The sequence below is a fragment of the Cellulosimicrobium sp. AB352 genome (genome assembly GCF_049538415.1).
In the GTDB taxonomy this organism is placed as follows: domain Bacteria; phylum Actinomycetota; class Actinomycetes; order Actinomycetales; family Cellulomonadaceae; genus Cellulosimicrobium; species Cellulosimicrobium funkei.
Map to the genome: position 1 here is coordinate 1 of NZ_JBMVFX010000014.1, position 55,322 is coordinate 55,322.

The window sequence follows — 55,322 nt, forward strand, 5'->3', positions numbered from 1 at the left end:
CGGCTCGGTCGCGGAGCCGGGCCCGGCGCCGCTGCCCGCCGACGCGTCGGACGCCGACGTCGACCTCGCGGTGACGCAGGTCCTCGCGGCGGTGACGACGGTCCAGGAGGACCTCACGGCCCGCGCGGCGCGGGCAGAGGGCACCGCGGCGGAGGTCCTGGGCGTGACCGCCGCGATGGCGGCCGACCCCGCCCTGGCGCGCGACGCCGTCGGGCGGGTGCGTGAGCAGCGGGCCACCCCGGCCCGGGCCGTGTGGGACGCGGCGGGGGTCGTCGTCGGGCGGCTCGAGGCGCTGGGCGGCCTCCTCGCCGAGCGGGCGCGCGACGTGCGGGACGTGCGCGACCGGATCGTCGCGACCCTTCTCGGCCTCCCCGTGCCGGGTGTGCCCGACCCGGGTCATCCCTTCGTGCTCGTGGCCGACGACCTCGCGCCCGCGGACACGGCGCAGCTCGACCCCGAGCGCGTGCTCGCGGTCGTCACGCGCGGCGGCGGGCCGACGTCGCACACCGCGATCCTCGCGCGCGCCCTGGGCATCCCGGCCGTCGTCGCGGTCGAGGGCGCGCTCGCGCTGCGCGACGGCGAGACCGTGCTCGTGGACGGCGGCCTCGGCACGGTGGAGCGCGACCCGTCGGACCACGACGTGGCGGCGGTCGTCGCGGCCCGAGGCGCGCGCCGCGCCCGGCGGCGCCTCGACGGTCCCGGGCGGACGGCGGACGGCCGCCGCGTGGAGCTGCTCGCCAACGTCGCGGACGGCGCGGACGCGCGCGCCGCCGCCGAGGCGGGCGCGGAGGGTGTCGGGCTGTTCCGCACCGAGGTCTGCTTCCTCGGCCGGACGGTCGAGCCGACGGTCGACGAGCAGGTCGCGGCCTATCGGGAGGTGCTCGCCGCGTTCCCGGGCCGCAAGGTCGTCGTGCGCACGCTCGACGCGGGCGCCGACAAGCCGCTCCCGTTCGTCACGCCCGACGCCGAGCCGAACCCGGCGCTCGGGGTGCGCGGCCTGCGGACCGCGCGCCGCCACCCCGACGTGCTCGACCGCCAGCTCACGGCCGTCGCGCGCGCGGCGGAGGCGGAGGCGGCGGACGTGTGGGTCATGGCGCCGATGATCGCGACGCCGGACGAGGCGGAGTCGTTCGTCGCGCTGTGCGCGGACCACGGCCTCGCGACGGCGGGCGTGATGATCGAGGTGCCGGCCGCGGCCCTCGGCGCGCGCTGGGTGCTGGCCAGGGCGGCGTTCGCGAGCATCGGCACGAACGACCTCACGCAGTACACGATGGCGGCCGACCGCGAGGTCTCCGACCTCGCGCGCCTGTCCACCGCGTGGCAGCCGACGGTCCTCGCGCTCGTCGGGGCCACGGGCTCGGGCGCGGCGCTCAACGGGCGACCGCTCGGCGTGTGCGGGGAGGCCGCGGCCGACCCGGTGCTCGCCCCGGTGCTCGTCGGGCTCGGCGTGACGTCGTTGTCCATGACGCCGCGCGCGCTCCCGGACGTCGCCGCGGTGCTGGCCGCGACGACGTCGCAGGAGTGCGAGGAGCTCGCGTTCCTCGCGCTGCAGCAGCCCACGCCCGACGCTGCGCGCGCCGCGGTGCGCGCCCGGCTCCCCGTGCTCGACGAGCTGGGTCTGTGACGAGCTCCGTGCCCGGCCCCGCGACGACGGGGCCGGGCACGGCGTCAGGCGACCTCGGTCTGCTCCAGGAAGGCGACGAGCGCGTCGATCGACGCGCTCGCGTCGTCGCCGTCGGCGTCGGTCGAGAGCACGACCTCGTCCCCGGCCGAGACGCCGAGCGTCATGACCCCGAGGATGCTCGCCGCCTCGACGGCGTCGCCGCCGGGCTTGGCGATGCGCACGGGCGCGGGCTGGGCGGCGGCGGTCTTGACGAAGAGCGCGGCCGGGCGGGCATGCAGGCCCTCGGTGATCGCGACGACGACGGCACGGTCCATGGTGTTCCTCCGGCAGACAGGTGGTCTGGACCAGTGCATCCTAGGCGATCCGGCCCGGAAAGGGGAGGGTCGGAAGCCCTCCGCGCGGCGCGGCGTCGTCGGCGCCGGCCGCCCGCTGGTGTGGGCCACAGCGGACGGGTCTAGGGTGACCGGCATGTCAGACGCGACGACGCCGCGAGAGGCCCCCCGGTCACCGGGGGAGCAGCCGCGCATCCACGTCACGCTGTCCACGGCGAGCGTCTACCCGCGCAAGGCCCAGTACGCCTTCGAGGCGGCGGCCGACCTCGGGTACGACGGCGTCGAGGTCATGGTGTGGTCCGACGAGACGACGCAGGACGCCGCGGCGCTGCGCCGGCTCTCCGCCGAGCACGACGTGCCGATCCGCAGCATCCACGCGCCCACGCTCCTCGTGAGCCAGCGCGTGTGGGGACGGTCGCCCGGCCCCAAGCTGCGGCGCAGCGTCGAGCTGGCGCAGGAGGTCGGGGCGAGCACCGTCGTCGTGCACCCGCCGTTCCGCTGGCAGTACCGGTACGCGCGCGAGTTCGAGGATCTCGTCGGCGAGCTCGACGAGACCGAGGGCGTGACGATCGCCGTCGAGAACATGTACCCGTGGCGCAGCCGCAAGCGGGAGATGCAGGCGTACCTCCCCGGCTGGGACCCGTCCGAGCACGGCTACGAGCACGTGACGCTCGACCTGTCGCACGCCGCCGTCGCGCAGCAGGACGCGCTCGCGCTGCTCGACGTGTTCGACGGCCGCCTCGCGCACGTGCACCTCGCGGACGGGTCGTCGTCCATCACGGACGAGCACCTCGTCCCCGGGCGCGGCGACCAGCCGTGCGACCTCGTCCTCGCCGAGCTCGTGCGCCGCGGCTGGGAGGGGGACGTCGTCGTCGAGATCTCGACGCGGCGCGCCCGCACCGCGGCCGAGCGGCGCGAGGACCTCGCCGCCTCGCTGTTCTTCGCGCGCACCTACCTCACGCCCGGGCCGCACCCCGGGTACTCGCCGCCGCCCGGACCTCCGCACCGCCACGTCGACGCGTGGGGCGAGGCGGAGGCGCGCGAGATCGCCGCGGCGGAGGACGCCGCGGGCAGCGCCGGCACCGGCTGACGGCGGAGCGTCAGAACCGGAGCGAGCCGAGAATCCCGCGCAGCGTCTCGAGCCCCGCGTCGTCACCGGGCAGCGAGATCATCAGCATGAGGTTCTCTCCGCCGTCCGCGCCGTGGACCCGGACGTCCGCGCTGAGCGCCGACATCCCGTCGTCCGCCCAGAACGGCCCCTGGGACAGGAGCAGCTCGGCGAAGTCGGCGCCCGGGACCTCGATCCGCTGCCCGTGCCACCCCTCGCCGGAGTAGTCGAACGCGCGCGCCCCGGAGCCGCCTCGCTGGACGAACATGTTCCAGTGCACGTCGGGGGACGTGCCGTCCTGGATGGGCCCGGGGTTCGTGGCGAACGGGCCCGTCCACTCCACGCCGGGACCGTAGTTGCCCTCGACGTCGGCGACGGTCCAGCCCGGCGGCACGGCGTAGGAGAGGGTGCCCGTCGTGGCCGTCTGCCACCCGGCGGGCGTGCCCGTGGTGAGCGGGCCGATCTCCGGGTACGTGTACGTCGGGCTGAACCACTCCGGCGCGCCCTCGGCCTCGAACCACAGGTTGCCGAGGAAGTTGCGGGCGAGCTCGTCGCCCACGGCGTCGTCCGTGAAGTCGAGGCGGATCGTCCAGCCCGTTCCCCCGTTCCGGACCCGGGCCTCCCAGCGGGCGAGGTCCGGGTCGTCGGACGGGCCCCGCGTCACCACGACGAAGTCCGAGCCGGGGACCTCGACCGTCCAGGCCCCGGAGTCCCGGGCCGGCACGACCCACGACGCCGCCCCGGGGTCGACGTCGATGCTCACCGTGGCGCCGGAGTCGACCATGGGCGGCGGGACCGCGTCCGCGGGGATCTCCGAACCCGGGGGGGCCCAGTGCTCCGGGCCCTTCCAGCGGACCGACGCGGGCTCGCCGAACGCCTCGCCCTCGACCTCCCACCCCCCGGGGGGCAGCGTGTACGTGAGCCCGCCCTGCACGGTGTAGTCCCCGTGGTGCGTGCCGACGACGCCGTGCTCGACACCCGGCAGCGCCGGAAGCTCGCCGTCGCCCACCGGCAGGTAGCGTGCGGGCTCCTGCGGCGGCGCCGCGGGAGCGGGGGCCGGTCCCTCCGACGCCGGTGCGGTGGTCCGCGCGGGGGCCGCCGCGAGGGCGGGCGCCGGCGCCGACCCGCGGGACAGGGCCCCGGGGAGGAGCGCCGCGACCGCGACCAGCGCCGCCACGGCGACGGCCGACCCGCTCGCGGCGACCACGCGCCGTCGTGCCCGCACGCGCCGGACCGCGCGGTGCGCCAGAGCGTCCGGGTCCAGCGTGGGCGGCACCTCGACGGCGGTCTGCGCGGCGCGCACCCGCTCCACGAGGTCCTCGTCGTCCGGGGTCCTGCGTTCCGGCGTCGTGCTCATCGCTCGGTCTCCGTCCCGTGCTCGGGTGCGATCAGGGTGCGCAGGCGGGCCAGGGCCCGGGACCCGGTCGACTTCACGGTGCCGACCGCGATCCCGAGCTCCGCGGCGGTCTCGGCCTCGGACCGGTCGAGGACGTAGCGCAGCAGGACGACCCGCCGCTGCTTGACGGGGAGGGCGAGCAGGGCCCGCACGACCCGGTCCCGGTCCTCGATCCCGGACGAGTCGCCCGTCGCCGGGACGTCGAGACCCACGAGGGTGTCGTGCTCCACGGAGACCTCCCTCCGGGTGCGCCGCCACGAGTCGATGCGAGCCGTCACCACGACGCGCCGCGCGTAGGCGAACGGCTGCCCGTCGCCCACGCGCGTCCACGCGCGGAACGTGCGCTCGAGCGCGAGCTGCACCAGGTCGTGCGCCCGGTGGGCGTCCCCGCACAGCAGGTACGCGTACCGGTACAGGTCGGCGGAGCTCGTCCGGGCGAACTCGGTGAAGCGCTCCTCGGCGGTCAGGCCGACGCGCACGACCTGCACCTCGGGCGCGCCGCCCCACCGCTCGGTCGCGACGTCCGTCATCGCCGACCGCCCCCCTGCTGCGGTCGGCACCTCGGCCGACGTCGGTTCCTCACGACTGCTAGACGCAGCGGAGGGTGCCACGGGTTCCACCTTTCTCCGGGAGCTCGCAGGGATCGCCCAGGATGCCACCGTCGACGCCCGGGGCGGTCGCGCGCCCGGTCTGCCCGCGCGGCCGGCCGGCTGACGTAGGCTCGGCGGTCGTGGCTCGAGTCAACGGTCTTCTCGCCGACACGACCCCGCTGCGCATCTCCCCGCCGTTCCGCCGCCTGTGGTGGGGGCTCGGGATCTCCAACCTCGGCTCGCAGCTCACGGTCGTCGCCGTCGGCCTGCAGGTGTACGCGCTCACGGGCTCGTCGCTCGCGGTCGGCGTGCTCGGCCTCTGCGCGCTCGTGCCGCTCGTGGTGCTCGGGCTCTACGGCGGCGCGCTCGTCGACGCGTACGACCGCCGCAAGGTCGCGCTCGCGGCCTCGACGGCGCTGTGGGTGGTCACCGCGCTCATCGCCGTCCAGGCGTGGCTGCACCTGAACTCCGTCGGCGTGCTCTACGCGCTCGTCGCGGCGCAGTCCGCCGCGTTCGCGATCAACAACCCGGCGCGCTCCGCGATCATCCCGCGCCTCGTCGAGCCCCGGCTCCTGCCCGCGGCGAACGCGCTCCAGACGATCGCGTGGAACGTCGCGCTCACCGTCGGCCCGCTGGGCGGCGCGTTCCTCGTCGCGCTGTGGGGCTACCAGGTCGCGTACACGATCGACGCCGTCCTGTTCACGGCCGCGCTGTGGGCCGTGTGGCGGCTCCCCGACATCCCGCCTCTGCCCGCCGGGCCCGGCGCCCCGGCCGTAGCCGCCGCCCCCGCAGGGCGTCGGCGCCGCGTCGTGGGGTGGCGGTCCGTCGTCGACGGCCTGCGGTACCTCGCGACCCAGCCCAACGTCCGCACGACGTTCCTCGTCGACCTCGCCGCGATGGTGCTCGCCTCGCCGCGCGTGCTCCTGCCCGCCGCCGGCGTCGTGTTCCTCGGGGGCGGCGAGGCGACGACGGGCGTCCTCACCGCGGCGTTCGCCGTCGGGGCGGTGCTCGCGGGCGTGTTCTCCGGCGGCCTGTCGCGCGTGCGGTGGCAGGGCCGCGTCATCGTGTGGGCGATCACGGCCTACGGGCTGTCGATCGGGCTGTTCGGCGTCGTGCTCCTCGGCGTGGGCGCGACGACCCCGACGACCGTCCTCGTGGGCGGCGTCGTCGCGGCGAGCGTCGCGCTGGCGCTCGCGGGCGCGTCCGACGCCGTGAGCGCGGTGTTCCGCCAGACGATCCTCCAGACCGCGACGCCCGACGACATGCGCGGCCGTCTCCAGGGCGTGTTCATCGTCGTCGTCGCGGGCGGGCCCCGCCTCGGCGAGCTCGTGCTCGGCGCGCAGGCCACCTGGGTGGGGGAGGCGTGGGCCGCCGTCGCGGGCGGTGTCGCGTGCGTCGTCGTGCTGTGGCTCGTCGTGCGGGCCCAGCGCCGGTTCTGGCGCTACGACGCCCTGCACCCGGAGCCCTGAGCCGCTCCTCGCCGCGTGGGCGGCCCGGCCTAGGCTCGGGGCGTGCCCCCGAAGAAGCCGACGACCGAACCACCTGCGATCGACCCGGTCGTCCTGGACGACCTCCAGCCCGGTGACGCCTACGACCTCGAGGCGGAGGCCGACCTCGAGGGGTTCGAGATCACGGACCTCCGTCTCGACCGGCTCGACCTGCACGGCGCGACCGTGTTCTCCACGCGGCTCGACCAGGTGCGCGCCGACGAGGCCGACCTGGGGGCGGTGACGCTCACGGCGGTCGTGCTGGGGCGCCTCGACGTCCCGGTGGTGCGCGGGACGCGCGGCCGGTGGCGCGAGGTCGAGGTGCGGGGCGCGCGCCTCGGGTCCGCCGAGCTCTACGAGTCGTCGTGGGCCGGGGTGCGGTTCGTCGGCTGCAAGCTCGGGTTCGTCAACCTGCGGGGCGCGTCGCTGCGCGACGTGGTGTTCACCGACTGCACGATCGACGAGCTCGACCTCGTCGCGTCCGACGCGCTGCGCGTCGCGTTCGAGGGCACGCGCGTGCGCCGGCTCGACGTGCAGGGCGCCACGCTCGCCCACGTTGACCTGCGCGGTGCCGAGATCGACGAGCTCGGCGGCATCGAGTCGCTGCGCGGATCGACCATCGACTCGATGCAGCTCGCCCGCCTGGCCGCGACGTTCGCCCACAGCCTCGGCATCACGGTGACGGACTGATGGCGGCCCCGCAGGCCGAGGTCCTCGTGGCCGGGCCGGCGTCGTGGAACCTCCTCGTCCAGCTCGACGAGCTGCCCGCCCCCACGCCGCACACCGTGTTCGCGCGGTCGCACCGGCACACGGTCGGCGGCACGTCCGCGGGCAAGGCGCTCAACCTCGCGCGCCTCGGCCGGTCGGTGCTCCTGCGCACCGTGCTCGGGACGGACGACGACGGCGCGCGCGTCCGGTCCGTGCTCGAGGGCGCGGGCGTGCGGGTGCTCGCGGAGCCGTCGCCCGACGGCCGCACCGAGAGCCACCTCAACCTCATGGACGACGACGGCGGCCGGGTCTCGGTCTACCTGCGCGCACCGGGCGAGGTCCCGGCCCAGGGCGAGGCGTGGGACGCCACGGTCGCCGCGCTCGACGCGGCGCGGGCCGTCGTCGTCGACCTCGCGGTGCCCGCGCTCCCGGTGCTCGACCTCGCGGTGGTTCGCGGTCGCGACGTCTGGGTCGACCTGCACGACTACGACGGGGAGTCCGCGTTCCACCGGCCCTGGGTCGACGCGGGCACGCACGTGTTCCTCAGCGGGGACCGGCTCGACGACTGGCGCGGCTTCATGGCCGCCCGGGTCGCGGCGGGCGCGCGCCTGGTGGTCTGCACGCACGGCTCGCGCGGCGCGGTCGCGCTCACGCCGGAGGGCGGCTTCGTCGAGGTCCCGGCACAGCCCGTGCCGCACGTCGTCGACACGAACGGCGCCGGCGACGGCTTCTTCGCCGGGTTCCTCGACGCGCACCTGCGCGGGGCAGGCGTCGAGGAGGCGATGCGCGCGGGCGCCCGGCACGCCGCCCTTGTCGTGCAGAGCCCGGACCTCGCCCCGGCCTGACCTCGGCCTCGGTCGCGTGGTCGGCGGTCGGGTGCAGGGGGCGGTCAGGCGAGGCCGGAGTCCCGCGCGACGATCGCCGCCTGCATGCGGGTCGCGACGCCCAGCTTCGCGAGCACGCGTGAGACGTGCGTCTTGGCCGTGGCCTCGGTGATGTAGAGGTCGGTCGCGATGCCCTGGTTGGACAGGCCCCGGCCGAGCGCCGCGAGCACGTCGACCTCGCGCGGCGTGAGGTCGGCGAGCCGCGGGTCGGGCCGGTCGTCGACGACGCCCCCGCCGCCCGACGCCGCGGGGTCCCCGGGACCGTCCGCGCCGCCCGGGCGCGATCCCGAGTGGGGCCGGGGGGCGGCGTCGGGCACGGGGTCGCGCGCGAACGCGACGAGGAGTCGGCGGGTGACCTCGGGTGCGAGGACGCCGTCTCCGTCGGCGACGCGCCGCACGGCGTCGATGAGTGCGGCGGGCTCGGCGGACTTGAGGAGGAACCCCGCGGCCCCGGCGCGCAGCGCGCCGTCCACGTACTCGTCGAGGTCGAACGTCGTGAGCACGAGGACCTCGGCGAGGCGCTCGCCGGTGATGACGCGCGTCGCCTCGATGCCGTCGACGCCCGGCATCCGCAGGTCCATGAGCACGACGTCGGGCCGCAGCGCCCGGGCGTTCGTGACGGCGGCGGTACCGTCCGCGGCCTCGCCGACCACCTCGACGTCGGGCGCGGCGTCGAGCAGGAGGCGCAGGCCCGCCCGGATGGCGGCGTGGTCGTCGGCGAGGAGCACCCGGACCGGTCGTCGCGTCACGCGTCCTGCCTCTCGACGGGCAGCCCGGCCACGGGGATCTCGGCGCGCACGGACCACCCGCCCGCGGGCAGCGGGCCGGCGCTGCACGTGCCGCCGAGACCGTCGGCGCGCTCACGCATCGTGAGCAGGCCGGTGCCGGCGCTCAGCGGCGCCTCGACCGTCCCGGAGCCGGGGGCGCCGTCGTCGCGCACCTCCAGCACGACGGCCGCCCCGTGCCGGGAGAGCTCGACGACGACCGGGGCGCCGGGCGCGTGCTTGAGCGCGTTCGTCACGGCCTCCTGCGCGATGCGGAACAGCGCCTGGTCCGCCGCCGCGGGCAGGGGCGACGCGGCGACACCGTCCGGGTCGTGGAGCGTGACGGTCGTCGTCGCGCGTGCGGCGGCGAGGAGCGTGTCGAGTCCGGCGAGGCGGCCGGGGGCGACGACGGCGTCGGACGCACCGCCGTCCTCGCGTCGCCCCTCCGTGCGCAGCAGCAGGATCATGGACCGCATCTCGTCGAGCGACGCGACGGCGCTCGCGCGCACCTGCTCGAGCGCGGCGCGGTCCTTCGCGGCGTCGGGCGGGAGGGCGAGCGCGGCGCCGGAGTGGATGGCGATGGTCGACAGGTGCGACGCGATGACGTCGTGCAGGTCGCGCGCCATCGCGGCCCGCTCCGCGCGGACGGCCTCGTGCCGGTCGAGCTGCGCGATGCGCTCGAGGTCGCTCGCGCGCTGGCGCTCCAGGTCGGCCGTGCGGGCCGACGCCTCGGCCTCGCGCGCGGCGAGGTCGGCGCGCTCGCTCGCGACCTCGGCGAGCTCGCTCGTGGTGCGCACGTTGGTGGCCCACCACATCGGCACGAGGAGCAGCGCGCTGAGCTGGAGCCCCATGTACACGAACTCCCGCACGTCCCGCGTGGCCTCGCCCGCCCCGACGGCGCCCACCGCCACGACCGTCGCCGCGACGCCCCAGAGCCACGCGCGCGCCCGGGGCCGCGACCAGAGCGCCGCGGCGTACAGCAGGTCCCACAGGACGAGCATGAGGGCGAGGCTCCCGCCCCACCGCAGGTCGACGGCGGTGACGACGACCCCGCCGAGGAGCGCGAGGATCGGGTGCGCGCGCTTGACGAGGATGAGGAGGCACCCGACGCCGAGCAGCGCGACCCGCCACCAGGCGTGCGGGGGCTCCACGACGAACGACGCGCGGACGATGCCGACGAGCCCGACCTCGAGCAGCACCCAACCGAGGACGAACGTCGTCGCGGCGGAGAACAGGTCGTTGCGCCGGTCCTCTATGCGCCACACGCCGCGCAGGGAACCGGCCGCCGCGCGCCAGCGCCCGGAGCGCCCGGGCGCGGCCGCGCGCGCGTCCTGCGTCCCGTCGTCGTGCGTGCTCACGCCCCCATCCCAGCACAGCCCGCCTGGCGACGGATCCGTCGAACGGTGTACGACGCCCGCGCCCGCCCCCGGCACCACGCCCCTCTTCCGTCTCCGCGGCCCCGCGACGGGGAGCACAGATCGGTCGTTCGCCGGACGACGCGCCGGTCGCCGGACGGGAGGCTCGGGGGCATGGACCTCCCCCTCGACCTCGACGCCGTCGGCGGTCCGGGCCTCGGCCTGGCCGCGATGGCCGGCGTGCTCGTCGTGCTGGCGCTCATCGACTCCACGAGCTTCGGCACGCTGCTCATCCCCGTGTGGCTCCTGCTCGCGCCCGGGCGGCTACGTGCGGGGCGCGTGCTCGTGTACCTCGGCACGGTGGCGGGGTTCTACCTCGCCGTCGGGATCGTCGTGCTGCTCGGCGCGGGCGCGTTCCTCGACCGGTTCGGCGACGCGCTCGACACACGCGCCGCCGCGATCGTGCAGCTGCTCCTGGGCATCGGGCTGTTCGCGCTGAGCTTCCGGTTCGACAGCAAGCGCGCGGCGCGCAAGGCCGCGCAGTCCGACGCCGCCCCGTCCGCCGCCGGCCGGCCCGACGCCGTGGGGCCCAGCCCGTGGACCGGTGCCGGTGCCGGGACCGCCGGGCCAGGGGCGCCGTCGGCGCCCCCGCGTCCGGGGAGGCTCTCGCGGTGGCGCGAGCGTGCGCTCGGGATCGAGGCGGACGCCGTCGGGACCGGGGTGGTCCGGACGCGCTCGTCGGTGCTGCCGCTCATGGGGCTGGCCCTCGGTGCCGTCGCGATCGAGGTAGGGACGATGCTGCCGTACCTCGCCGCGATCGGGATCGTCACGACGTCCGACGTCGGCTGGCCCGGGAACGCTGCGATCCTCGCCGCGTACTGCGTCGTCATGGTCGCGCCCGCGCTCCTGCTGCTGCTCGGCCGGCTCGTCGCGGCGCGTGCGGTCGACCCGGTGCTGCACCGTCTCGACCGGTGGCTCACGAAGAACGCGACAGACATGACGGGCTGGGTGCTCGGGGCGCTCGGCGTGCTGCTCGCGCTCAACGCGTTCGGGCGCCTCGGCTGGGCCTGACCGGCCCCGGTTCTGCCGGCCGGCTCGCCGACCACGCGGCTGTGGCCCGCCCGGAGGTCCGGACGGGCCACGGCCGCATGCTCGGCGGGGTGGGTCAGTGCGACGTGCCGTTGGTGGGCGCGTCCCCCGAGCCCGCGAGCTGCGTGCCCGCGAGGTTGGCGATGAGCTGGTTGATGTCGACGCCGGTGAGCTGCTTGATGACGCCCTGGCCCTCGCCCAGGACGGACGCGACGTTCTTCGTGAGCGCGGACGCGCCGTCGGTCGAGACGACGGTCATGCCCTGGATGTTGCCGATCGGCTCGGCCGCGGCCCGCACGATCTCGGGCAGGCGCTCGATGAGCTCCTGGACGAGCGCCGCCTCGCCGTACTTCTGCAGCGCGTCGGCCTTGGCGTCGGTCGCCGCCGCCTCGGCGCGACCCTCGGCCTCGATCGCTGCTGCGCGGGCCTCGCCCTCGGCCCGGATACCGGCCGCGAGGGCGACCTGGCGGTCGCGCTCGGCCTCACCGGCACGACGCACGGCCTGCGCGGACGCCTCGGCGTCCTGGATGGCCGCGGTCTTGTTCGCCTCGGCGATGACGGTGCGCTTGTACGCGTCGGCCTCGGTGGCGGCGTTCGCGGCGTCACGACGCGCGTTGGCCTCCTGGACCTCCGCGTACGCCTTGGCCTCGGCGGGCTTGCGGACCTCGATGTCGAGGCGCTCCTGCGTCACGCGCGCCTGCTCGGCGAGCGCCTCGCGCTCCTGCTGCGCGACGAGGCGGTCCTGCTCGGCGCGCGCGAGCTGGCCCGCGGCCTCGGCCTCGGCGTTGGCGCGGTCGGTGTCGGCCTTGATCGCGGCGCGCTTGAGGTCGAGGGCCTTCTGGCGCTCGGCGATCTGCTCGGCCGCCTCGATGACGGCGAACTCCGAGGCGCGCTGCGCCTCGGCCTCGGAGACCTCGGCGACCTGGCGGGCGCGAGCCGACTCGGCGCGCCCGAGGTTCGCGAGGTAGTCCGACCCCGGCGTCGAGATGTCGGAGATGTTGAGCAGGTCGACCTGGAGGCCCTGCTCCGAGAGGTCGGCCTTCGTGGACTCGACGACGCGGTCGGACAGGCCCTTGCGGTCGGAGATGATCTGCTCGATCGTCATGTCGCCGACGATGGAGCGCAGCGAGCCCTCGAGCGACTCCTTGATGATCTCGGTGAGCGTGCCCTGCTGGGAGAGGAAGCGCTGGGCCGCGCGGCGCACGCCCTCCTCGTCGCCCCGCACCTTGAAGTTGATCGACGCCTTGATGGCGATCTTGATGCGGTTCTTGTCCACGCCCTCGACCGTGATGCCGATCTGGCGCTGCTCGAGCGAGATGGAGAAGCCCTGCTGGAGGATCGGCCAGACGAACGTGCGGCCGCCGACGACGACCTTCTGCCCGCTGCCCCCGGCCTCCTTGCGGCCCGCGCCGCGGCCGACGATGACCAGGGCCTCGTTCGGCGGGACGCGGCGGATGCGCTTGCTGATGAAGATGACCACCGCGAAGAACGCGATGACCAGGGCGACGATCGCCAGGGTCGTGATGAGGTTCGTGTCGTCGAACATGGTCCGCGCCGGGGCGCGTCTCCTTCCGTGGGTGCGGGCAGGTCAGGACGTGCGGCAGTCGTGCGGGTGCGCGGCACCCACGGGACGACGCGCGGGGCGTCGTGGTCGGTCCGTCGGACCTCAGTCGTTGGGGTAGTGCCGCTGGACGCGCACGCGGCTCCCGGACTGCTCGAGCACGACGACGCGCGCGCCTTCCGGGATCGGTTCGTCGGACCACGCGAGGCGGCGCTCGAGCTCGTGCGCCGCGTCGAGCGAGACCTCGCCGCGCGCGGGGTCGATCGCGGTGGTCGCGGTGCCCTGGACGCCCACGAGGGACACGGGGACGCCGTCCTCCGACGCGCGCAGGTTCTTGACCAGCAGCTGGACGAGGACCATGACGACGAGCGCCACGACGAGGGACCCGACGTACGCGAGCCAGGTCGGCAGGTCGTTGGAGGCCACGATCACGCCGACGGCGCCGAATACCACGCCACCGACGCCGAGCGTCGTCCCGGACACCGCGCCGTCACCCAGGTCGACGATCTCGCCGACGAGCAGCGAGAGGAGCAGGAGGGCGAGTCCGGCGATGCCGATGACGATGAACGCGATCATGCGAGGTCCCCTCGGACGGGTGGCCACGGCGCGGGAGTGGCGTGTGGAGTTGTCGTGAACGTACGCACACCTTACCGTGACCCGACCGTGCCGTGGGGCGATCCGGGGGTACGTCACATGGGGAGGACTCCCCACGGGGGAGTCTCAGACGCCCAGCTCGTCCAGCATCCGCAGCAGGTTGGCGCGGGCCGTGCCGGCGTACCCCTCGACCCAGTCGCCCTCGTAGCCCCGCGGCACCACCTCGACCGCGAGGAGGCACGACAGGTAGGTGCGGTACAGGCGCAGGCGCGTCCACGCGGCGGGGTCGCCGCTGCCGGGCGTGCCGTCGCCGAGGCCCAGGTCGCCGCCCTCGGCGGCGTAGCCCGCGAGGAGGTCCGCGTCGACGGGCCCGGCACCGAGCTGGTCGGCGCCCGCGAGCTCGAACAGCGGGTCGCCCCAGAGCGACCGCTCGGCGTCGAGCACGCCGACGATCCGCGGGGTGTCCGGCGCGAGCAGCACGTTCCCCGCCCACAGGTCCGCGTGCACGAGCCGGGGGACCTCGACGCGGGCGAGGACCTCGCGGTGCCGAGCGACGGCGTCGCGCACCCGGGCCTCCGGGAGCTCGACCCCCCACGTGCGCGCGTCGTCGAGCACGGCGTCGACCATGCGCGCGACGGCGTCGGGCCAGGTCGCGGCCGCGAGGTCCGACGCGGGCGCCGGGTAGCCGAACCGGTCGCCCGCGATCCGGTGCAGCCGCGCCATGAAGGACCCGAGCCCGCGGCGGACGGCGGCGGACTCCGCCGCGTCGGCCTCGCGCGCGCTCCACAGGGTCCCGTCGAGGAACGTCACGACGAGCGCGTCGCCGTCCACGTGCTCGCGTGTGAGGTCGGCGTGCAGCACCTGCGGGACGGGCAGGCCCGCGTCGTGGGCGGCCCGGTAGGCCGCCGCCTCGGTCCCCGGGATGCCGTGCTCGTAGCGCAGGAGCCGGGACGTGTCGGCGCCCGTGACCTTGACGACGACGCGGCCCGGGACGTCGTCGGGCGCCGCGCCCGGCCGTGGGGCGAGGTCGACCGCGAAGACGCTCGCGAACATCCCGCCGCTCAGCGGCTCGGACCGCAGCGCCTCGCCGAGCGGCGCCACGAGCGCCGCGAGCTGGTCGTCCGTGACCGTCGTCCTGGTGAGCACGCGGCGATGCTACCGGCCGGGGCGGCGGCGCCGGACGCGTGCCCGCGCCGGCCACCGGCGGGGATCAGGACGCCGTGAGCAGGCCCTGGTCCGTCACCGCGTCGAGGCTCAGGGTCCGGTACCCGTGCGTCTCGAAGAGCACCGTCACGCGGTCGTCGCCCTCGTAGCCCATGACGGTCCCCTCGCCGAACTCCGGGTGCCGCACCGTCGTGCCCGTCGACCACGGCGCGGACGCGTCGTCGGCGGCCCGCTCCTCCGCGGTGCCGGCCCAGCAGGTGTCGCAGCGTCCGCACGGCTCGGGCAGCTCCTCGCCGAGGTAGGCGAGCAGGAACTGGCGGCGGCACTGCGGGGTCTCGGCGTACGCGCGCATCATCTGCAGACGCGAGTCGTCGACCCGGCGGCGGGCCTCCGCGAGCTCGTGCGCGACGTCGGCCACCGCACCCGGGCGCGCGTCCTCGCCGGCGAGCGCCCGCGCGTCCTCCACGAGCGCGCGCAGGCGCGCGAGGCGCCGGGGCAGCCGCGCGCGCCCTCCTGACGACGACGTGCCCGACGCCGGGCCGCCCCGGCCCAGGGCGCGCGCGACCTCGCGGAGGTCGTCGCGGTCGGGCACGCCGACCGCGAAGTAGCGCTGGAGGCCCAGGTCCTCCGGCCGGTAGAACAGCACCGCGACGGCGGGCTCGCCGTCGCGGCCCGCGCGGCCGACCTCCTGGTAGTAGGAGTCCGGGGAACCGGGGACGTCCGCGTGCACGACGAACCGCACGTCCGGCTTGTCGATGCCCATGCCGAACGCGGACGTCGCGACGACGACGTCCACCTCGTCGTCCGTGAACCGCCGCTGGGCCTCGTCGCGCTCGGCCCGCCGCAGCCCGCCGTGGTAGGCCGCGGTGCGCAGGCCCGCCTCCGCGAGCGCGTCGGCGACCTCGGTCGTGCGACGTCGCGTGCCCACGTAGACGATCCCCACGCCGTGCTCGGCCTCCGCGCGCACCCGCTCGACGACCGCGCGGTCCTTGTCCGCCGCCTCGACCGTGCGCACGACCTCCAGCGCGATCCCCGGGCGGGCGAACCCGCGGACGATCACCGCGGCGTCGCGCAGGTGCAGGCGCTCGGCGACGTCCTCGCGCACGGGCGGGGACGCTGTCGCGGTGAGCGCGAGCACGGGCGGTCGCGGGTCGAGCGTGTCGAGGCGCTCGCCGACGCGCAGGTACTCGGGCCGGAAGTCGTGCCCCCAGGTCGAGACGCAGTGCGCCTCGTCGACAGCGACGAGGCTGGGCCGGGCCGCGCGGACGGCGTCGAGCACCTCCTCGTTGGCGAGCTGCTCGGGCGAGAGGAAGAGGAACTCCAGCTCGCCCGCGGCGGCGGCCTCGAGCGCGGCGCGGCGCTCGGCTGCGGGCACGGCCGAGCTCACGGCGGCGGCCCGCGCGTCGTCGTCGCCGAGCTCGAGGAGGGAGCGCACCTGGTCCTGCTGGAGCGCGATGAGCGGCGAGACGACGAGCGTCGGCCCGGGCAGCTCGAGGCCGGGGAGCTGGTAGACCGCGGACTTGCCGGCCCCCGTGGGCAGCACGAGCAGGACGTCGCGGCCGTCGAGGAGCGCGGTGATCGCCTCGCGCTGCCCGGGGCGCAGGTCGCGGTAGCCGAAGACCTCCCGGGCGGTGTCGCGGACGTCGGCGAGGGTGGGCTCGTCGGTCACGGGCGGGGCACGTTGCGCAGGTTGGCGCGGGCCATCGAGACGACCTCGCCCATGCCGCCGCCGAGGACCTCCTTGCTCATCGCGACCGCGAACCCGCGGACCTGGCCCGCGGTGATGTTCGGCGGGATCGAGAGCGCGCGGGGGTCGGTGACGACGTCGACGAGCGCCGGCCCCGGCCGGTTCAGCGCCTCCTGGAGCGCGCGGCGCAGGTCCTTCGGCTTCTCGACGCGCACCGCCGGGATGCCGATCGCGTTCGCGACCGCGGCGTAGTCCACGGGCGGCGACTCGGTGCCGAACATCGGCAGCCCGTCGACGAGCATCTCGAGGCGCACCATGCCGAGGCTCGCGTTGTCGAACAGGACGACCTTGACCGGCAGGTCGTAGTGCTTGAGCGTCACGAGCTCGCCGAGCAGCATCGAGAGGCCGCCGTCGCCGGCCATGGCGACGACCTGGCGTTCGCGGCCCCCTGCACGCCCGGCGGCCGCGGCGCCGATGGCGTGGGGGAGCGCGTTGGCCATCGAGCCGTGGATGAACGACCCGATGACGCGGCGCTTCCCGTTGGGCGTGATGTACCGCGCGGCCCACACGTTGCACATGCCCGTGTCGACGGTGAACACCGCGTCGTCGGCGGCGACCTGGTCGAGCGTGTCGGCGACGAACTCGGGGTGGATCGGCGTCGTGCGCTCGACCTTCTTCGTGTACGCCCCGACGACGCCGGTCATCGCCTTCTCGTGCTTGGCGACCATCGAGTCGAGGAACTTGCGCGAGCGCGCCTTCTTCACGAGCGGCAGGAGCGCGCGCACCGTCTCGCCGACGTCGCCCACGACGGCGAGGTCCAGGCGCGTGCGCCGCCCGAGGTGGGTCGGGTCGACGTCGACCTGCGCCGTGCGGACCGACTCCGGGAGGAACTGGTCGTACGGGAAGTCGGTGCCGAGCAGCACGAGGAGGTCGCAGTCGTGCATGGCGTCGAACGCGGCGCCGTAGCCGAGGAGGCCGGACATGCCGACGTCGAACGGGTTGTCGTACTGGATGAACTCCTTGCCGCGCAGCGAGTGGCCCACGGGCGCGGCGATCTTGTCGGCGAGCGCGATCACGTCGTCGTGCGCGCCGCGCACGCCCGCGCCGGCGAAGATCGTGACCTTCTTCGCGGCGTCGATCGCGTCAGCGAGCTGCTGGACGGCGGTCGCGTCGGGGACGACGCGCGGGGGCGCGGGCCGGCACGCGACGTCGGGCACGGCGGCCGGGGCGTCGAGGTCGGCGACGTCGCCCGGGAGCGTGAGGACGGAGACGCCGCGGGCGCCGTACGCGTGGTGGATCGCGGAGTTGATGACGCGCGGCGCCTGCTCGGCGCTCGAGATCATCTCCGAGTAGACGGAGCACTCGGTGAACAGGCGGTCGGGGTGGGTCTCCTGGAAGAACCCGGTGCCGATCTGCTTGCTCGGGATGTGGCTCGCGATGGCGAGCACGGGCACGCGCGACCGGTTAGCGTCGTACAGGCCGTTGATGAGGTGGAGGTTGCCCGGCCCGCACGACCCCGCGCACACCGCGAGGCTGCCCGTGACCTCGGCCTCGGCGGCGGCGGCGAACGCGGCGGCCTCCTCGTGGCGCACGTGGATCCACTCGATCCCCTTGCCCGCGTTCTCGCCCGCGTTGGACCGGTGCACGGCGTCGACCACGGGGTTGAGGCTGTCGCCGACGATGCCGTAGATCCGGCGCACCCCCGCCTCGATGAGCTGCGCGACGAGCAGGTCGGCGACCGTGCGGTTGCGCTTGTCCTGCGGGGACCGACCGATTCCGAACGGCATGACGTACCTCCACGGTGGGCTGGGGTCGTCCTCCATCGTGCGACGGGCCGCCCCGCCGCGCAGCGCGAGCGGGCGTCTCGTGCGTCACCCTCCGCGCGGCCGGGCCTGCGGTCGTTCCCGGCCGCGGGCCCGGCCCGGTGCCTCGGGCCGCCGCCTCAGAGCGCGGGCTCGGCGTGCGCCGCGAACGGCGTCCGGCGTCGTGCGACGGCCGCCGCCGCGTCGGCCTGCGCGAGCTCCCCGTGGATCCCCGCGCCGGCCATGACCCCGGCCGCCGCCGACGCGCCGACCTGCGCCATGAGGTCGCTCGAGTTGCCGGCGGCCCACACGCCCGGCACGGCGGTCGCGCCGCGCGGGTCGGCGGGCACGAACCGGCCCGCCGGGTGGTCCTCCAGCGTCCCGCCGAGCTGCTCGAACAGCTCGCCGCGCGCGACGAACCGCGGCCCGACGACGACCGCGTCCACCGGGAACGACGTCCCGTCGGCGAGCACGACCGACCGCACCGACCGGCCGTCGACGTCGAGCCGCGCGACCTCCCCCTCGACCACGCGCACGCCGAGCGCCGAGAGCTGCTCCCACGTGGCGTCGTCGGGCTCGGGGGCGGTGTGCTGGAACAGCGTGACGTGCGGGGTGAGCTGGCGGAACAGCAGCACCTGGTGCGCCGCGGCGGGCCCGGTGGCGAGCACCGCGATCCGCTGCCCGCGCACCTCCCACCCGTGGCAGAACGGGCAGTGCAGCACGCTCGACCCCCAGCCCTCGCGGACCCCGGGGACGTCGGGCAGCTCGTCGACGAGGCCGGTCGCGAGCAGCACGCGGCGCGCGCGGACCGTCCCGCCGTCGTCGAGCGTGAGCGTGAAGCCGGACCCGGCGTCGCCGTCGGCGCGGGCGACGCGCGCGTCGCGGACCTCGGCGCCGTAGCCCTCGGCCTCGGCGCGGCCGGTGGCGAGCAGCTCGCGCGGCGGCACTCCCTCGCGCCCGAGCAGGTTGTGCGCGCCCTCCGCGGGCGCGTTGCGCGGCTCGCCGGCGTCGAGCACGACGACGGACCGCAGCGACCGCGCGAGCGTCACTGCCGCGCTCAGCCCGGCGGGGCCGCCGCCGACGATCGCGACGTCGTAGGGGGCGTTCTTCTCGGTGGTGTCCATGACTCTCCTCAGTGGGGGCGGCGGGCGGCCCAGACGACGCGGCCGCCCCGGGCGCGGACGGTGTGGTCGGTGGTGCCGGGCGCGGTCGCCGCGAGCACGGCGTCGAGCGCGGCGAGGTCGGCGGGCTCCAGCCGGTCCGCCAGGTGCTCGCGCTGGCGCAGCGCGGTGGCGTGCGCCCAGCGGGACGTCTCCGGCCCCGGCGGCACGACGGCGGTCGGCTCGCGCCGGTCCACCACCTCCAGCCCGGCGTCGGTCAGGTACGGGGTCCAGTCGGGGTAGCGGTTCCAGCCGGCGTGCGCCATGGCGCGCTCGAGGCGCGCGGTGAGGTCGGCGTGGTCCGCGTCGTCGGGCAGGACCGGCGACGTCGCGGTCATCTCGACGACGACGAGCAAGCCGCCCGGGGCGAGCGCGTCGCGGGCGTCGTGCAGGACGCGCGCCGGGTCGGCGACGTGGTGCAGCGAGGCCGACGCCCACACGACGTCCGCGACGCCGACCGGAGGCCAGCCGGCGTCGAGGTCGGCCGCGACGGTGCGCACGCGGTCCGCGAGACCGGTCCCGGCGAGCCGGGCGCGCAGGCGGTCGAGCATCGCGGCGTCCGCGTCGACCGCCACGATCTCGGCGTCGGGGAACGCCCGCGCGAGCGCCCGGGTGCCGGTGCCGGTCCCCGCGCCGAGGTCGACGACGGCGTGCGTCGGGGCCGGGGCGTGCCCGACGGCGACCGCGACGGCCTCGTCGAGGAGACCGGCGAAGACCAGCGCGTCGAGCTCGAGCAGCTCGGCCAGCCCGGCGCCGTCGTGCGGGCCGTGGCCGCCGTGGCCGTGGGAGTGGCCGTGCTCAGCGGGGTGCCCCGGGGCGTGACCGTCGCGGTGCGGGGAGACCGCGGCGGCGGCGTCGGGGGTGGGCGCGGGGCGCCCGGCGGCGGGGAGGTCCATGGCTCCACCGTAGGACGACCGTGCGCGCTGAGCATAGGATCTTGCTCATGACGCAAGAACCGGATCTCGACGCCGTCGTGCGGCAACGCATCCGCGGGCTGCGGCTCGCGCGCGGCTGGACGCTCGACGCGCTCGCCGCGCGCTGCTTCCTCAGCCCGTCCACGCTCAGCCGGATCGAGACCGGGCACCGGCGCATCGCGCTCGACCAGCTCGTGCCGATCGCCCGCGCGCTCGGCACGACCCTCGACCAGCTCGTCGAGCCCGTCGACGACGAAGACGTCGTGATCCGGCCCGAGCCACAGCGCCGCCCGGGGGAGACCACGTGGCTGCTGTCGCGCGAGCGGACCGGGACCATGGTCGCGAAGATGCGCCTCACGCCCGAGCGCGCCGTCGGGCCCGAGCACCAGCGCGTCCACCCGGGGCACGAGTGGTTCACCGTGCTGTCCGGGACGGCCGTCGTCTACCTCGCGGACCGCCGGATCCTCGTCCAGGAGGGCCAGGCAGCGGAGTTCTCGACGATGGTGCCGCACTCGTTCGGCGCGCACGACGGCCCGGTCGAGATCCTCACGATCTTCGACCAGGAGGGCGAGCGGGCCCACCTCTCGGGCGCGGCGTCAGCCGCGCCGGGTCGTGTCTGACAAATGTGGGACACGCGGCGTAGTGTCGTGACCATGGCGACGAGAACCCGCAGCACCACGCACGAGAGAACGACCCCCCGAGGCTCGACCTCGCGGGGCGGGAAGAACGTGCCTGCCGGGGGGACCCCGCGGGGCGAGAAGGGCGAGGGCGCCTCGACGAAGCGCGACTCCGTCACGTTCCGACCCACCCCCGAGGAGCGCCGGATCCTCGACCGCCTCCGCGACGAAGGCGTCACCGCCAGCGATGCCGTCCGTCGTGGCCTGCACCTGGTCGCGCACGAGAAGTGGGTCGACCAGGCCCGCGTCGATGCGGAGAGTCTCGCCCACGAGAACCTCGACGACGAGCCGGACGCCTGGTGATCCGCGGCGCCGTCTACCGCGTCGACCTCGGTGACCCCCGGGGCCACGAGCAGGGCGGTCGGCGGTACGGGGTGGTCCTGTCCCCGACGAACATGCCGTGGTCCGTCGCGACGATCGTGCCGACCTCGACGAGCGCGCAGCGTGCGATCTTCCGGCCCGTCCTCGAGATCGCGGGCCAGGAGACCGTGCTCCTGGTCGACCAGCTCCGTGTGATCGACACCGACTACGTCGTCGGGGAGCCGGTCGACTTCCTTCTTCGAGACGACCTGGACGCGCTCGAGCGGGCCGTGCAGAGCTACCTCGGCATCATCTGACCCCGAGCCGTCCCGTCCGTCGTCCTCGGGCGGCTCGACGTCGACCGTCGCGCGGCGTGCCCCGCGTCAGTGGGCGGGCGTGCCGTCCGCGACGTCCTCGCGGTCGGCGCTGCGTCGCAGCGACCGCAGGGCCACGAGCACCAGCACGACGGCGAGCGCGGCCGCAGCGACGACGACCTCGAACCCGGCGTGCGCGCCGCCCGCGTCGATGCGCGACCCGGCGACGGACGACCCGATCGACACCCCGACGCCGAGCGACGTCCCGACCCACGCGAGGCCCTCGGTGAGCTGGGTCGGGGCCACGAGGTTCTGCACGAGGTTGTTGCCGTTGATGAGCGTCGGCGCGATGGCGAACCCGGTGACGAACATGACCGCCGCGAGGACGGGGATCGACGTGACGAAGAAGAACAGCGAGACGCCCGCGGCGAGCGCGACGATCCCGATGACGAACCGGCGCCACAGCGGGGACACCCAGTGGCGGGCGCCGTAGACGAGGCCGGAGATGAGCGAGCCCAGGGCGAACACGGCGAGGATGACGCCGGCGGCGCCCTTCTGGCCCTCCTCCTCGGCGAACGCGATGGTCGAGACGTCGGTCGCGCCGAACACGATGCCCATCGCCACGAAGATCACGGCGAGCACGATCATGCCCGTCGACCGCATGGCCGAGCGCTGCTTGACGCCGGCCTCGGGCACGACGACGGGCGGCTCGGTCGCACGCTGGGACAGGAACCACAGCCCGCCCACGACCGCCGCGACCAGGGGGACGACCAGCCCGGCCGACGGCGACACGCTCGTCGCGAGCACGGTCGCGAGCACGGGCCCGACGACGAACACGAGCTCGTCGAGCGCGGACTCGAGCGAGTACGCGGTGTGCAGGCGCCGCGCGTCGGGCACGACGTGCGTCCAGCGCGCGCGGACCATCGAGCCGTACGACCCCTGCGTCGCGCCGGAGACGGCGGCGAACACGTAGAGCGTCCACTCGGGCGCGCGCAGCACGGCGCACAGGATGAGCCCGCCGAGCCCGAGCGTCGCGGCGGCGAGCAGCGGCAGCATGACGACGCGCTGCCCCGTGCGGTCCACGAGGCGCGCGATCTGCGGCGACACGACCGCCTGCGCGACGACGAGCGCGGCCGCGACGCGTCCCGCGAGGGCGTACTCGCCGTAGATGCCCTGGATCATGAGGATCGTGCCGATGCCGACCATCGACATCGGCAGGCGCGCGACGAGCGCCGCGGCGGAGAACCGCCACGCGCCGGGCAGCGTGAGCACGGCGCGGTAGGGGTTGCGGGAGGCCCGGACGGGGGCGTCGGGCGCGGTGACCGACGTCGTCCCCTCGGTCGTCAGGTCGTCCCGCCGGTGCTCGGGGTTCTCGGGGTCGTCAGCGCGCGACGGGGAATCCTGGACCACCGTCCCAGTGTCGCACCCGGAAGCCGTCCGGCCGGTAGCGAATTCGCCTCGCGAGGGCCCGACGTGACGGCCGTCTCAGGCGTCGCGCCGCGGTTGTCCGGGGGCGCCGGGCCGACGACGATGGCGGCATGACCGACAGCCCCGCACCCCGCACGCCCACCGTCACCGTCACCGACGAGGGCGACCGCTTCGAGGCCCGCACCGACGACGGTGTCGTCGCCGGCTTCGCCGCCTACGTGCGGGAGCCGGGCGCGGTGATCTTCACGCACACCGAGGTCGACCCCGCGTTCGAGGGGCGCGGCGTCGGGTCCGCGCTCGCCGCGGGCGCGCTCGACAGCGTGCGGGAGTCGGGCGAGCGCGTCGTCGCGCTGTGCCCCTTCATCCGTGCGTACGTCGAGCGGCACCCGGAGTACGAGGACCTGACCCGGCGCTGAGCGCACGAGAGCCCCGGTCCGTCGGGACCGGGGCTCTCGCGGCAGGCGCGGGCGGCGTCAGGAGATCGTGCCGGTGCCCTCGCCCTCGATGCGCTCGTCGTGCAGGAGCTCGCCCTCCGCGTCCACGGGCGTGATCACGGCGTCGAACGTGATCGGCGAGCCGGGCTGGTAGCGGAAGTTCGTGGCGTACGAGTACGACTGCCCCGTCGCGAACGGGTACACCGACGGCTCGCGGTACGCCTGGTTGTGCATCGCGTCGTCGTGCACGCCCTGCGCCTCGTACAGCGCGTCGTCGACGATCGTGTCCATGCCCTGCATGTACGGCCAGTCGTCGTAGCGCTCGTCGATGCTCACGAGGCTCGAGCCGAGGTCGATCGGGTCGCCCTCGTTCGTGATGACGTAGTTGATGAAGACGATGTCGTCGCCCGCGGCGATGAGCGGCTGGTTGGTGTCGGGGTCGACGAACAGGCCGTCCTTCGAGGCCTGCGTGACGCCCACCTGGTAGACGTCGACGCGCACGTCGCCGACGTTGAACGTCGAGATCTGCTCGCCCGGCGTCGCGACGGGGTTGGCCCAGTCGGGGAGCTCGCCGTCCGAGCCGGTCCCCTCCGCCGCGGCGTCGTCGGCCTCCTCGGCGTCCTCGGCGGGCGCGGACTCCTCCGTCGTCGTCTCCTCGGGGGCCGACGTCTTCGGGGCGTCCCCGCCGTCGACGGCGACGGTGCACGCGGTGAGGCCGAGCGCGAGCGCGGCGGCGACGGTCAGGCGGGCGGCGGTACGGGCGGGACGCATGAGTGCTCCGGTGGTTCGGGGAGGGGTTCCGCACGGACCTTACCCACAGACGGGTCGTGGGCTCGATGGGGAGCGGTGCCCATGGGGCCCCGGACCGGGACCTTCGCCTGTTGCGCTGCCCCGGCGGCGCGGGGACCCTTCCCCTATGCCTCGGCACGCTCTCCCCCCCGGTTCGCCCTGCCCCCCCCGCACCGGCACCGGCCGGCCCCTCCCGCGCGCCCCGAGGACGCCGGTGACCGCGCTGCGCGTCGAGCGCGCCGACGTGGTCGTGGTCGGGGGCGGCGCCGCCGGGCTGAGCGCGGCGCTCGCCGTCGCCGAGGCGGCGGCCCGCGACGACGGTCGCGCCCCCGTGGTCGCGCTCGTGTCGAAGGTGTACCCGATGCGCTCGCACACGGTCGCCGCGGAGGGCGGCGCGGCGGGCGTCGTGGGGGACGACGACTCGCTCGAGCAGCACGTCGCCGACACCCTCGCGGGCGGCGCCGGGCTGTGCGAGGAGGACGCCGTCCGGTTCGTCGTGGAGCGGGCGGCCGGCGAGCTCTACCGGCTCGAGCGGTGGGGGCTGCCGTGGTCGCGCACCGACGCCGGCGACGTGGCCGTCCGCCGGTTCGGCGGCATGAGCCGCGCGCGCACCTGGTTCGCCGCCGACAAGACCGGGTTCCACCTCCTGCACACCCTGTTCCAGACGTCGCTGCGGCACTCCGGCCCCGACGGTCCCGTCCGCCGGTACGACGAGCACCACGTGCTCGACCTCCTGGTCGACGACCCGGGCGGGCCGGACGCCCGGGTGCGCGGCGTCGTCGTGCACGACCAGCACCGCGGCGAGCCGCTGCTCCTGGAGGCGCCCGCCGTGGTCCTCGCGACGGGTGGCTCGGCGCGCGCGTGGGGGACCAGCACGAACGCGGGCATCTGCACGGGCGACGGCACCGCGATGGCGCTGCGGGCGGGCGTGCCGCTGCGCGACCTGGAGTTCCTCCAGTTCCACCCGACCGGCCTCCCGGGCAGCGGCATCCTCCTCACCGAGGCCGCGCGCGGCGAGGGCGGGGTGCTGCTCGACGCCGTCGGCCGCCGCTACCTCGCCGACTACGGCCTCGGGCCCGAGTCGCCCGTCGGGGCACCCGTGCCGCGCACCATGGAGCTCGGGCCGCGCGACCGCCTGTCGCAGGCGTTCTGGCACGCCGACCGCGACGGCCGCACGATCCCCACGCCCGACGGCGGCGTCGTCCTGCTCGACCTGCGGCACCTCGGCAAGGAGCGGCTCGCCGAGCGCCTGCCGCTCGTGACCGGCCTGGCCAAGCAGTTCGCGGGCGTCGACCCGGCGGCCGAGCCCGTCCCCGTCCGCCCGACGGCGCACTACACGATGGGCGGCATCCGCACCGACGCGCGCGGCACGACCGGCGTCGCCGGGCTGTTCGCGGCGGGGGAGTGCGCCTCCACCGGTCTGCACGGCGCCAACCGGCTCGGGTCCAACTCGCTCGTCGAGACGCTCGTCGTCGGGCGCGCGGCGGGCGAGGCAGCGCTCGCGTGGTCGCGGGAGATGGGCCCGCCCCGGGCCGACGGCGGCACCTCGGCCGTCCGGACAGGTCCCGCGGTCGTGGACCGGGCCGCCGAGATCGCCGACGGCTACCTCGCGATGCGCGGCCGGGGGACCGAGCCGCCCGCCGCGATCCGGGCCGAGCTCGGACGCGTCCTCGACGCCGACGCCGGGATCTACCGCGACGCCGACGGCCTGCGGCGGGCGCTCGCGGCCGTCGAGGACCTGCGGGCCCGGTACGACGACGTGCGCGTCGCCGACACGAGCGCCGTGCTCAACACCGACTGGGCGACGACCGTCGAGCTGGGCGCGACGCTGCTCGTCGCGCACGCGACCGTCGCCGCCGCGCTCGCGCGCGAGGAGTCGCGCGGCGCCCACCAGCGGCTGGACTTCCCGGCGCCGGACGCGGTGGCGCGCCACTCCGAGGTCCGCCTCGGCGCGGGCGGCACCATCGAGGTGGCGCACGTCCCGGTGGGCGCCGGGACCCCCGCCGAGCACGGGGTTGCTGTCGGGAAGGGCTCGGGGACGACGACGACGTCGTTCTCGGCGAAGGAGGGAGAGGGCGCGTGAGCGAGCAGACGGTGCGGCTGGAGGTCGCGCGCACGTCGCCCGACGGCGCGGCCACCGGCGGGCGGGACGTGTTCGACGTGCCCTACGACGACCGCACGTCCGTGCTCGACGCGCTCCAGTGGGTCAAGGACCACGCCGACCCCACGCTGACGTTCCGGTGGTCGTGCAAGATGGCGGTTTGCGGGAGCTGCGGCGTCATGGTCAACGGCCGCCCGGTGCTCGGGTGCGAGACGTTCGTGCGCGGCTACCGCACGTCCGGCCTCGTCGTCGAGCCGCTCGCGCACGCCGAGGTGCTCCGCGACCTCGTCGTGGACACCGACACGTTCCTCGGCAAGCTCGCCACCGTGCAGCCCTGGCTCGTGCCCGACGGCGCCACGCGCCTCCCGCTCGTCGACCCGCCCTCGGCCGGGGTCGGGGCAGGGGCCGGGACCGGCGCCGGCGCCGGCGCCGGGGTCGAGGACGTCGACGGCTCGCGGACCCCGGACGGCGGCGACGTGCTGCGGGCGGTCGGGCCGGCGTCGGGCCACCGGCAGACGCCGGGCGAGCTCGCCGCGTTCAAGGGCTTCGCCGAGTGCATCGACTGCATGCTCTGCTACGCGGCGTGCCCGCAGCTCGACGTCGCGCCCGACTTCCTCGGCCCGGCCGTCGTCGCGACGGCGCGCCGCTGGGACGAGGACTCGCGCGACGCGGGCGAGCTCGACCGCGCCGACGTCCTCGACACCGAGCTCGGCGCCTGGCCGTGCATCCAGATCGGTGCGTGCACGCAGGTCTGCCCGAAGGGCGTCGACCCGGCCCGCGCGCTCCGCGACGCGCAGCGCGTCGCGACGGACACGTGGGACGCCCGCGAGCGCCGTCGGACGACGTAGCCCCTTCTCGCGAGGGAGAGCCCTGGTCCCGCGAGGTAGAGGCGTGGTCCCGCGAGGTAGAGCCCCGGTTTCGCGAGGTAGAGGCGTGGTCGTGACCACGCCTCTACCTCGGCGGGGTCGTCAGCTCCCGAGGGCCGCGGAGACGACGTCCTTCGCCTCGGCCTGGACCTGGGACAGGTGCTCCGCGGAGACGAACGACTCGGCGTAGATCTTGTAGACGTTCTCCGTGCCCGACGGCCGGGCCGCGAACCACGCGTTCTCGGTCGTCACCTTGAGCCCGCCGATCGGGGCGTCGTTGCCGGGGGCGTTCGTGAGCTTCGCGGTGATCGGCTCGCCCGCGAGCTCGGTCGCGGTGACCTGCTCGGGCGAGAGCTTGCCGAGCGTCGCCTTCTCCTCGAGGGTCGCCGGCGCGTCGACGCGCGCGTACCAGGACTCGCCGTAGCGCTCGACGAGGTCGCGGTGGTGCTCGGACGGCGTGCGGCCCGTCGTCGCGATGATCTCCGACGCGAGCAGCGCGAGGAGCAGGCCGTCCTTGTCCGTGGACCAGACGCGGCCGTCCTTGCGGAGGAACGACGCCCCCGCGGACTCCTCGCCGCCGAACCCGACCGAGCCGTCGAGCAGGCCGGGCACGAACCACTTGAACCCGACGGGGACCTCGACGAGCCGACGGCCGAGCCCGCCCGCGACGCGGTCGATGAGCGCGGACGACACGAGCGTCTTGCCGATCGCGGCGTCGTCGCGCCAGCCCTCGCGCGCGCCGCCGTAGAGGTACTGGATCGCGACGGCCAGGTAGTGGTTGGGGTTCATGAGCCCGGCGTCGGGCGTGACGATCCCGTGGCGGTCGGAGTCGGCGTCGTTCCCGGTGGCGACGTCGAACGGTGCGCCGCCCTCGGCGTTCCCGGACTCCCCGGTCATGCCCGCGACGAGGGACGCCATCGCGTACGGCGAGGAGCAGTCCATGCGGATCTTGCCGTCCCAGTCGAGCGTCATGAACGCCCAGCGGGGGTCGACCTGCGGGTTGACGACCGTGAGGTCGAGCCCGTACCGCTCGCCGATCTCGCCCCAGTACTCGACCGACGCGCCGCCCAGCGGGTCGGCGCCGATCCGCACGCCGGAGTCGCGGATCACGTCGAGGTCGAGGACGTTCGCCAGGTCGTCGACGTACGTGGTGAGAAAGTCGTGCTTGTGCACGTGCTCGGACGTGAGCGCCTGGGTCAGCGGCACGCGCGGCACGCTGCCGACGCCGGTGCGCAGGATCTCGTTCGCGCGGTCCGCGATCCAGCCGGTCGCCTCGGACCCGGCGGGGCCGCCGTGCGGCGGGTTGTACTTGAAGCCGCCGTCGCGCGGGGGGTTGTGCGAGGGCGTGACGACGATCCCGTCGGCGAGGCCGGGGCCGGTGGTGCGGACGCCGTCGACCGTCGTCGCCTCGTTGTGCAGGAGGATCGACTGCGAGACGGCGGGGGTCGGGGTGAACGAGTCGCGCGCGTCGACGTACGTCTGGACGCCCGCCGCGACGAGGACCTCGAGTGCGGTCTGCCACGCCGGGAGCGACAGCGCGTGCGTGTCGCGCCCGATGAACAGCGGCCCGTCGGTGCCCTGCGAGCGCCGGTACTCGACGATCGCGGCCGTGATCGCGATGATGTGCGCCTCGTTGAACGCGTGGTCCAGGCTCGACCCCCGGTGGCCCGACGTGCCGAACACGACCTTCTGGGCGGGGTCGTCGGCGTCGGGCGCGAGGTCGTAGTAGGCGCCGACCACGGCGTCGACGTCGATGAGGTCGCTGGGCTGGGCGGGCGTGCCGGCGCGGGGATCCATGGGTCGATCCTGCCAGGGGTGGCGCCCGCACGTCAGCCGGGACGGACGTCGTGGCGCGGGACCTTCGGCACGACCTCCCTAGCCTGCGGGGTCGGGGTCCTCCGGCGCGGCGGCGGGGTCGTCGGACCGGTCGGCGCGCGCGCTGTCGATGGCCAGCTCGACGGCGTCGAGCAGACGGTCGAGGCTCGCGTCGAAGGGCCCCTGCGGCGCGTCGAAGCCGCCCGCGACGTAGACGCGCGTCATGACGGGGTAGCGCTCGACGTCGAACCAGTCCTCCCAGAAGCTGCCGAGGGTCGTCCAGTACTCGTCGTTGCCCACGCCGGTCGCGTCGCGCTCGGTCCGCTCGGCGATCGTGGCGCGCGCGAGGCCCTGGACGTAGTTGTCGACGAGGCCGAGCGTGTCGACCACCTGGAGCTCGGAGAGGCCCGTGTCGACGATGGTCCGCAGCCCGGCCTCCTGGGCGTCGAGCACGTGCGGCGCGAGCGGGGCGCGCCACATGTTGGTCTGGAGGATCCACGGGTGGCGCAGGTAGAGGTTCCACAGCTCGTGCGCGTACTGCGCGAGCGCGGGACGCCACGGGGCTCCCGCAGCGGGCAGGTCGAGCTCGGCGTACGCGCGGTCGATCATGAGGTCGACGAGCTCGGTGCGGCCGGGCACGTAGGTGTAGAGCGACATCGCCCCGACGCCGAGCTCGGTCGCGACGCGGCGCATGGACAGCGCGTCGAGCCCGCCCTCCTGCGCGACGGCGATCCCCGCCCGCACGACGTCGTCGAGCGTGAGGCGCGGCTTGCGGCCGCGCGTCGCGGGGGCCGGCGGGTCCCACAGGAGCGCGAGGCGGCGCGTGATCTCGGGGGTGCGGACGATCTCGGTGAACTGCGCGCGCGCGTGCTCGGCCGCCTGCACCGCGGAGGCGACCCCGGCGTCCGCGGCGGCCGCGACGCCGCGCGTCCGCACGGCGTCGTCGTTGCCCGCGGCGTCCTCGGGGTCCGGGGTCGCGGGCGGGGTCGGCGCGGTGGCGGACGGCGCACGGTCGGCCGCGCGGGCGTCGGTCGGGTCGGTCGTCACGTGCGTATCCTCCCCGACTTCCCGCGGGATCTCGCCTCCGGTGCGAGCGTGCGACGAAGGCTTGCCTTTTCCCGTACACCGTATGCTAGCGTGGTCGCTCCATTTCGGTACGGCGTACGAGAGGGTGGCTCCGGTGATCCGAGCCCGCGGCCTGACCAAGACCTTCCACCGCAAGAAAGAGACCGTCGAGGCCGTCAAGGGCATCGACGTCGACGTCCGGGAGGGCGAGCTCGTCGCCTTCCTCGGCCCGAACGGGGCCGGCAAGTCCACGACCCTGAGGATGCTGACGAGCCTCCTCGCACCGACCGCCGGGACCGCGGAGGTCGCCGGGTACGACGTCGCGCGCGACCCGGCGCGGGTCCGCTCGCGCATCGGCTTCATCGGCCAGGGCAACGGCGGCGGGTTCTCCTACCGCGTGCTCGACGAGCTCCACAACCAGGGCCGCTTCTACGGGCTGGCGCCCACCGAGTACACGCGGCGCGCCGCCGAGCTCCTCGACGCCCTCGACCTCGGCGGGCTCGAGAAGCGGACCGTGCAGTCGCTGTCCGGCGGCCAGCGCCGCCGCCTCGACGTCGCGCTGGGGCTGATGAACCACCCGCCGCTGCTCTTCCTCGACGAGCCGACGACGGGCCTCGACCCCCACGCCCGCGCGAACCTCTGGGAGCACATCGCGGCGATGCGCGAGCGCTACGGCATGACGATCGTGCTCACGACCCACTACCTCGACGAGGCCGACAGCATGGCGGAGCGCGTCGTCGTCATCGACCACGGCGAGATCATCGCCGACGCCACCCCGGACTCCCTCAAGCACGACCACGCGGACGACGTCATCACGCTCGCCGTGGTCCCGGCGCCCGGCGGCGGTGCCCCGGGGGAGGCGTCACCGGGAGCGGTGCCCGACGTCGTCGGCCGCGTCCGCGCGTCGCTCGCCGAGGACGCGGGCCGGGTCGTGACCACGACCGGCGCGGACGGCGTCGTGACGGTCCGCATCTCGACGACGCACGGCGCCGACCGTCTCCCGGAGGCCATCGAGGCGCTGCGCGTCGCGGGGCTGGCCGTGCGCTCGGCGGAGCTCAAGCAGGCGAGCCTCGACGACGTCTTCCTCAACCTCACCGGCCGCAGCCTGCGAGAGGAGGCCGCATGAGCACGCGGACCGACCTGGCGGGCGCGCGCGTCGGGGCACCGACCGCCGGTGCCGACACGGCGATGCGGACCGGCGTCGCGAAGTTCCTCGGCGACACGTGGGCCGTGTTCACGCGCGAGATCCTGCTCGTGCTGCGCGACCCGTTCACGCTGATCTTCTCGCTGCTGCAGCCGCTGATCTTCCTCGGCCTCTTCGGCCCGCTCCTCACGGGCGCGGTCGGCGGGTTCGGTGGCGGCGCGCCCGGGGGCGGCGGGTCGACGGCCGAGACGCTGCAGTGGTTCGTCCCGGGCGTGATCGTCATGATCTCGCTGTTCGGCACGTCCATGAGCGGGTCGAACCTGCTCTACGAGATGATGACCGGCTCCTACGAGCGCGTGCTCGCGACGCCGCTCGACCGCTCCGCGATCCTCGTCGGGCGCTCGCTCAAGGAGTTCGCGCCGCTCGTCGTGCAGGGGCTGCTCATCGCGCTCGTGTGCGTGCCCTTCGGCTTCACGCTCTACCCGCTGTACCTGCTCGTCGGGCTGCTGCTGCTCGGGCTGTTCGGCATCGGGGTGGGCGCGCTGTCGATCGCGCTCGCGCTCGCCGCGAAGAACCGCGAGTGGCTGTTCTGGGGAGTGCAGCAGTCGCTGCTGTTCCCGCTGCTCATCCTCTCCGGCATGATGCTGCCGCTCGAGGCCGGGCCGGCGTGGATGCGCACCGCGGCGCTCTTCAACCCGCTGACGTACATCGTCGACGCCGAGCGCGCGCTGCTCGCCGGGTCGTTCGCCGACCCCGACGTGCTGTGGGGCTTCGTCGCCGCGGCGGCGACGTGCGCCGTCGGGCTGTGGGTCGGCATCCGCCGTACCCGCAAGACCGTCTGACGCCTCACCGGTCCTCCTCCACCTCGTCCAACCACGACGTGAGGACGGCGGTGGCCGCCGCCGTGAGCGCCGCACCGTGCCGGCGGGCGTCCTCGCGGAGCGCTCGCGGGTCGATCCCCGCGCCGGCGAGCTCGTGGGCGTGGCCCACGAGCCACTGCTCGATCCGCGCAGGGTCGGCCTCGACGTGGAACTGGAGGCCGAGGGTCGAGCGGCCGTGGGAGAAGGCCTGGTTCGGGAACCCCGGCGTCGCGGCCAGCCGCCTCGCGCCCTGCGGTATCGCGAAGGCGTCACCGTGCCAGTGCAGGACGGGGACGCCCGCGAGGGGCGCCAGTACGGACCGCTGCCCGTCGTCGGTGAGGTCGAGCGGTGCGTAGCCGATCTCCGTGCGCCCGGTGGGTGCGACGTCGGCGGCGAGCGCCGCGGCGAGGACCTGCGCGCCGAGGCAGACGCCGAGCGTCGGGCGGCCGGTCGCGAGACGCGCCTGCACGGCGGCGATCTCGCGGGAGAGGAACGGGTAGCCGGGTGCGTCGCCGATGCCGACGGGGCCGCCGAGGACGACGACGAGGTCCGCGTCGTCGAGCGACCCGACGGGGAGGGGGTCGCTCGGGGCCTCGACGTACGAGACCCGGTAGCCGCGCCGTTCGAGCAGCGGGGCGAGCACCCCGAGGTCCTCGAAGTGCACGTGACGGACGGCGACGGCGTGGCGCGAGGCCGGGGCGGCGTGGGGCCGGGACGACGGCACGGGTCGTCTCCTCTCGGGCGGGTGGTGCGGGGGCGGGGGAGGGGCGGTCGAGCAGCAGCCGTGCCCAGCCTCCTCGCGGACGTCGGCCCGCGGGTGCCCGATCGTCCGGGAGACGTACCCGATCGTCCGCTCTCCTGACGGGCGGCGACCGACGCCGGGCCGGACGCCGCACGGGTCGTCGTGGTGGGCGGGGGTCGTCCATGAGATCGTCGAGCGCAACCGACCACCAGGAGGACGACATGTCGTGGACCACGCCGGCGAAGAAGGCGGTCTCCGGGCTCGTGCTCGCGGTGATCGCCTGCGTGATCTTCTTCAGTGCCGCCGCCGTGGGTTCCTTCCTCACCGCCGTCGTCGTCGCCCCGGACGCTCCCGACGTCACCACACCTGTCCCGCGCGGCGCGCTCACCGCCCTCTACTTCTGCGGGTTCGTCCTCTTCCTCTGGGGAACCTTCCGGATGACGACGGCGACGTGGGAGATGATCGGGAGCATCCGCCGCCCCGCCGAGCCCGACCCCGCTCCCCGGCGCCGCGCGTCCCGGTGATCCCGGCGGCCCCGGGGCTGCCGTCGTCAGGCGCTCGTCGTCGCGCGGTCCGACACCCACGGGACGGCGCGGCCCGTCGCGAGCGAGGCCCGCGCGTCGAGCACGCGCTGGTTGGTGCTGCCGCGGAACGCGAGCGTGAGGTCGCGGCGCGCGAGCTCGAACCGGCCGTCGACCAGCACGTCGACCTCGGCGAGGAGCGCGCGCTGGTCCGCGGTCCCTGCGCGCAGCTCCTCCAGGGTGTAGCCCGTCCAGCACCACACGTCCCGGCGGTCGCCGTGCTCGGCGCGCAGGCGGCGCACGAGCCGCAGGCACACGCCCGTGTTGAGGAACGGTTCCCCGCCGAGCAGCGACAGGCCCTGCACGGCGGGGTGCGCGAGGTCGGCGAGGACGCGGTCCTCCAGGGAGTCGTCGTACGGGCGGCCGTAGCGGAAGCTCCACGCGGCCTCGTTGAAGCAGCCCTCGCACGCGAACAGGCACCCGCTCACGTAGAGGGAGCAGCGCACTCCCTCGCCGTCGACCATGACGAACGGCTTGTAGTCCGCGACGTACCCCTGGCTGACGCGGTCCGAGCGCCAGCCGGGGCCGGGGGTGCGCGCCACGGTCACGCCGACGCCGAGTCCGGCAGGTGCTTCACGCGCGCGGAGATCTCCGCGTGGCGGCCGTGCACCATGGGGCGCTGCTGCGGGTTGCCGAGGTACCCGCACGTGCGCTTCACGACGTCGCACGTGCGCGGGTCGGCGTTGCCGCACGACGGGCACGCGAAGCCGCGCGCGGTCGGGTCGAAGTCACCCGTGAACCCGCACGCGTAGCAGCGGTCGATGGGCGTGTTGGTGCCGAGGTAGCCCACGCGGTCGTACGCGTAGTCCCAGACGGCCTCCAGCGCCCGCGGGTTCTGCTGGAGCACGGGGTACTCGCAGTAGTGGATGAACCCGCCCGACGTGTACCGCGCGTACTCGGCCTCGAAGTCGAGCTTCTCGAACGGCGTCGGGCTCTTGCGGACGTCGTAGTGGAAGCTGTTCGTGTAGTAGTCCTTGTCGGTGATGTCGGGCACCGCGCCGAACCGCTCCCGGTCGAGGCGGCAGAACCGGTCGGTCAGGCTCTCGCTCGGCGTCGCGTAGACGCTGATCCGGTAGCCGAGCCGCGCCGTCCACCCGGCGGCGTGCGCGTGCAGGGACCGCAGCACGTCGAGCGTCAGCTCCTTGGCCCGCGGGTCGTGCTCCCAGGCGCCGCCGAAGAACGCGGCGGCGACCTCGTACAGCCCGATGTACCCGAGCGACACCGTGGCGCGGCCGTCGCGGAAGAGCCGGTCGACGTCGTCGCCGGGAGCGAGGCGCTCCCCGAACGCCCCGTGGACGTAGAGGATCGGCGCGTTGCCCGGCGTCGCCTCCTTGCAGCGCTCGATCCGGAAGACGAGCGCGTCGTGCACGGTCTCCAGGCGCTCGTCGAGCAGGCGCCAGAACGCGTCGAGGTCGCCGTCCGCCTCGAGCGCGATGCGCGGCAGGTTGAGCGTCACGACGCCCAGGTTCATGCGCCCCTCGGAGACGTTCCGGCCGTGCTCGTCCTGCCAGCCCTGGAGGAACGACCGGCAGCCCATGGGTACCTTGAACGACCCGGTGAGCTCGACGATCTTGTCGTACGACAGCACGTCCGGGTACATGCGCTTCGTCGCGCACTCGACCGCGAGCTGCTTGAGGTCGTGGTTGGGGTCGCCGGGGTCGAGGTTCAGCCCGCGGCGCAGCGTGAAGATGAGCTTGGGGAAGATCGCCGTGCGGCCCTCGCTGCCGAGGCCGCGGATGCGGATCTGGAGGATCGCGCGCTGGATCTCGCGCTCCAGCCAGCCCGTGCCGAGACCGAACCCGACCGACGTGAACGGCGTCTGCCCGTTCGACGTGAACAGGGTGTTGATCTCGTACTCCAGCGACTGCATCGCGTCGTAGATGTCCTTACGGGTCTTCTCGCGCGCGTACTCCTCGTGCGCGGACTCGTCGGCGATCCACCGGCGCGCGTCCGCGAGGTGCTTCTCCAGGTTGCGCTCGGCGTACGGGGCGAGGAGCTCGTCGATGCGGTTGACCGAGCACCCGCCGTACTGGCTGGAGGACACGTTCGCGATGATCTGGCTGATCTGCGCCGTCGCGGTCTGGATCGAGCGCGGCGGCTCCACCTGCGCGTTCCCGATCCGGAAGCCGCTCGACAGCATCGACCGGAAGTCGATGAGGCAGCAGTTCGTCATGGGCGCGTAGGGGTGGTAGTCGAGGTCGTGGTAGTGCAGGTCGCCCTTCTGGTGCGCGTTCGCGACGTGCGGCGGCAGCATCCGCAGCCCGATCGCCTTGCCCACGGTCCCGGCCGTGAGGTCGCGCTGGGTGTTGAAGACCTCGCTGTCCTTGTTCGCGTTCTCGTTGACGACCGTCGAGTCCTTGTCGAGCAGCCGCACGATCGAGTGGTTGAGGTCCGTCGCCCGGCTGCGCGCGAAGTCGCGCTGCACGCGGTAGTCGATGTAGGCGCGCGCGACGTCGTACTCGTGCGACTCGAGGAGCACGTGCTCGACGACGCCCTGGATCTCGTAGATCTTCACGGTCGCGTCGAACCGCGCGGCGATCTCCGCGTCGACCCGGTCGACGACCTCCGCCACGCGGCGGCGGTGCGTCGCCGTGAGGTCGCCGTGCACCTCCGCGAACGCCTTCGTCACGGCGGCGCGGATGCGGGCGTCGTCGAACGGCCGTCGCCGGCCGTCGCGCTTGAGGACCTCCAGCGTGGCGGTCGTGCGGTGCGGTGCTGCCTGGTCAAGCTCGATGGCGGTCATCGCTCGTCCCCTCTGCCCACCGGGTTCTCGCCGGCACGCAGGGGTTGCGCGACGGACCGTACCCCAACATGTGGGGTGTGAATCACGGCTGCGCCACCATATCTAGTCCGACGACCGCGTGTGACGGCGGACGACGGCGCGCCGCGGGACGCCGTCGAAGGTCAGGACGAAGGTCCCCCGCGGCCGGGACGTGCGGCCGCGCGCACGGGGGACTCCGCGCCGCCGGAGCCGGCCCCTGCGGCGCTAGCCTCGGGACGTGGCCCGACGTCCGCCCGGCTGGGTGCCGAACCAGCACGGCGCGTGGCCCATGCTCCTGCTGCCGTTCGTGGTCGGCACGGTGCGCGGCGTGCAGGACGCCGGGTTCCGTCCGGTGACCCTCGCGCTCGGCGCGCTCTGGCTCGTCGGGTACCTCGCCTACTCCGCGGCCGGGCTGTGGCTGAAGTCCCGCCGCCGGCCCCGCTACCGGCGCCCGATGCTCACGTACGGCGCGGCTGCGACCGTTCTCGGGACGGTCGTGCTCCTGCTCGACCCGGCGCTCGCGGCCTGGGCGCCCGCGTTCGTGCCGTTCCTCGCGCTCGGGCTGTGGGCGTCGGCGCGGCGCACCGAGCGGTCGGTCGCCGCGGGCGGCGCCCTCACGGTCGCCGCGTCGCTCATGACGGTCGTCGCCTACGCGGCGTGCCAGCCCGCGGGTGCGTCCGCCCTCGCCGTCCCGGCCGTCGTCTGGCTGGTCGCCGCGCTGCTCCTCGCGTACCTGTTCGGCACGGTGCTCTACGTCAAGACGATGATCCGCGAGCGCGGCGTGCGGTCGTACGTCGTCGCCTCGGTCGCGTACCACGCGGCGGTCACCCTCGCGGCGGGCGTCGTCGCCGTCGTGCACGACCCCACGTGGTGGTGGGCGACGGCGTTCCTCGCCGCCGCGACCGCCCGGGCGGCGGTGCTGCCGGGCCGACGGCTGAGCCCGCGGGCCGTCGGGACCGGGGAGATCGTCGCGACGGTGCTGCTGCTCGTCGTCGCGCTCGTCGTGCGTTAGGTCCGCTGTTCGGCAGGTCGTGCGGGGTTCGGCACCTCGTGCTGCCGAACGCGGACCGTGGGTGCCGAACGGTCGGAGGTGCCAGGTGGTTCACTGGCGCGATGGACGACGACGCGCCCCTCACCCTGCCCGCGCTCGGCGAGCGCGTCGAGGCGGTGTCGGCGCTGTACGCGCGCAAGTTCGGCGTCGACCGCGACCCGGACTGGTTCATGCTCAAGCTCACCGAGGAGGTCGGCGAGCTGACCCAGGCGTTCCTCGCCGCGACGGGGCGCACCCGCCCGCGCGGACGTGCGGGGACGCCCGGGCCCGACGGCGGAGCCTCGCCGCTCGCGGACGAGGTCGCCGACGTCCTGGCGCACCTGCTGCTGCTCGCGCGCTCCCAGGGCGTCGACGTCGAGGCGGCGGTACGGCGGAAGTGGCTCGCGTGGGAGGCCGACCTGCCCTGAGCGGGCGCACCGGCGCGGTCGCTAGGGTGGCGCCGTGACCGACCACCGCACCGACCCGCCCGTCGCCGCCGACGAGGTGACCACGCTGCGCGGCTTCCTCGACTTCCACCGCGACACGCTCCGCTGGAAGACGTCCGGGCTCGACGCCGCGGAGCTCGCGCACCGGCTGCGGCCGTCGTCGATGACGCTGGGCGGGCTGCTCAAGCACCTCGCGTTCGTCGAGTCGCAGTGGTTCTCGCAGGTGTTCCGCGGCGAGGAGCTCATGCCCCCGTTCGACACGGCGGACTGGGCCGACGACCGCGACTGGGACTGGACCTCCGCGGCGGGCGACTCGCCGGAGGAGCTGCGCATGCTGTTCGACCGGGCGGTCGCGGCGTCGGACGCGGTGCTCGACGCGGCGCTCGCGGACGGCGGGCTCGACCGGCTGAGCGCCCGCGCCGACCGGCACACGGGCGAGCGCTGGACGCTGCGCTGGATCCTCGTGCACCTGGTCGAGGAGTACGCGCGGCACAACGGTCACGCCGACCTGCTGCGCGAGGCGATCGACGGGACCGTGGGGGAGTAGCGCCGCGGTCGGTTGCCGCGGGGGCCGTCGCCCGGGACGATGGCGGACGTGACCGCCCCCGAGCAGCCCGCGCCCCGTCCGGTCCGTCCGCGCGTCGCCGCCGTCGCCCTGGTGGCGCTCGTCGTGCTGGGGGTGGGCCTGCTGCTCGCCGCGCTCTGGGTCGCGAGCCGCCCGACGTCGTTCGGCTGGTTCGCGTACGCGCCGGTCTCCGGGACGACGTTCGTCCCCGTGGGCGCGTACCCGCCGGGTGCCGCGGCGCTTCTCGCGGGAGCCGGAGCCCTGCTGGTGGGCGGGGCGGTCGGGTTCGTCCTCGGACGGCGCCGCGCCGCCCCGTCGCAGGAGACCTCGGCGCCCTCGCCAGCACCGTCCGACGGCCCCGGCCCCGGCTCCGCCCCGTCCGACGGTGGGACGGCGCCGACCGCCTGACGCGCCACCACTGACGCCCGGTCCCCGCACCCCGCGGAGGCCGGGCGTCGTCGTGTACCCACCGCCCGACGGCAGGGCACTCCTCCGCGGCCCCGCGTGCTCACCCGACGTCCCGGGCGGTGCTCCACCGCCGCCCGGGCCCGGATGGGTACCGGCCTCCGCGACGGACGGTGGAACCACCGACGACGACAGGAGGTGGATCGTGTACCAGCTCGGTACGACTCAGGCAGGGACCGTGCTCGCGACGACGGGAGCGATCGCGGGCTTCTACGTGATGGGAGCCTGGACGCTCGTCGTGGCGGGGCTCGCGCTCGTCATGACGGCGCGCGTCCTGCGCAGGCGGCTCGCGGAGCACCAATGAGCGCGGCGACGCTCCCACGGGTGGTGGTCGTGGTCCCGGCGCACGACGAGGCCGCGGCCCTGCCGACGACGCTCGCGTCGGTCCGGGCGCAGACGCGCCCGGTCGACCGGGTCGTCGTCGTGTCCGACCGCAGCACCGACGCGACGGTCGAGACCGCGCGCCGCCTGGGCGCCGACGTCGTCGAGACGGTCGGCAACACCGGCCGCAAGGCCGGGGCGCTGAACCAGGCGCTGCGCGGGGTGGAGGCGGAGAACGTCCTCGTGCTCGACGCGGACACGACCATCGCCCCGACGTTCGTCGAGGACGGCCTCGCCCTGCTCGACGCGCGCCCGGAGCTCGGCGCGGTCGGTGGTGTCTTCCGCGGCACCCCGCCGCGCTCGATGCTCGAGCAGCTCCAGTCCGACGAGTACGAGCGGTACGGCGTGCAGATCGACGTGACCGGGCGGACGTCCGTCCTCACGGGCACGGCCGCGCTCGTGCGGACCGAGGCGCTGCGGGCGGTCGCCGCCGCGCGCGGGGACCGGCTCCCGGGGCGGCGCGGCGACGTGTACGACGTCGGCGCCATCACCGAGGACTCCGAGCTCACCCTCGCGCTGCGCACGCTCGGCTACGAGCTCGCGTCGCCGGTGCGGATGTCCTGCACGACGGAGCTCATGCCGACGTGCCGTGACCCGCACCGCCAGCGCGTCCGCTGGTACAAGGGGATGCTCGACAACCTGCACGCGTACGGGTTCACGCGCGTCACTGCCCGGTACGTCGGGCAGCAGGCGATGCTCGTGCTGAGCACGCTCATGCTCGCGAGCCTCCTCGTCCTCACGGCGCTGACGGTCGTCGCGGGCACGTTCCGGGTGGTCCCGGCGTGGCTTGCCGTGGGCGGGGTCCTCGTGCTCGAACGGGTCGTGACGGTGTGGCGGAACGGGCCCCGGGGCCGGCTGCTCGCCGTGCTCGTGCTGCCCGAGCTGCTCTACGACCTGTTCCTCCAGGCGGCGTTCGTCCGGGCGTGCTTCCTCGCCGCGACGTCGCGCGACGCCGGGTGGCACCACGTGGCGCACGCGACCGCGTCCGGGAGCGCGACCGAGGACGCGCCCGAGACCGCTCCCGCGAGCAGCATCGAGAACTCCGACAGCCCGAAGCAGTTGACCTTGACGTGACGTCAACTTCTACCGTGGTCCCGGTGCCGCACGAGAGCACCACCGACGCACGGGAGGAGCGGGAGATGAGCACGACGGGCGCCCGCACGGCCGACTGGTCCATCCAGGAGGTCGCGCGCCTGGCCGGGACGACGAGCCGCACGCTGCGTCACTACGACGCGGTCGGGCTCCTCCCCCCGAGCCGGGTCGCGGCGAACGGCTACCGCCACTACGACGCCGACGCGCTCGTCCGGCTCCAGCGGATCCTGCTCCTGCGCGACCTCGGTCTCGGCCTCCCCGCGATCCGCGAGGCGCTCGACGGCCCGCCCGCCCGGCAGGGTGACGGGCCGCCGTCGGCCAGCGCCCGGCGGGAGGCCCAGGTGCGGGCGCTGCGCGGCCACCTCGGGTGGCTGCGGGCGGAGCGGCAGCGGCTGGCGCGGCAGATCGCGTCGGTCGAACGGACGATCACCACGATGGAAGGAGGTGGCGAGCTCATGGCGGACGACATGTTCGACGGGTTCGACCACACGCAGCACCGCGACGAGGTCGAGGCCCGCTGGGGGAAGGACGCGTACGCGCGGAGCGACACCTGGTGGCGGGGGATGTCCGACGACGACCGCGCCGTCTGGCAGGACCGCACGCGCGCGCTCGGAGAGGACTGGGCCGCGGCGGCCGCCCGGGGCGTCGACCCGGCGTCCGACGAGGCGCAACAGCTCGCGCGCCGCCACGTCGAGTGGCTCGGCGGCATCCCCGGAACCCCGGGTGCCGGCGCGGCACCGGTCAAGGAGTACGTCGTCGGCCTCGGCGAGATGTACGTCGCGGACGAGCGGTTCGCGAAGAACTACGGCGGCGTCGAGGGTGCGACGCTCGTGCGCGACGCCCTGCGCGTCTACGCGGACGCCCACCTGTAGCCCCGGGCCCGGGCCGGGACCTCCGGCCCGGGCACGATCCGTTCGACGTCACTAGCCTGGAACCCCGGCGGGACACGGCGCCCCGCCGCCGCCAGGAGGCAGCCATGGCCACGACGTCGACGTCCACCGGCCCGGCCACGACCCGCAACGTCGCCCTCGTCGGGCACAGCGGCTCGGGCAAGACCACGCTCGCCGAGGCGTTCCTCCACCGTGCGGGCGCCGTCCCGCGCCCGGGTTCCGTCGCGGAGGGCACGACCGTGTGCGACCACGAGCCCGAGGAGGTCGCGCGCGGCATCTCCGTGAGCCTCGGCGTCGCGCACCTCGACTGGCGCGTGCCCGACGGCACGACCTACCAGGTCACGCTGCTCGACACGCCCGGCTCGCCCGACTTCGCGGGGTCCGTGGACGCGGCGCTCGCGGTGGCGGACCTCGCGGTCGTGGTGGTGAGCGCCGTCGACGGGGTGCAGTCGGGCACGGAGGAGGTCTGGCGACGGTGCGACGAGGCGGGGATCCCCCGCCTCGTCGTCGTCTCCCAGGAGGACCGCGCGCGGGCGAGCTTTCGCACCGTCCTCGCCGCGCTCCGGGCCGTGTTCGACGCGCCGTTCGCGCCGCTCGAGCTCCCGCTCGGGGAGGAGCAGACGCTGCACGGCGTGGCCGACGTCCTCACCGAGCGCGCCCGCGAGTACGGCGGCGGGGGGCAGGGGGTCTGGCAGGGCCACGACGAGGAGGTCCCCGCCGACGTCCGCGACGAGGAGCACGCGCTGCACGACGAGGTCGTCGAGGAGATCGTCACGCACGACGACGACCAGCTCGAGGCCTACCTCGGCGGCGACGAACCGGGCCCGGCCGACCTGGAGCGCACGCTCGCGCACGAGGTGCTGGCGGGCGAGGCCGTGCCGGTGCTGCTCGCGTCCGCCGTCACCGGCGTCGGGGTGGACCGGGTCCTCGACCTCGTGTGCGAGCTCGGGCCGTCCCCCGCGGACCGCCCGGCCGTCGTCGCGCTGCCCGACGCCGCCGGGTCGGGCGAGGCCGTGACGTCCGAGGTCGTGGCCGACCCCGCGGGCGACGCGCTCGTCCACGTCTTCCGGACCGTCGTCGACCCGTTCGTCGGGCAGGTGTCCGTGTTCAAGGTGCTGTCCGGGACCGTCGCGACGGGCGACCGGCTCGTGAGCACCGCGACCGGCGCGGACGACCGCGTCCACGGGCTCTTCCGGCTGCGCGGCCGCGAGCACCTGGCCGTCGACCGGGTCGTCGCGGGCGACGTCGCCGCCGTCGCGAAGCTCTCCGCCGCGTCGACCGGCACGCTCCTCGCGGGCCGCCGGATGCCCGTCGCGGCGCGAGACCTGCCACCCCGGCCACCGGTGTACACGCTCGCGCTGCGGCCCGTGTCGCAGTCCGACGACGACAAGCTGTCCGCCGCGCTCACCCGGCTGCGCGCCGAGGACGCGACGCTGCACGTCGACCTCACGGGCTCCCAGGCGGTCCTCGGCGGTCTCGGGGACACGCACCTCGCCGTCGCCGTCGAACGGCTCGAACGGTCCTTCGGCGTCCGCGTCACGACCGAGCCCGTCGAGGTCGCCTACCGGGAGACGATCACGCGCGCCGTCGAGGTCGAGGGACGCGTGAAGAAGCAGTCCGGCGGGCACGGGCAGTTCGCCGTCGTGCAGCTGCGCGTCTCCCCGCTCCCGCGCGGCGAGGGGTTCGCGTTCGTCAGCTCCGTCGTCGGCGGGTCGGTGCCGCGCCAGTACCTGCCCGCGGTCGAGCGCGGCGCCCGCGAGGCCATGGAGAGCGGCGGACCGCACGGCTATCCCGTCGTGGACCTGCGCGTCGAGGTCCTCGACGGCAAGGCGCACTCCGTCGACTCGTCCGACATGGCGTTCCGCACCGCGGGCGGCGTGGGGGTGCGGGAGGCGCTCGCCACGGCCGGGACGGTCGTGCTCGAGCCCGTCTCCGCGGTGACCGTGACTGTCCCGCCCGACGCGCAGGGCGACGTCATGGGCGACCTCTCCGCGCGGCGCGGCCACATCACCGCGACCGACTCCCTGCCCGACGGCCGCGTGCGCGTCGACGCGCTCGTGCCCGAGGCCGAGCTGACCCGCTACGTCCTCGACCTGCGCTCGATCACCGGCGGGCGAGGGTCGTTCACGGCCGCGCCCGACCGCTACGAGGTGCTCCCCGGCGGCGTCGGGGCGAGTCGCTAGGGACGGCCTTCTCGACGGGTGGTGCTCACGGCAGCGAGGTGGTGCGACCAGAACGGGTCGGAGCGCCAGCCCTGCGGGATGCCCATACCTGCGAGCGGCACGTCGGGGTGCTGGTCGAGGAGGAGGCCCAACCGCCGAGCCCACGAGGAGCGAGGTGACACCACCGCCAGAACGCTCTGGAGCGAGGCCAGTACCGGATAGAGGCGTTTGCGGCGATCAGACGACGAGAGGACCTCCTCGTCGGTGAGCCACCGAACCGAGGACGAGGTCGGGATCGCGGGGTAGACGCCGAGGCCGACGTTCCAGAGCCGCCCGTGATGAGCGCAGACGTTCCGCACCCGTACGTACGTGCGCAGCCAGGACAGCAGCAATGGGCCGGGAAGGCCCAGCGGGCGCGCCACCCGGCCGACGTCGGAGGCGCGACGCAAGTTGCCGACGAGGCCAGACAGCTGTCCCAAGGTGAGCGTCTCGACCATCAGCCACGACGGCGGCAGAGCTGGTTCGCCGTAGGTCGTCAGGTAGTGCTCCAGCGCAGAGGCATGAGCGAGGTCGCCCCAAGCGCTCTCGGGTGCGCTCGCCAGCCGGTCCTCACAGGTCTTCCGGACCATCTCCAAGAACCGCTGATGCCGACGCTCGTCCCTGAAGTGCTCCGGCTCGCGGTACCACGAAGGACCACCGCGGTGCACGGACATGTGGTCGGTGAGACTGGACCGCGACCTCGATGCGCTCCAGGGCGTCCATGACGAGCAGACGGAGCTTGCGGTCGAAGACGTACAGGTCGAGCACCTGGTCGAACGTCGTTCCGCCGCGCAGCGCCTCGGCGCCCGGTTCCTTGCGGAAAGGGATGAGGTACGGCGAGAACCGGTAGTAGCCCACGTGGCGGACGTACCGGGCGGCGCGCTCCGGCTCCGGGACGACGAGCCCGCGCTCGATCATCCTCGCCACCAGCTCGTCGTGCGTGAGCGCTGGCTTGGCGTAGCGGTGCGGCCCCCGAGGTCGCGTCGGTCGTGCTGGCATCTGCTCTCTTCGCCCCCCGCGCAGAGAAAATCCCCCGGGTTGCGCATCGTTGAGAGGCGTGGGGGATGTCGTGATCCCGACCCTATCGTCCTCGAGGACGGCGGACAAGGGCGGCGGTCGCCGGTGCCTCACCACGCGCTGCCGGGCGCCGACCGCCCGCGCTCAGCGGCGCGGCACGACGATCGGCGCGCCGCCGCCGGGGTGGTCGACGACCTCGACGGGGTAGTCGTAGACGCCGCTCAGCAGCTCGGCGGTGAGGACGTCGCGCGGACCGCCGTCGGCGACGACGCGCCCGCCCGCGAGGACGGTGACCTGGTCGGCGTACGCGGCCGCGAGCGAGAGGTCGTGCACGACGACGACCACCGCACCGCCCGCGGCGGCGTGCGCCCGGGCGAGCTGGAGCACGAGCTCCTGGTGCTTGAGGTCGAGCGCGGCGGTCGGCTCGTCGAGCATGAGGAGCGCGGTGCGCTGCGCGAGCACGCGCGCGAGCGCGACGCGGGCCTTCTCGCCGCCGGACAGCGAGGTGAAGTGCCGGTCGGCGAGGTGCTCGACGTCGGTCGCGGCGAGCGCCTCGGCGACCGCGGCGTCGTCGTCGTCCTCGAAGGGGGTGCCGCGCCACGGCGAGCGGCCCATGCGCACGACGTCCACGGCGGTGAACGGGAAGCTCAGCGAGACCTGCTGGAGCATGACCGACCGGCGCAGGGCGAGCTCGGTCGGGGTCCACGCGGCGAGCGGGCGGCCGTCCACGGTGACGTCCCCGGCCTCGGGGCGCAGGTCGCCGGTGAGGACGCCCAGCAGCGACGACTTCCCGGCCCCGTTCGGGCCGAGCAGCGCGCGGACCTCGCCCGCGCGCACGTCGACCGACACGTCCCGCAGGATCGGCGCCTCGCCCAGGGTGAGGGACACGCCGTGCGCGGCGGTGACCACGTCGCCGGGCACGGCCGGCCGGGGGAGGCGGGGCCGCCGTCGGGCGCCGGTGACGGCGGTGCGCAGCGCGCCGAGGAACGACGACCCCTCGTGGCGCAGGTCGCTCATGCCCAGCCTCCCTGGCGCGAGCGCGTGCGGCGCAGCAGGTAGAAGAAGAACGGACCGCCGACGAGCGACGTGATCATGCCGAGCGGCAGCTCGACGTTCGCGACGGCGCTGCGCGCGAGGAGGTCGGCGGCGAGCAGCACGACGGCGCCGCCCAGCACGGACGCGGGGACGAGCGTGCGGTGGCTCGGCCCGCACACCATGCGCACGAGGTGCGGCACGACGAGCCCGACGAACGCGATGATCCCCGTGAACGCGACCCCGGCGGAGACGAGCAGCGCGACGAGGACGATGACGAGCTGGCGCAGCCGCTCGACGTCGACCCCGAGGTGCTGCGCGGCGCGCTCGCCGAGCGCGAGCAGGTCCATCCTGCGGCGCACGAGCATCGCGCCGGTGACGCCGACGACGGCGATCGGCAGGACGACCGCGACGGACTGCCACGTCGCGCCGCCGAGCGAGCCGAGCTGCCAGAAGACGATCTGCTCGCGCGCGGCCGGGTCGGCGACGAACGTGAAGAACGCGAGCATCCCGCCCGCGAACGCGTTGACCGCGATGCCCGTGAGCACGAGCGTCACGACCTCGGTGCGACCGCCGGCGCGCGCGAGCGCGTAGACGACGAACGTCGTGACGAGCCCGCCGGCGAACGCCGCCGCGGCGACCCACGTGCCGGGCACGAGCGCGCCCGCGGTGACGATGACCGCGCACGCGCCCACGGCCGCGCCCGAGGACACCCCGATGACGCCCGGCTCGGCGAGCGGGTTGCCGAACACGCCCTGCATGAGCGCGCCCGAGCACGCGAGCGCCGCGCCCACGACGATCGCCAGGACGACGCGCGGGAACCGCACGACCCACAGCGCGTTCTCGCCCTGCGGGTGCGACGGCATGGGTCCCCAGTCGAGCCCGACGTGGTGCGCGAGCGAGCCGAGCACCTCCGCGGGCGACACCGGCACCTGGCCCGTCATGCCGGACACGACGGTGAGCACCGCGAGCGCCACGCCCAGCCCGACCATCAGCCACCGGGCGGCGTGGCGGCGCTGCCGCCCGACGGCGGGCCCCACCCGGGCGGGCCGACCACCGGGGCGCGGGGCGCCGTCGGGCACGGGGGCGCCCTCGGGACCGGGCGCGTCCTCGGGCGTGCCGAGAGGGCGGGTGGCGGGCGCGCTCACGACGCCGGGAGCTCCGGCGCGGGCACGCCGTAGAAGGCCTCGACGAGCGACGCGATCGTGGACCCGGTGCGGGGGCCGAACGTGAGCAGGCGCGAGCCGTCCATGTCGACGACGCGGCGCGCCTCGCCCGCGGGCGTCTGCGCGAGGCCGGGGATCGCCATCATGGCGTCGAGTCCGCCCATCGACGCGAGCCCGTCGGTCATGACGAGGTAGGCGTCGGGCGCGGCGCTGATGATCGCCTCGCTCGTGACCGGCGCGTACTGCTGCGTGAGGCCGATCGCGGTCCCGGCGTCCTCGCCGCCGATCTCGCGGATCAGGTCGTCGGCTCCGGAGCCGGGCCCGAAGAGCATCTTGATGTTCGACCCGCGCAGGTAGAGGAACGCGACGCGGGGCGTCCCGGTGTCCTGCGGCACCGCGGCCAGGGCCCCGCAGATCTGCCGGTCCGTGCGCTCGACGAGCGCCTCGCCCTGCTCGGGCACGCCCAGCGCGGTCGCGACCGCGCGGATCCGGTCGTCGACGCCGTCGAGCGTGCGGGCCTCGTCGAAGTACACGACGGGGATGCCCGAGCTCTCGAGCTGGCCGCGCACGTCGTCGGTGAGGATCGTCGCGTCGGTGAGGATCACGGACGGGTCGAGCCCGAGGATCGCCTCGACGTCGAGCGCGTGGCCGGCGCCCGTGACGACGGGGACGTCCGCGGCCTCGGGGAAGCCGGTCGGCAGGTCGCGGCCCACGACGTTCGCGCCCAGCCCCAGGCTGTAGACGATCTCGCCGAGCGTCCCGTACAGGTCGACGGGGATGATGCGGCTCACGTCGGTGATCTCGACCTGGCGCCCGTCGACCGACTCGACCGTCACCGGGAGCTGCGGGGCGGGCGCCTCGGCGACCGGGTGGATCGCGTCGTCGGCGAACGTCGCGCTCGTGGGCCCGGTGGGGAACGACGCGGGGTCGACGTCGGAGCCGCCGCCCGCGGCCCGGGACTCCTCGAGCGTCGTGCAGGCGGGCGCCGTGGTCGTCGGGGTGTCGGTCGGGGTCGCCTCGACGGGCTCCGCGTCCTGGCTCGCCGCGGCCGACGGCGTCGCGGGCGGCTCGTAGGGGAGCGGCGCGCACGCGGCGACCAGGCCCAGCAGGACGACGGCGCCCGCCCCGGCCAGCGCGGTCACGGTCCGGCGTGCGCGGCGGGGCGCGGCACCCGGCGTGCCTGCGGGCGACGTCGGGCGGCGCGGCGACGAGCCGGGGTACGGCGCAGGGCGGGCAGCGTGAGGCATGGGGAGTACTCCAGGAAGCGGTCCGAGGGCGCGGCCGCCACGGCCGCCGCCACCAGGTAAGACGAGCCTAACCTGACCCGAGGACGTTTCTCGACCGCCGACGAGGTAACACGCCTCACGCCGCGCGCGGTCGCCCGCTCCCCGCCCGCCGCCCGGAGCCTGCCCGCCCGCCCCCGGCGAGCATCGGGTTCTGGCCCGTCAGTCGGATCAGACGAGCCGCAACCGCATGGTCGACGGAGCCGGGATGGTGGGCGCGGCCGATCCAAGGGCTACGGGTGGGCGGCGCCGAGGTCTGCGAAGAGGTCGCTGTTGAGGCGGAAGGCGTGCTTGGCCTCGGCGACGGTCTCGTCGAGCTGCTCGGGCGCGAGGACCAGGGCGTCGAGGCGCTCGCGGTAGACGTCCTTGAACGGCTTGGACTTGGGGATCTCGACGAACGTGTAGAAGGCGAGGCCGTCGCCGGAGAGCCCGTAGTGGCGCTCGAGCATGCGCTTGATGATCTGCCCGCCCGAGAGGTCGCCGAGGTAGCGCGTGTAGGCGTGCGCGGCGTATGCCGGCAGCGACCCGCCGACCGTGCGCAGGCGGGCGACGTAGCGCTCGGTCGCGGGGTGGATCGTCACGCGCTCGGCCCAGTCGGGGCCCACGAGGAACGTGAGGTCCTTCTCGATCTCGGGCGTGCGCGTCAGCTCGTCGAACACGAGGCTCGCGCCCTGGGTGTCGTCGCGCATCGCGGCGCTCGCGTCCTCGAGCGCGCCGTAGATGGCCCACTGCTGGGCGGCGAGGTCGGCGTACGCGGCGACGTCGAGGCGCCCGGACATGAGCCGCTCGACGAACCCGGAGCCCTCGGCCTGCTCGTGCTCGGGGCGCGTGCCCTCGCGCAGCCGCTGCGACAGCGGGACGGACTCGTCGGCGCGGTGGAGGTCGTGGGTGAGGGCAGTCACGGGGTGGCTCCTGCGGGTGCGTCGGGGCGGGACAGCACGTCCTGACGCCGTGTCATGACGATGCGTCAGGAACTGTAACCCACAGAGGTGAGGCTTGCCTATCCTCTGTCCGTCATCGGCCGCGCCGAGCGGGCAGGACGTCAGCCCGCGAGCGCGGGCGAGGTCGCGTCGGCCCCCACGGCGCGCAGCACGAACGCCTCCGTCGCCTCGATCGCCTGCTCGCGCGCGGCGGGGTCGTCGGGCACGAGCCGCCCGGACAGGCACGCGTTGACGAGCTGGACGGTCGTGTCGATGTCCTGCGCGGGGAACTCGCCCGCCTCGATCCCCGACCGGACGATGCGGCGCAGGATCGCCTCGACGAGCTCGGCGTGCTCGCGCAGCCGCTGGCGCGTGGTGCGCGAGAGCACGGTGCGCAGGTCCGGCCCCGGCGCGAGGTGGAAGATGCGCTTGAGCTGGGCCTGCTGGCGGATGTACGTGCGCAGCTGCTCGACCGGGTCGTCCACGTGCTCCAGCGCGCGCTCCAGCGTCCCCACGTACTGCTCCGTCTCGTGGGTGATGAACCCGAGGAGCAGGGCCTCCTTGTCGGGGAAGTGGTTGTACACCGCGGTGCGGCCGACCCCGGCGGCGGCGGCGATGTCCGCGAGCGAGATGGCGTCGAAGCCCCGGTCCATCATGAGGGTCGAGAGCGCCGCGAAGAGCTTCTGCCGGGTCTGGGCGCGGTGCTCGTGGAGGGACCCTCCGATGATCTTGGGCATGCTGACATCATAGGCAGGTCGTGTCAGAACGCTAATCCCCGACGATCCGGGCCCCGGGAAGGGCGCTGCGCCGTCTGGCACACTGCCGCCATGGACACGACCGCGTCGCCCGAGGGCGTCCCCGCCCCGGACCCGGAGTTCCCGCCCGTCCCCGCGGACACCAAGGACTGGACGTGGGTCATGGAACGGCCGTGCCCCGAGTGCGGGTTCGTCGCCCGCGAGGTCACGCCCGACCGCGTGGGCGCCGTCGTGCGCGACGCCGTCCCGCGCTACGTCGCGGCCCTGGGCCGCCCCGACGCGCGGACCCGCCCCGACCCGACGACGTGGTCGGTGCTCGAGTACGCCGCGCACGTCCGCGACGTCTTCTCCGTGTTCGACGTGCGCGTGCAGTCCATGGTCGAGGGCGACGACCCGCGGTTCGCCAACTGGGACCAGGACGCGACCGCGGTCGCGGAGGACTACGCGCACCAGGACCCGGCCGTGGTCGCGCGCGAGCTCCGGATCGCGGGCGACCGCGTCGCGGGCCGCTTCGACGCGCTCGTCCCCGACCAGTGGGAGCGTCCCGGCCGGCGCTCGAACGGGTCGGTCTTCACCGTCCGGACGCTGGGGCAGTACTTCGTGCACGACGTCGTCCACCACCTCCACGACGTCGGCGCCTGACGCCCGCGGGGTCCCGGTGAGCGGACCCACGCTCGTGACACCGCCGTAACACCGTCGCCTCCGGGGCGCTCTACGTTCCGGTCATGGACGCCCCCGTCGCCGGCCTGGTGCCGGACGCGCACGCCGGTGCGCACCTGCTCGCGACGCCCCGCTCGCGCGGCGCGGTCCGCACGCCCGTGGACGCGCTCGCGCGCGCCTGGTTCGTCGGCGCGGCCTGGACGACCCCGCCGGGCGGCGGGGGAGCGGCGCGCCCCATGGCCGGTGCGCGGTTCCGTGGCGTGGTGCCCGACGGCGTCGTCGCACCGGGCGAGCTGCGCCTCGCCGAGGGCGCGCGCGCCGTCGGGCCCTTCGCGCTCACGCCGCCGCAGACGCAGGCGCTCGGCCTCGCGGGCGGGGGCGCCGAGGCGTTCGCGCTCCACGTCGACCACCCCGACGCGCGGCTCGCGCCCCGCGCGCGGACCGGCGCCTGGGCCGACACGTCGACCGGCACGTCGACCGGCACGTCGACCGGCACGTCGACCGGCTCCCTGACCGACGACCGCGACGGGCTGGTGCGCGCGTTCCCGGCAGGCCTGCCGCAGGGGCTCGAGCTCCGCGTGCTGGGCTGGGCCGTCGCCGCGGCCCGGCGCGTCGGCGGCGCGGTCGTCGCGGACGGCCGGACCGTGCTCACGCCCGACCCGGCGTCGGGCGTCGACCTCACGCTCTACAGCGCCCACGTGCTCGGGCCCGACGACGCGCTCGGCGTCCTGCGCACGACGGTCCCCGGCGCGGGGGTCGTCGCGGTGCGGCCGGGCGCGGACGGCCTCGCGGAGTACGTGCTGTCGGGCGAGACGCCGTACGACGGCGAGGTGCGGCTCGAGGCCCGACGCGTCGCGCGGGTCCCGCTCGCGCTCGACGGCCTCGACTGGCGCGAGCACGGGCCGCACGCCTACCGCCTCACGTGGGTGCCGACCGAGCCGGACGAGCTCGCGGTCGAGCGGCCCTCGGGGCTGCACGTCATCGCGCGTTCGCGTGCCCGGGTGCTGCTCGCCCGGCTCGCGGCGATGCTCCAGGGCCGGCTCGCGGGGACGCTCGTCGACGACGGCGGGTTCGTCGTGCGCGACCTCGACCTCGACGAGCGGCTCTCCCCGGCGGCGGCACCGTCGGCGCGGTTCTGGGTCTGAGGGCGTGCGCACGGGCCGCGCCGCGGGGTCGGACGGGCCTGGCTCGCGGCGAGGCCTGTCCACAGAATTCATCCACAGGCCTGTGGGCGGCGTGGGAACGGCGCGGGCCGTCCTGTGGACGAACCTGTGGTGATCCGGCCGGCCCAAATGACAACGGTGGGAACTCTTGCAGACCCCCGGGCCGAGGACTACAAACGTCCGTAACGGCCCGGACGGGCGCACACGGACGACGGGGTTCCGGCACGCATCACGCAGGGGTCTGAGGGCCTCGCCAGGACCGCACGACGTCTCGCCGCGCACGCGAGGGCACGGCCGACCGGAGAACGGTGGACGACCCGCCACCCCCTGCTGCGGGGCTGCGCGCGACGGCGCAGGTTCCTACCGGACCCGGAAGGCCGACCGCGATCGGCGTCACCGCACCTGCCCGGGCACCCGGGCGGACGCGAGGGCGCCGGGCCGCCACGTCGCGAGCGGCGCCCCGACGGGCCACCCGGCCCGACCGCCCCGGGGTCGCGCGGACACGGCGAGGCCCCTCGGAATCCTGCTCCGAGGGGCCTCGTCCCCATTCTCCCGCGGGCACGGCCCGACGCGAAGACCGTCGACAGGCGCAGGACGGCTCCGCCCCGCGCGCCTACGCTCGTGCCATGAGCAACCTCGAGACCCGGCCCGAGGAGTGCGTCTGCTCGGCGGGCGCGCCCCACGACGACGGCGGAGGCGCCGCGGTCGAGATCCTCGAGCACCGCGACGTCCCGCTCGGGGGCACCCGGGCGATGCGGGTGCGGCGCACGATCCCGCAGCGTGCGCGGTCGCTCGTCGGCGCATGGTGCTTCCTCGACCACTACGGGCCCGACCCGCTGCCCGCGATCGGCGACGGCACCGACGGCATGCAGGTGCCGCCGCACCCCCACACCGGGCTCCAGACGGTCACGTGGCTGTTCGCGGGGGAGATCTTGCACCGCGACGCCGTCGGGTCGCTCCAGACGGTGCGGCCCGGCGAGCTCAACCTCATGACCGCGGGCCGCGGCATCTCGCACTCGGAGGAGTCGCCGCGCGGCGAGCGCCCCCCGGTCCTGCACGGCGTCCAGCTCTGGGTCGCGCTCCCGGGCGACCGCCTCGCGGACCCGCCCGCGTTCGAGCACCACGCCGACCTCCCCGTCGCCACGGTCGACGGCGCGCGCGTGCAGGTCTTCCTCGGCGCGCTCCGCGTGGGCGGCGCCGCCCTGCGCTCGCCCGCCACGACGTACACGCCGATCGTCGGGGCGCAGCTCGATCTGGCGCCCGGCGCACGCGTCACGCTCGACGTGGACCCGACGTTCGAGCACGGCCTCCTCGTCGACGAGGGCGTCGTGCGGCTGGAGGGCTCGCCCGTGCCGCCGTCGTCGCTGGGGTACGTCGAGCCCGGCCGCACGACGCTCGTCGTCGAGGCGGGGCCGGACGCCCCGGCGCGGGCGGTGCTCGTGGGGGGCGAGCCGTTCGGCGAGGACATCGTCATGTGGTGGAACTTCGTGGGCCGCTCGCACGACGACGTCGCGCGCGCCCGCGCGGACTGGCAGGCCCAGCTCGTCGTCACGGGGGACCAGGGTCCGAACCGCGGCGGCACCCGGTACGCCGACGGCGCGCGCGAGCGCCGCTACGGCGAGGTCGTCGGGTACGACGGCGGACCCCTGCCCGCGCCCGCGCTGCCCGACGTCCGCCTGCGCCCGCGCACCCGGCCCGCCACGCCGCCGCGCCGGTAGGCCGCGCCAGTAGACTGCCGCGCATGGCCAAGAACACCACGCCCGACTTCGTGCTGCGCCCGTTCGAGGGGCTCCCCGGCGAGACCGACTGGGTCGCGATGCGCGAGGTCGTCCCCTCGGCCACCGCGACCGCGCGCACGACCGCCGAGCACGGGGCGCGCGACGTCCTCGTCGTGACGGTCCTGCCTGCCGGCTGGGCCGCGCTGCACCGTCAGGACGGCACGATCCTCCTCGCCGTCCAGACCCTCGCCGGCTCGGGCGACACGAGCCGCGACCTCGCCGCCGCGCTCCTCGAGGCGATCGACGCCGAGCCCGGCACGTCCATCGAGACGAGCGCCCTGCCCGACGCCGGCCCGCGCCTGCAGGACGTGCTCGACCTCTCCGTCCCGTTCGACGTCACCGTGCACGAGGACTTCGCGTTCTGGCTCGACCCGTCGGCGGAGATCACGCCCGACCTGCGGGCCTCGCTCGACCAGGCGGCCGAGTCGATGGTGCCCACCGTCAAGCTCGACGCCGTCGAGTCGGCGTACTGGTGCCGCATGTCGCGCGAGTTCTTGCGCTGGGCCCGCCCCGAGCCGGAGGACGCCCTCATCGACGCGATCTCGCGCCTGCACGCGAAGCGCGAGTCCGGCCTCGCGGGCGGCAAGTTCGTCGGCGCCTTCCGGTCGAGCGGCCTGCTCGTCCCCGTGTGGGAGCTGCCCCGCGGCACGGAGGCGGACGAGCTGGAGGGCCCGGTCGCGGAGCTCGACGCGCGGCTCACCGAGGCGCTCGCGGTCACGGAGCCGCTCGACGCGAACGAGCGCCGTGCGCGCGCGGGCATCGTGTCCCGGCAGGTCACGCTCCGCTGACCCCGCGCATGCTCTGCTGATCCAGAGCCCCCGCGCGAGCGCACGACGCGGGAGCGTGACCACGCCGAGAGCCCGCCGACGCCCCTGTCGGCGGGCTCTCGCGTCGAGTAGGATCCGGGAGACCTGGGAACGCAGCCCGGTCGTCCTGCGGAGATCCCGAGCGGATCCGCTGGTGGAACGACGACACATCTGCGGCCAACTCTTTGCACTACTAGGCTGGACGGCGTGAACGCGGACCATCGGTCGACCGATACGGGGAAGAACACGGGGAGTGCCCCCACGAGCACGGCGAGCACGCCGCCGACGTACCTGTCGGCGTCCGGCACGCGGGCGCGCACGCCGCGCCCCGTGGCCGGTGACGGGCGCACGGGCCGCGCCGTCCGCCAGCGCGTCGCGGTGATCATCCCCGCGAAGGACGAGTCCCGCCGCATCGCCGCCACCGTGCGTGCCGCGAAGGCCATCCCGCACGTCGACCTCGTGCTCGTCGTCGACGACGGGAGCGAGGACGACACCCAGCACGTCGCGCGCGAGGCGGGCGCCGTCGTCGTGCGGCACTCCCACAACCGCGGGAAGGCCGCGGCCATGGAGACGGGCGCCGCCGTCGTCGCGATGCGCGACGCGGCCGACCGCCCGCCGCGCCTCCTGCTCTTCATCGACGGCGACCTCGGCGAGACCGCGGTGAACACCGCGCCGCTCGTCGCGCCCGTGCTCGACGGGTACGCCGACGTCGCCATCGCGCTGCTCCCGCCGCAGCCGGGCGCGGGCGGCCGGGGGATCGTCGTGGGGGCCGCGCGCCGCGCGATCCAGTCCCTCACGGGGTGGACCCCGACGCAGCCTCTCTCCGGGATGCGGTGCCTCACGCGCGAGGCGTTCGAGGCCGCGACGCCGCTCGCGCGCGGCTGGGGCGTCGAGACGGGCATGACGATCGACCTGCTCCGCAAGGGGTACGTGGCGGTCGAGGTGCCGTGCGACCTGCGCCACCGCGCGTCGTCGAACGACCTCAAGGGCCAGCTCCACCGCGCCGCCCAGTACCGCGACGTGCTGCTCGCGGTGAACGCTCGCAAGATGCGCTCGGCCGTCGACCGCGTGCGCGCGGGCGACCACTGATCGAGGCGGCGCTCAGGGCGTCGGCGTGCGGACCATGCCGTGCACGACGGGACCGTCGTGCACCTGCGTGCTCGCGGTGCGCACGAAGCCCAGCCGCTCGTAGAAGGTGACGTTGCGCGCGTCGGAGGTCTCGAGCGCGACGGGCGCGTCCCCGAGGGCGGGGTCGCGCAGGGCGGCCCGGCACGCCGCGCTGCCGAGCCCGGTGCCCTGGAGCGACGGCAGGACCCCCACCGTCGCGAGCGTCCACGCGTCCGGCGGGGACGGCGGGAGCTCTGCGGCGCCCACGGCCTGCAGGCGCGGGCCGTGCAGCGCGGCGACGCGCTCCTGGACGTCATCGGGGGGAGCGGGGGCGTCGGGCGGCATGAGCGCGACGACGGCGTCCGCCGGGTCGTGGACGACCACGATCCCGTGCGCGAGGGCGTGCTCGAGGTAGATCTCCTGGAGCGCGGCGAGGCGCTCGGGGTAGCCGTCCTCCGGGACGGCCCAG

Annotated in this window: 53 protein-coding genes and 1 pseudogene (1 of these 54 running past the window's edge); 28 read left to right on the forward strand and 26 right to left on the reverse strand. The window is 75.2% G+C overall.

Translation table 11 applies throughout. From position 1 onward, the window contains the following. Positions 1-1,624: phosphoenolpyruvate--protein phosphotransferase (gene ptsP, locus ACPCUX_RS11440; protein WP_423388781.1), on the forward strand; the 1,624-nt coding region annotated here is incomplete at its 5' end. 44 nt (positions 1,625-1,668) lie between these two features. On the opposite strand, the gene ACPCUX_RS11445 is transcribed toward ptsP, so the two are convergent. Beyond that, positions 1,669-1,938, reverse strand: coding sequence for an HPr family phosphocarrier protein (locus ACPCUX_RS11445; protein ID WP_034650738.1), 270 nt, complete (start codon positions 1,936-1,938; stop codon positions 1,669-1,671). A 154-nt stretch (positions 1,939-2,092) separates the two neighbouring features. Between ACPCUX_RS11445 and ACPCUX_RS11450 the strand changes: the two genes are divergently transcribed. Next, positions 2,093-3,046, forward strand: coding sequence for a sugar phosphate isomerase/epimerase family protein (locus ACPCUX_RS11450; protein ID WP_081600354.1), 954 nt, complete (start codon positions 2,093-2,095; stop codon positions 3,044-3,046). 10 nt (positions 3,047-3,056) lie between these two features. Here the strand turns inward: ACPCUX_RS11450 and ACPCUX_RS11455 are convergent, their stop codons facing one another. Together ACPCUX_RS11455 and ACPCUX_RS11460 are read right to left on the reverse strand one after the other, a co-directional pair. Further along, a complete protein-coding gene (locus ACPCUX_RS11455) occupies positions 3,057-4,421 on the reverse strand; it encodes a hypothetical protein (protein ID WP_423388782.1) in 1,365 nt (454 codons plus the stop codon). After that, positions 4,418-4,990, reverse strand: a complete 573-nt coding sequence (locus tag ACPCUX_RS11460) for a SigE family RNA polymerase sigma factor (RefSeq protein WP_043657404.1) — start codon at positions 4,988-4,990, stop codon at positions 4,418-4,420. The genes ACPCUX_RS11455 and ACPCUX_RS11460 overlap by 4 nt, the downstream gene beginning before the upstream one ends. A gap of 200 nt (positions 4,991-5,190) precedes the next feature. Between ACPCUX_RS11460 and ACPCUX_RS11465 the strand changes: the two genes are divergently transcribed. The 3 genes from ACPCUX_RS11465 to ACPCUX_RS11475 are packed head-to-tail and all read left to right on the forward strand — an operon-like array spanning position 5,191 to position 8,090. Next, complete coding sequence (locus ACPCUX_RS11465; protein WP_253705747.1) at positions 5,191-6,519, forward strand: MFS transporter; 1,329 nt, start codon at positions 5,191-5,193, stop codon at positions 6,517-6,519. Positions 6,520-6,561: 42 nt separating this feature from the next. Then, a complete protein-coding gene (locus tag ACPCUX_RS11470; protein ID WP_415297740.1) occupies positions 6,562-7,227 on the forward strand; it encodes a pentapeptide repeat-containing protein in 666 nt (221 codons plus the stop codon). After that, entirely contained in the window at positions 7,227-8,090 is an 864-nt protein-coding gene (locus ACPCUX_RS11475; protein WP_085386721.1) for a carbohydrate kinase family protein, read from the forward strand. The genes ACPCUX_RS11470 and ACPCUX_RS11475 overlap by 1 nt, the downstream gene beginning before the upstream one ends. A gap of 44 nt (positions 8,091-8,134) precedes the next feature. Here the strand turns inward: ACPCUX_RS11475 and ACPCUX_RS11480 are convergent, their stop codons facing one another. Further along, a complete protein-coding gene (locus tag ACPCUX_RS11480; protein WP_423388783.1) occupies positions 8,135-8,878 on the reverse strand; it encodes a response regulator in 744 nt (247 codons plus the stop codon). Further along, on the reverse strand, positions 8,875-10,251 hold the full coding sequence (locus ACPCUX_RS11485; RefSeq protein WP_423388784.1) for a sensor histidine kinase: 1,377 nt from the start codon (positions 10,249-10,251) through the stop codon (positions 8,875-8,877). Before ACPCUX_RS11485 ends, ACPCUX_RS11480 begins: the two co-directional genes overlap by 4 nt. A 171-nt stretch (positions 10,252-10,422) precedes the next feature. Here ACPCUX_RS11485 and ACPCUX_RS11490 point away from each other — a divergent pair, with 171 nt between their 5' ends. After that, positions 10,423-11,319, forward strand: a complete 897-nt coding sequence (locus tag ACPCUX_RS11490) for a GAP family protein (protein WP_076403802.1) — start codon at positions 10,423-10,425, stop codon at positions 11,317-11,319. Between the two features lie 94 nt (positions 11,320-11,413). On the opposite strand, the gene ACPCUX_RS11495 is transcribed toward ACPCUX_RS11490, so the two are convergent. From ACPCUX_RS11495 to ACPCUX_RS11525, 7 genes are all read right to left on the reverse strand, one after another. Further along, a complete protein-coding gene (locus ACPCUX_RS11495) occupies positions 11,414-12,883 on the reverse strand; it encodes a flotillin family protein (protein ID WP_034652746.1) in 1,470 nt (489 codons plus the stop codon). 120 nt (positions 12,884-13,003) lie between these two features. Next, positions 13,004-13,474, reverse strand: a complete 471-nt coding sequence (locus ACPCUX_RS11500) for an NfeD family protein (protein WP_021482495.1) — start codon at positions 13,472-13,474, stop codon at positions 13,004-13,006. A 144-nt stretch (positions 13,475-13,618) separates the two neighbouring features. After that, on the reverse strand, positions 13,619-14,638 hold the full coding sequence (locus ACPCUX_RS11505) for a phosphotransferase family protein (RefSeq protein WP_423388785.1): 1,020 nt from the start codon (positions 14,636-14,638) through the stop codon (positions 13,619-13,621). 64 nt (positions 14,639-14,702) lie between these two features. After that, positions 14,703-16,325: a RecQ family ATP-dependent DNA helicase gene (locus ACPCUX_RS11510; RefSeq protein ID WP_423388786.1), complete on the reverse strand. Its 1,623-nt coding sequence runs from the start codon at positions 16,323-16,325 to the stop codon at positions 14,703-14,705. Beyond that, entirely contained in the window at positions 16,322-18,130 is a 1,809-nt protein-coding gene (locus ACPCUX_RS11515) for a pyruvate dehydrogenase (RefSeq protein WP_051028717.1), read from the reverse strand. The genes ACPCUX_RS11510 and ACPCUX_RS11515 overlap by 4 nt, the downstream gene beginning before the upstream one ends. 155 nt (positions 18,131-18,285) lie before the next feature. Further along, positions 18,286-19,269 carry an NAD(P)/FAD-dependent oxidoreductase gene (locus ACPCUX_RS11520; protein WP_423388787.1) on the reverse strand — a complete coding sequence of 328 codons (984 nt, stop codon included), beginning with the start codon at positions 19,267-19,269 and terminating at the stop codon, positions 18,286-18,288. A gap of 8 nt (positions 19,270-19,277) precedes the next feature. Next, entirely contained in the window at positions 19,278-20,201 is a 924-nt protein-coding gene (locus ACPCUX_RS11525) for a class I SAM-dependent methyltransferase (protein WP_423388788.1), read from the reverse strand. 47 nt (positions 20,202-20,248) lie between these two features. Between ACPCUX_RS11525 and ACPCUX_RS11530 the strand changes: the two genes are divergently transcribed. Genes ACPCUX_RS11530 through ACPCUX_RS11540 form a run of 3 tightly spaced genes read left to right on the forward strand, consistent with a single transcriptional unit; the run spans position 20,249 to position 21,513 of the window. Next, a complete protein-coding gene (locus tag ACPCUX_RS11530; RefSeq protein ID WP_194217218.1) occupies positions 20,249-20,839 on the forward strand; it encodes a helix-turn-helix domain-containing protein in 591 nt (196 codons plus the stop codon). Positions 20,840-20,872: 33 nt separating this feature from the next. Further along, a complete protein-coding gene (locus ACPCUX_RS11535; protein ID WP_244985509.1) occupies positions 20,873-21,199 on the forward strand; it encodes a hypothetical protein in 327 nt (108 codons plus the stop codon). Next, positions 21,196-21,513, forward strand: a complete 318-nt coding sequence (locus tag ACPCUX_RS11540; protein ID WP_114553117.1) for a type II toxin-antitoxin system PemK/MazF family toxin — start codon at positions 21,196-21,198, stop codon at positions 21,511-21,513. Before ACPCUX_RS11535 ends, ACPCUX_RS11540 begins: the two co-directional genes overlap by 4 nt. Before the next feature lie 66 nt (positions 21,514-21,579). Here ACPCUX_RS11540 and ACPCUX_RS11545 read toward each other — a convergent pair whose 3' ends face one another. Further along, positions 21,580-22,920 (reverse strand): MFS transporter, encoded by a 1,341-nt coding sequence (locus ACPCUX_RS11545; protein WP_396049509.1) that lies wholly within the window; start codon positions 22,918-22,920, stop codon positions 21,580-21,582. 128 nt (positions 22,921-23,048) lie between these two features. On the opposite strand from ACPCUX_RS11545, the gene ACPCUX_RS11550 reads away from it, so the two are divergent. Next, complete coding sequence (locus ACPCUX_RS11550) at positions 23,049-23,354, forward strand: GNAT family N-acetyltransferase (RefSeq protein WP_061266992.1); 306 nt, start codon at positions 23,049-23,051, stop codon at positions 23,352-23,354. A 57-nt stretch (positions 23,355-23,411) separates the two neighbouring features. Here the strand turns inward: ACPCUX_RS11550 and ACPCUX_RS11555 are convergent, their stop codons facing one another. Further along, positions 23,412-24,143, reverse strand: coding sequence for a hypothetical protein (locus tag ACPCUX_RS11555; protein WP_423388789.1), 732 nt, complete (start codon positions 24,141-24,143; stop codon positions 23,412-23,414). Positions 24,144-24,375: 232 nt separating this feature from the next. Between ACPCUX_RS11555 and ACPCUX_RS11560 the strand changes: the two genes are divergently transcribed. Both ACPCUX_RS11560 and ACPCUX_RS11565 read left to right on the forward strand, forming a co-directional pair. After that, positions 24,376-26,244: an FAD-binding protein gene (locus ACPCUX_RS11560; RefSeq protein ID WP_423388790.1), complete on the forward strand. Its 1,869-nt coding sequence runs from the start codon at positions 24,376-24,378 to the stop codon at positions 26,242-26,244. Further along, the gene (locus ACPCUX_RS11565) at positions 26,241-27,110 is read left to right on the forward strand and encodes a 2Fe-2S iron-sulfur cluster-binding protein (protein WP_051876855.1); all 870 of its coding nucleotides are present in this window, start codon (positions 26,241-26,243) and stop codon (positions 27,108-27,110) included. The genes ACPCUX_RS11560 and ACPCUX_RS11565 overlap by 4 nt, the downstream gene beginning before the upstream one ends. A gap of 120 nt (positions 27,111-27,230) precedes the next feature. On the opposite strand, the gene pgm is transcribed toward ACPCUX_RS11565, so the two are convergent. Next, positions 27,231-28,925 (reverse strand): phosphoglucomutase (alpha-D-glucose-1,6-bisphosphate-dependent), encoded by a 1,695-nt coding sequence (gene pgm, locus ACPCUX_RS11570; protein WP_423388791.1) that lies wholly within the window; start codon positions 28,923-28,925, stop codon positions 27,231-27,233. Positions 28,926-29,003: 78 nt separating this feature from the next. Then, a complete protein-coding gene (locus ACPCUX_RS11575; RefSeq protein ID WP_423388792.1) occupies positions 29,004-29,990 on the reverse strand; it encodes a TetR/AcrR family transcriptional regulator in 987 nt (328 codons plus the stop codon). A 133-nt stretch (positions 29,991-30,123) separates the two neighbouring features. Between ACPCUX_RS11575 and ACPCUX_RS11580 the strand changes: the two genes are divergently transcribed. Beyond that, a complete protein-coding gene (locus ACPCUX_RS11580; protein ID WP_423388793.1) occupies positions 30,124-31,134 on the forward strand; it encodes an ABC transporter ATP-binding protein in 1,011 nt (336 codons plus the stop codon). Then, complete coding sequence (locus ACPCUX_RS11585) at positions 31,131-31,994, forward strand: ABC transporter permease (protein ID WP_423388794.1); 864 nt, start codon at positions 31,131-31,133, stop codon at positions 31,992-31,994. Before ACPCUX_RS11580 ends, ACPCUX_RS11585 begins: the two co-directional genes overlap by 4 nt. Before the next feature lie 4 nt (positions 31,995-31,998). Here the strand turns inward: ACPCUX_RS11585 and ACPCUX_RS11590 are convergent, their stop codons facing one another. After that, the gene (locus tag ACPCUX_RS11590; protein ID WP_423388795.1) at positions 31,999-32,736 is read right to left on the reverse strand and encodes a glutamine amidotransferase; all 738 of its coding nucleotides are present in this window, start codon (positions 32,734-32,736) and stop codon (positions 31,999-32,001) included. A gap of 239 nt (positions 32,737-32,975) precedes the next feature. Here ACPCUX_RS11590 and ACPCUX_RS11595 point away from each other — a divergent pair, with 239 nt between their 5' ends. Beyond that, positions 32,976-33,278, forward strand: coding sequence for a hypothetical protein (locus ACPCUX_RS11595; protein WP_128957638.1), 303 nt, complete (start codon positions 32,976-32,978; stop codon positions 33,276-33,278). A gap of 26 nt (positions 33,279-33,304) precedes the next feature. Here the strand turns inward: ACPCUX_RS11595 and nrdG are convergent, their stop codons facing one another. Beyond that, positions 33,305-33,877, reverse strand: a complete 573-nt coding sequence (gene nrdG / locus ACPCUX_RS11600; protein ID WP_423388796.1) for an anaerobic ribonucleoside-triphosphate reductase activating protein — start codon at positions 33,875-33,877, stop codon at positions 33,305-33,307. Between the two features lie 2 nt (positions 33,878-33,879). Then, positions 33,880-36,078 (reverse strand): anaerobic ribonucleoside-triphosphate reductase, encoded by a 2,199-nt coding sequence (gene nrdD, locus ACPCUX_RS11605; RefSeq protein ID WP_423388797.1) that lies wholly within the window; start codon positions 36,076-36,078, stop codon positions 33,880-33,882. Between the two features lie 256 nt (positions 36,079-36,334). On the opposite strand from nrdD, the gene ACPCUX_RS11610 reads away from it, so the two are divergent. The 8 genes from ACPCUX_RS11610 to ACPCUX_RS11645 all read left to right on the forward strand — a co-directional run bounded on the left by ACPCUX_RS11610 (position 36,335) and on the right by ACPCUX_RS11645 (position 43,148). Further along, positions 36,335-37,108 (forward strand): YwiC-like family protein, encoded by a 774-nt coding sequence (locus ACPCUX_RS11610; protein ID WP_423388798.1) that lies wholly within the window; start codon positions 36,335-36,337, stop codon positions 37,106-37,108. 101 nt (positions 37,109-37,209) lie between these two features. Further along, positions 37,210-37,554: a MazG nucleotide pyrophosphohydrolase domain-containing protein gene (locus ACPCUX_RS11615; protein WP_170982051.1), complete on the forward strand. Its 345-nt coding sequence runs from the start codon at positions 37,210-37,212 to the stop codon at positions 37,552-37,554. 34 nt (positions 37,555-37,588) lie between these two features. Further along, positions 37,589-38,119 carry a DinB family protein gene (locus ACPCUX_RS11620; RefSeq protein WP_034655021.1) on the forward strand — a complete coding sequence of 177 codons (531 nt, stop codon included), beginning with the start codon at positions 37,589-37,591 and terminating at the stop codon, positions 38,117-38,119. A 48-nt stretch (positions 38,120-38,167) separates the two neighbouring features. Then, the gene (locus ACPCUX_RS11625; RefSeq protein WP_137279832.1) at positions 38,168-38,545 is read left to right on the forward strand and encodes a hypothetical protein; all 378 of its coding nucleotides are present in this window, start codon (positions 38,168-38,170) and stop codon (positions 38,543-38,545) included. A 202-nt stretch (positions 38,546-38,747) separates the two neighbouring features. Next, positions 38,748-38,906: a hypothetical protein gene (locus ACPCUX_RS11630; RefSeq protein ID WP_423388799.1), complete on the forward strand. Its 159-nt coding sequence runs from the start codon at positions 38,748-38,750 to the stop codon at positions 38,904-38,906. Further along, positions 38,903-40,057, forward strand: coding sequence for a glycosyltransferase family 2 protein (locus ACPCUX_RS11635; protein ID WP_423388800.1), 1,155 nt, complete (start codon positions 38,903-38,905; stop codon positions 40,055-40,057). Before ACPCUX_RS11630 ends, ACPCUX_RS11635 begins: the two co-directional genes overlap by 4 nt. A gap of 65 nt (positions 40,058-40,122) precedes the next feature. After that, on the forward strand, positions 40,123-40,947 hold the full coding sequence (locus tag ACPCUX_RS11640; RefSeq protein ID WP_137279831.1) for a MerR family transcriptional regulator: 825 nt from the start codon (positions 40,123-40,125) through the stop codon (positions 40,945-40,947). Positions 40,948-41,051: 104 nt separating this feature from the next. Beyond that, a complete protein-coding gene (locus tag ACPCUX_RS11645; protein ID WP_423388801.1) occupies positions 41,052-43,148 on the forward strand; it encodes an elongation factor G in 2,097 nt (698 codons plus the stop codon). On the opposite strand, the pseudogene ACPCUX_RS11650 reads toward ACPCUX_RS11645, so the two are convergent. From ACPCUX_RS11650 to ACPCUX_RS11675, 6 genes and pseudogenes are all read right to left on the reverse strand, one after another. Beyond that, positions 43,145-44,165 (reverse strand): annotated as a pseudogene (locus ACPCUX_RS11650) (Abi family protein). The gene ACPCUX_RS11645 and the pseudogene ACPCUX_RS11650 overlap by 4 nt on opposite strands. Before the next feature lie 162 nt (positions 44,166-44,327). Then, a complete protein-coding gene (locus ACPCUX_RS11655) occupies positions 44,328-45,200 on the reverse strand; it encodes a heme ABC transporter ATP-binding protein (RefSeq protein ID WP_114553527.1) in 873 nt (290 codons plus the stop codon). Continuing rightward, a complete protein-coding gene (locus ACPCUX_RS11660; protein ID WP_051876863.1) occupies positions 45,197-46,207 on the reverse strand; it encodes a FecCD family ABC transporter permease in 1,011 nt (336 codons plus the stop codon). The genes ACPCUX_RS11655 and ACPCUX_RS11660 overlap by 4 nt, the downstream gene beginning before the upstream one ends. 152 nt (positions 46,208-46,359) lie before the next feature. Beyond that, positions 46,360-47,628: an ABC transporter substrate-binding protein gene (locus ACPCUX_RS11665; protein WP_423388802.1), complete on the reverse strand. Its 1,269-nt coding sequence runs from the start codon at positions 47,626-47,628 to the stop codon at positions 46,360-46,362. Between the two features lie 269 nt (positions 47,629-47,897). Next, the gene (locus ACPCUX_RS11670; RefSeq protein ID WP_423388803.1) at positions 47,898-48,566 is read right to left on the reverse strand and encodes a heme oxygenase (biliverdin-producing); all 669 of its coding nucleotides are present in this window, start codon (positions 48,564-48,566) and stop codon (positions 47,898-47,900) included. A gap of 140 nt (positions 48,567-48,706) precedes the next feature. Next, positions 48,707-49,321 (reverse strand): TetR/AcrR family transcriptional regulator, encoded by a 615-nt coding sequence (locus ACPCUX_RS11675; RefSeq protein WP_076403748.1) that lies wholly within the window; start codon positions 49,319-49,321, stop codon positions 48,707-48,709. 90 nt (positions 49,322-49,411) lie between these two features. On the opposite strand from ACPCUX_RS11675, the gene ACPCUX_RS11680 reads away from it, so the two are divergent. From ACPCUX_RS11680 to ACPCUX_RS11700, 5 genes are all read left to right on the forward strand, one after another. Continuing rightward, a complete protein-coding gene (locus tag ACPCUX_RS11680) occupies positions 49,412-49,981 on the forward strand; it encodes a DinB family protein (RefSeq protein ID WP_423388804.1) in 570 nt (189 codons plus the stop codon). A gap of 83 nt (positions 49,982-50,064) precedes the next feature. Then, entirely contained in the window at positions 50,065-51,144 is a 1,080-nt protein-coding gene (locus ACPCUX_RS11685) for a hypothetical protein (protein ID WP_423388805.1), read from the forward strand. A gap of 644 nt (positions 51,145-51,788) precedes the next feature. Beyond that, on the forward strand, positions 51,789-52,880 hold the full coding sequence (locus tag ACPCUX_RS11690; RefSeq protein ID WP_423388806.1) for a pirin family protein: 1,092 nt from the start codon (positions 51,789-51,791) through the stop codon (positions 52,878-52,880). 23 nt (positions 52,881-52,903) lie between these two features. Next, the gene (locus ACPCUX_RS11695) at positions 52,904-53,728 is read left to right on the forward strand and encodes a DUF5926 family protein (RefSeq protein WP_043656736.1); all 825 of its coding nucleotides are present in this window, start codon (positions 52,904-52,906) and stop codon (positions 53,726-53,728) included. A gap of 225 nt (positions 53,729-53,953) precedes the next feature. Beyond that, a complete protein-coding gene (locus ACPCUX_RS11700) occupies positions 53,954-54,835 on the forward strand; it encodes a glycosyltransferase family 2 protein (RefSeq protein ID WP_082774333.1) in 882 nt (293 codons plus the stop codon). Between the two features lie 12 nt (positions 54,836-54,847). On the opposite strand, the gene ACPCUX_RS11705 is transcribed toward ACPCUX_RS11700, so the two are convergent. Continuing rightward, positions 54,848-55,322, reverse strand: partial view of a GNAT family N-acetyltransferase gene (locus ACPCUX_RS11705; protein ID WP_194216293.1) — the 3' portion only. The gene runs 92 nt beyond the window's last position; 475 of the gene's 567 nt are visible here — the last part of the coding sequence; its start codon lies beyond the right edge, outside the window; its stop codon occupies positions 54,848-54,850.

Bases quoted from the DNA above. Each gene is read 5' to 3' on its own strand.
- ACPCUX_RS11445 (WP_034650738.1), bottom strand. From the start codon at position 1,938: ATGGACCGTGCCGTCGTCGTCGCGATCACCGAGGGCCTGCATGCCCGC.
- ACPCUX_RS11450 (WP_081600354.1), top strand. From the start codon at position 2,093: ATGTCAGACGCGACGACGCCGCGAGAGGCCCCCCGGTCACCGGGGGAG.
- ACPCUX_RS11455 (WP_423388782.1), bottom strand. From the start codon at position 4,421: ATGAGCACGACGCCGGAACGCAGGACCCCGGACGACGAGGACCTCGTG.
- ACPCUX_RS11460 (WP_043657404.1), bottom strand. From the start codon at position 4,990: ATGACGGACGTCGCGACCGAGCGGTGGGGCGGCGCGCCCGAGGTGCAG.
- ACPCUX_RS11475 (WP_085386721.1), top strand. From the start codon at position 7,227: ATGGCGGCCCCGCAGGCCGAGGTCCTCGTGGCCGGGCCGGCGTCGTGG.
- ACPCUX_RS11490 (WP_076403802.1), top strand. From the start codon at position 10,423: ATGGACCTCCCCCTCGACCTCGACGCCGTCGGCGGTCCGGGCCTCGGC.
- ACPCUX_RS11495 (WP_034652746.1), bottom strand. From the start codon at position 12,883: ATGTTCGACGACACGAACCTCATCACGACCCTGGCGATCGTCGCCCTG.
- ACPCUX_RS11500 (WP_021482495.1), bottom strand. From the start codon at position 13,474: ATGATCGCGTTCATCGTCATCGGCATCGCCGGACTCGCCCTCCTGCTC.
- ACPCUX_RS11515 (WP_051028717.1), bottom strand. From the start codon at position 18,130: ATGCCGTTCGGAATCGGTCGGTCCCCGCAGGACAAGCGCAACCGCACG.
- ACPCUX_RS11520 (WP_423388787.1), bottom strand. From the start codon at position 19,269: ATGGACACCACCGAGAAGAACGCCCCCTACGACGTCGCGATCGTCGGC.
- ACPCUX_RS11525 (WP_423388788.1), bottom strand. From the start codon at position 20,201: ATGGACCTCCCCGCCGCCGGGCGCCCCGCGCCCACCCCCGACGCCGCC.
- ACPCUX_RS11530 (WP_194217218.1), top strand. From the start codon at position 20,249: ATGACGCAAGAACCGGATCTCGACGCCGTCGTGCGGCAACGCATCCGC.
- ACPCUX_RS11535 (WP_244985509.1), top strand. From the start codon at position 20,873: ATGGCGACGAGAACCCGCAGCACCACGCACGAGAGAACGACCCCCCGA.
- ACPCUX_RS11550 (WP_061266992.1), top strand. From the start codon at position 23,049: ATGACCGACAGCCCCGCACCCCGCACGCCCACCGTCACCGTCACCGAC.
- ACPCUX_RS11555 (WP_423388789.1), bottom strand. From the start codon at position 24,143: ATGCGTCCCGCCCGTACCGCCGCCCGCCTGACCGTCGCCGCCGCGCTC.
- pgm (WP_423388791.1), bottom strand. From the start codon at position 28,925: ATGGATCCCCGCGCCGGCACGCCCGCCCAGCCCAGCGACCTCATCGAC.
- ACPCUX_RS11585 (WP_423388794.1), top strand. From the start codon at position 31,131: ATGAGCACGCGGACCGACCTGGCGGGCGCGCGCGTCGGGGCACCGACC.
- ACPCUX_RS11595 (WP_128957638.1), top strand. From the start codon at position 32,976: ATGTCGTGGACCACGCCGGCGAAGAAGGCGGTCTCCGGGCTCGTGCTC.
- nrdD (WP_423388797.1), bottom strand. From the start codon at position 36,078: ATGACCGCCATCGAGCTTGACCAGGCAGCACCGCACCGCACGACCGCC.
- ACPCUX_RS11615 (WP_170982051.1), top strand. From the start codon at position 37,210: ATGGACGACGACGCGCCCCTCACCCTGCCCGCGCTCGGCGAGCGCGTC.
- ACPCUX_RS11635 (WP_423388800.1), top strand. From the start codon at position 38,903: ATGAGCGCGGCGACGCTCCCACGGGTGGTGGTCGTGGTCCCGGCGCAC.
- ACPCUX_RS11640 (WP_137279831.1), top strand. From the start codon at position 40,123: ATGAGCACGACGGGCGCCCGCACGGCCGACTGGTCCATCCAGGAGGTC.
- ACPCUX_RS11645 (WP_423388801.1), top strand. From the start codon at position 41,052: ATGGCCACGACGTCGACGTCCACCGGCCCGGCCACGACCCGCAACGTC.
- ACPCUX_RS11655 (WP_114553527.1), bottom strand. From the start codon at position 45,200: ATGAGCGACCTGCGCCACGAGGGGTCGTCGTTCCTCGGCGCGCTGCGC.
- ACPCUX_RS11660 (WP_051876863.1), bottom strand. From the start codon at position 46,207: ATGGTCGGGCTGGGCGTGGCGCTCGCGGTGCTCACCGTCGTGTCCGGC.
- ACPCUX_RS11665 (WP_423388802.1), bottom strand. From the start codon at position 47,628: ATGCCTCACGCTGCCCGCCCTGCGCCGTACCCCGGCTCGTCGCCGCGC.
- ACPCUX_RS11675 (WP_076403748.1), bottom strand. From the start codon at position 49,321: ATGCCCAAGATCATCGGAGGGTCCCTCCACGAGCACCGCGCCCAGACC.
- ACPCUX_RS11680 (WP_423388804.1), top strand. From the start codon at position 49,412: ATGGACACGACCGCGTCGCCCGAGGGCGTCCCCGCCCCGGACCCGGAG.
- ACPCUX_RS11685 (WP_423388805.1), top strand. From the start codon at position 50,065: ATGGACGCCCCCGTCGCCGGCCTGGTGCCGGACGCGCACGCCGGTGCG.
- ACPCUX_RS11690 (WP_423388806.1), top strand. From the start codon at position 51,789: ATGAGCAACCTCGAGACCCGGCCCGAGGAGTGCGTCTGCTCGGCGGGC.
- ACPCUX_RS11695 (WP_043656736.1), top strand. From the start codon at position 52,904: ATGGCCAAGAACACCACGCCCGACTTCGTGCTGCGCCCGTTCGAGGGG.